The organism is Streptomyces sp. NPDC040589, from assembly GCF_055594445.1.
This window is the reverse complement of record NZ_JBVIWP010000001.1, coordinates 1,128,234-1,182,596: the sequence shown is the minus strand read 5'-3', so window position 1 is coordinate 1,182,596 and position 54,363 is coordinate 1,128,234. Positions and strand designations below refer to the sequence as shown.

57 protein-coding genes and 1 pseudogene (2 of these 58 running past the window's edge) are annotated in these 54,363 nt (G+C 71.0%); 38 read left to right on the top strand and 20 right to left on the bottom strand.

Going from position 1 to position 54,363, the window contains the following annotated elements; genetic code table 11:
* The 5 genes from rpsM to truA all read left to right on the top strand — a co-directional run.
* On the top strand, positions 1 to 366 hold the 3' portion of the coding sequence (gene rpsM, locus ACZ58V_RS05365; protein ID WP_189728755.1) for a 30S ribosomal protein S13. It extends 15 nt beyond the left edge of the window; only the last 366 of its 381 coding nucleotides appear in the window; its start codon lies beyond the left edge, outside the window; it ends in the stop codon at positions 364 to 366.
* A gap of 65 nt (positions 367 to 431) precedes the next feature.
* Positions 432 to 836: a 30S ribosomal protein S11 gene (gene rpsK, locus ACZ58V_RS05360; RefSeq protein WP_003956432.1), complete on the top strand. Its 405-nt coding sequence runs from the start codon at positions 432 to 434 to the stop codon at positions 834 to 836.
* Positions 837 to 972: 136 nt separating this feature from the next.
* Positions 973 to 1,995 (top strand): DNA-directed RNA polymerase subunit alpha, encoded by a 1,023-nt coding sequence (locus ACZ58V_RS05355; RefSeq protein ID WP_003966937.1) that lies wholly within the window; start codon positions 973 to 975, stop codon positions 1,993 to 1,995.
* 185 nt (positions 1,996 to 2,180) lie between these two features.
* Positions 2,181 to 2,681: a 50S ribosomal protein L17 gene (gene rplQ / locus ACZ58V_RS05350; RefSeq protein WP_471288466.1), complete on the top strand. Its 501-nt coding sequence runs from the start codon at positions 2,181 to 2,183 to the stop codon at positions 2,679 to 2,681.
* 143 nt (positions 2,682 to 2,824) lie between these two features.
* Positions 2,825 to 3,679, top strand: a complete 855-nt coding sequence (gene truA, locus ACZ58V_RS05345) for a tRNA pseudouridine(38-40) synthase TruA (protein WP_468186977.1) — start codon at positions 2,825 to 2,827, stop codon at positions 3,677 to 3,679.
* Between the two features lie 15 nt (positions 3,680 to 3,694).
* Here truA and ACZ58V_RS05340 read toward each other — a convergent pair whose 3' ends face one another.
* Positions 3,695 to 4,510, bottom strand: a complete 816-nt coding sequence (locus ACZ58V_RS05340) for a hypothetical protein (protein WP_471288744.1) — start codon at positions 4,508 to 4,510, stop codon at positions 3,695 to 3,697.
* 230 nt (positions 4,511 to 4,740) lie between these two features.
* Between ACZ58V_RS05340 and ACZ58V_RS05335 the strand changes: the two genes are divergently transcribed.
* From ACZ58V_RS05335 to ACZ58V_RS05315, 5 genes are all read left to right on the top strand, one after another.
* Positions 4,741 to 5,883, top strand: coding sequence for a CapA family protein (locus tag ACZ58V_RS05335; RefSeq protein WP_468186980.1), 1,143 nt, complete (start codon positions 4,741 to 4,743; stop codon positions 5,881 to 5,883).
* 204 nt (positions 5,884 to 6,087) lie between these two features.
* Entirely contained in the window at positions 6,088 to 8,334 is a 2,247-nt protein-coding gene (locus ACZ58V_RS05330) for a HAMP domain-containing protein (protein ID WP_468188257.1), read from the top strand.
* Between the two features lie 7 nt (positions 8,335 to 8,341).
* Entirely contained in the window at positions 8,342 to 9,829 is a 1,488-nt protein-coding gene (gene pgsB, locus ACZ58V_RS05325) for a poly-gamma-glutamate synthase PgsB (protein WP_468186983.1), read from the top strand.
* Between the two features lie 86 nt (positions 9,830 to 9,915).
* A complete protein-coding gene (locus tag ACZ58V_RS05320) occupies positions 9,916 to 10,398 on the top strand; it encodes a poly-gamma-glutamate biosynthesis protein PgsC/CapC (protein ID WP_020276280.1) in 483 nt (160 codons plus the stop codon).
* A gap of 40 nt (positions 10,399 to 10,438) precedes the next feature.
* A complete protein-coding gene (locus tag ACZ58V_RS05315; RefSeq protein ID WP_471288463.1) occupies positions 10,439 to 11,524 on the top strand; it encodes an NlpC/P60 family protein in 1,086 nt (361 codons plus the stop codon).
* 22 nt (positions 11,525 to 11,546) lie between these two features.
* Here the strand turns inward: ACZ58V_RS05315 and ACZ58V_RS05310 are convergent, their stop codons facing one another.
* Entirely contained in the window at positions 11,547 to 12,419 is an 873-nt protein-coding gene (locus ACZ58V_RS05310) for a hypothetical protein (protein WP_468186989.1), read from the bottom strand.
* Positions 12,420 to 12,493: 74 nt separating this feature from the next.
* Here ACZ58V_RS05310 and ACZ58V_RS05305 point away from each other — a divergent pair, with 74 nt between their 5' ends.
* From ACZ58V_RS05305 to glmM, 4 genes are all read left to right on the top strand, one after another.
* Complete coding sequence (locus ACZ58V_RS05305; RefSeq protein WP_468186992.1) at positions 12,494 to 12,859, top strand: hypothetical protein; 366 nt, start codon at positions 12,494 to 12,496, stop codon at positions 12,857 to 12,859.
* A gap of 214 nt (positions 12,860 to 13,073) precedes the next feature.
* Positions 13,074 to 13,517: a 50S ribosomal protein L13 gene (gene rplM, locus ACZ58V_RS05300; protein WP_003992380.1), complete on the top strand. Its 444-nt coding sequence runs from the start codon at positions 13,074 to 13,076 to the stop codon at positions 13,515 to 13,517.
* Between the two features lie 44 nt (positions 13,518 to 13,561).
* Positions 13,562 to 14,074 (top strand): 30S ribosomal protein S9, encoded by a 513-nt coding sequence (gene rpsI / locus ACZ58V_RS05295; protein ID WP_184591418.1) that lies wholly within the window; start codon positions 13,562 to 13,564, stop codon positions 14,072 to 14,074.
* Between the two features lie 163 nt (positions 14,075 to 14,237).
* Complete coding sequence (gene glmM, locus ACZ58V_RS05290) at positions 14,238 to 15,596, top strand: phosphoglucosamine mutase (RefSeq protein ID WP_471288462.1); 1,359 nt, start codon at positions 14,238 to 14,240, stop codon at positions 15,594 to 15,596.
* Between the two features lie 86 nt (positions 15,597 to 15,682).
* Here the strand turns inward: glmM and ACZ58V_RS05285 are convergent, their stop codons facing one another.
* On the bottom strand, positions 15,683 to 16,621 hold the full coding sequence (locus ACZ58V_RS05285; RefSeq protein ID WP_471288461.1) for a DUF389 domain-containing protein: 939 nt from the start codon (positions 16,619 to 16,621) through the stop codon (positions 15,683 to 15,685).
* Positions 16,622 to 16,653: 32 nt separating this feature from the next.
* Positions 16,654 to 17,622, bottom strand: a complete 969-nt coding sequence (coaA, locus tag ACZ58V_RS05280; protein WP_359887783.1) for a type I pantothenate kinase — start codon at positions 17,620 to 17,622, stop codon at positions 16,654 to 16,656.
* A 201-nt stretch (positions 17,623 to 17,823) separates the two neighbouring features.
* On the opposite strand from coaA, the gene ACZ58V_RS05275 reads away from it, so the two are divergent.
* Together ACZ58V_RS05275 and ACZ58V_RS05270 are read left to right on the top strand one after the other, a co-directional pair.
* Positions 17,824 to 18,852 (top strand): ATP-binding cassette domain-containing protein, encoded by a 1,029-nt coding sequence (locus tag ACZ58V_RS05275; protein ID WP_471288459.1) that lies wholly within the window; start codon positions 17,824 to 17,826, stop codon positions 18,850 to 18,852.
* Entirely contained in the window at positions 18,849 to 19,658 is an 810-nt protein-coding gene (locus tag ACZ58V_RS05270) for an ABC transporter permease (protein ID WP_468187007.1), read from the top strand. Before ACZ58V_RS05275 ends, ACZ58V_RS05270 begins: the two co-directional genes overlap by 4 nt.
* A gap of 18 nt (positions 19,659 to 19,676) precedes the next feature.
* On the opposite strand, the gene ACZ58V_RS05265 is transcribed toward ACZ58V_RS05270, so the two are convergent.
* Positions 19,677 to 20,252, bottom strand: a complete 576-nt coding sequence (locus ACZ58V_RS05265) for a hypothetical protein (RefSeq protein ID WP_471288456.1) — start codon at positions 20,250 to 20,252, stop codon at positions 19,677 to 19,679.
* A 210-nt stretch (positions 20,253 to 20,462) separates the two neighbouring features.
* On the opposite strand from ACZ58V_RS05265, the gene glmS reads away from it, so the two are divergent.
* Positions 20,463 to 22,310: a glutamine--fructose-6-phosphate transaminase (isomerizing) gene (glmS, locus tag ACZ58V_RS05260; RefSeq protein ID WP_471288453.1), complete on the top strand. Its 1,848-nt coding sequence runs from the start codon at positions 20,463 to 20,465 to the stop codon at positions 22,308 to 22,310.
* 72 nt (positions 22,311 to 22,382) lie between these two features.
* Here glmS and ACZ58V_RS05255 read toward each other — a convergent pair whose 3' ends face one another.
* Together ACZ58V_RS05255 and ACZ58V_RS05250 are read right to left on the bottom strand one after the other, a co-directional pair.
* On the bottom strand, positions 22,383 to 22,610 hold the full coding sequence (locus ACZ58V_RS05255) for a hypothetical protein (protein ID WP_471288452.1): 228 nt from the start codon (positions 22,608 to 22,610) through the stop codon (positions 22,383 to 22,385).
* Positions 22,611 to 22,770: 160 nt separating this feature from the next.
* Positions 22,771 to 23,445, bottom strand: a complete 675-nt coding sequence (locus tag ACZ58V_RS05250; RefSeq protein ID WP_471288450.1) for an ankyrin repeat domain-containing protein — start codon at positions 23,443 to 23,445, stop codon at positions 22,771 to 22,773.
* Positions 23,446 to 23,494: 49 nt separating this feature from the next.
* Between ACZ58V_RS05250 and ACZ58V_RS05245 the strand changes: the two genes are divergently transcribed.
* Positions 23,495 to 23,866: a holo-ACP synthase gene (locus ACZ58V_RS05245; RefSeq protein ID WP_189722704.1), complete on the top strand. Its 372-nt coding sequence runs from the start codon at positions 23,495 to 23,497 to the stop codon at positions 23,864 to 23,866.
* Positions 23,867 to 23,879: 13 nt separating this feature from the next.
* Here ACZ58V_RS05245 and ACZ58V_RS05240 read toward each other — a convergent pair whose 3' ends face one another.
* The gene (locus tag ACZ58V_RS05240) at positions 23,880 to 24,152 is read right to left on the bottom strand and encodes a hypothetical protein (RefSeq protein WP_468187017.1); all 273 of its coding nucleotides are present in this window, start codon (positions 24,150 to 24,152) and stop codon (positions 23,880 to 23,882) included.
* Between the two features lie 82 nt (positions 24,153 to 24,234).
* Here ACZ58V_RS05240 and ACZ58V_RS05235 point away from each other — a divergent pair, with 82 nt between their 5' ends.
* Positions 24,235 to 25,239 (top strand): BtrH N-terminal domain-containing protein, encoded by a 1,005-nt coding sequence (locus ACZ58V_RS05235; RefSeq protein ID WP_471288446.1) that lies wholly within the window; start codon positions 24,235 to 24,237, stop codon positions 25,237 to 25,239.
* Between the two features lie 28 nt (positions 25,240 to 25,267).
* On the opposite strand, the gene ACZ58V_RS05230 is transcribed toward ACZ58V_RS05235, so the two are convergent.
* A complete protein-coding gene (locus ACZ58V_RS05230; RefSeq protein ID WP_471288444.1) occupies positions 25,268 to 26,422 on the bottom strand; it encodes a hypothetical protein in 1,155 nt (384 codons plus the stop codon).
* A 253-nt stretch (positions 26,423 to 26,675) separates the two neighbouring features.
* Here ACZ58V_RS05230 and ACZ58V_RS05225 point away from each other — a divergent pair, with 253 nt between their 5' ends.
* The 5 genes from ACZ58V_RS05225 (at position 26,676) to ACZ58V_RS05205 (ending at position 31,713) form a co-directional block, all read left to right on the top strand.
* A complete protein-coding gene (locus ACZ58V_RS05225; RefSeq protein WP_471288443.1) occupies positions 26,676 to 28,112 on the top strand; it encodes an NAD(P)H-hydrate dehydratase in 1,437 nt (478 codons plus the stop codon).
* A 234-nt stretch (positions 28,113 to 28,346) separates the two neighbouring features.
* Positions 28,347 to 29,516 (top strand): alanine racemase, encoded by a 1,170-nt coding sequence (alr, locus tag ACZ58V_RS05220; RefSeq protein ID WP_468187028.1) that lies wholly within the window; start codon positions 28,347 to 28,349, stop codon positions 29,514 to 29,516.
* A 122-nt stretch (positions 29,517 to 29,638) separates the two neighbouring features.
* Complete coding sequence (locus ACZ58V_RS05215; protein WP_468187031.1) at positions 29,639 to 30,898, top strand: alpha/beta fold hydrolase; 1,260 nt, start codon at positions 29,639 to 29,641, stop codon at positions 30,896 to 30,898.
* Positions 30,867 to 31,385, top strand: a complete 519-nt coding sequence (tsaE, locus tag ACZ58V_RS05210) for a tRNA (adenosine(37)-N6)-threonylcarbamoyltransferase complex ATPase subunit type 1 TsaE (RefSeq protein WP_184591390.1) — start codon at positions 30,867 to 30,869, stop codon at positions 31,383 to 31,385. The genes ACZ58V_RS05215 and tsaE overlap by 32 nt, the downstream gene beginning before the upstream one ends.
* Before the next feature lie 160 nt (positions 31,386 to 31,545).
* Entirely contained in the window at positions 31,546 to 31,713 is a 168-nt protein-coding gene (locus ACZ58V_RS05205) for a hypothetical protein (RefSeq protein WP_468187034.1), read from the top strand.
* Positions 31,714 to 31,858: 145 nt separating this feature from the next.
* Here ACZ58V_RS05205 and ACZ58V_RS05200 read toward each other — a convergent pair whose 3' ends face one another.
* The 6 genes from ACZ58V_RS05200 to ACZ58V_RS05175 all read right to left on the bottom strand — a co-directional run bounded on the left by ACZ58V_RS05200 (position 31,859) and on the right by ACZ58V_RS05175 (position 36,383).
* A complete protein-coding gene (locus tag ACZ58V_RS05200; protein WP_468187037.1) occupies positions 31,859 to 32,212 on the bottom strand; it encodes a MerR family transcriptional regulator in 354 nt (117 codons plus the stop codon).
* Positions 32,213 to 32,664: 452 nt separating this feature from the next.
* The gene (locus ACZ58V_RS05195; protein ID WP_468187040.1) at positions 32,665 to 32,976 is read right to left on the bottom strand and encodes an SCO5918 family protein; all 312 of its coding nucleotides are present in this window, start codon (positions 32,974 to 32,976) and stop codon (positions 32,665 to 32,667) included.
* A 48-nt stretch (positions 32,977 to 33,024) separates the two neighbouring features.
* A complete protein-coding gene (locus ACZ58V_RS05190; RefSeq protein ID WP_468187043.1) occupies positions 33,025 to 33,258 on the bottom strand; it encodes a CBS domain-containing protein in 234 nt (77 codons plus the stop codon).
* 274 nt (positions 33,259 to 33,532) lie between these two features.
* Positions 33,533 to 35,035, bottom strand: coding sequence for a DEAD/DEAH box helicase (locus tag ACZ58V_RS05185; protein WP_471288439.1), 1,503 nt, complete (start codon positions 35,033 to 35,035; stop codon positions 33,533 to 33,535).
* 188 nt (positions 35,036 to 35,223) lie between these two features.
* The gene (locus tag ACZ58V_RS05180) at positions 35,224 to 35,427 is read right to left on the bottom strand and encodes a cold-shock protein (RefSeq protein WP_189725621.1); all 204 of its coding nucleotides are present in this window, start codon (positions 35,425 to 35,427) and stop codon (positions 35,224 to 35,226) included.
* Positions 35,428 to 35,828: 401 nt separating this feature from the next.
* Positions 35,829 to 36,383 (bottom strand): hypothetical protein, encoded by a 555-nt coding sequence (locus ACZ58V_RS05175; RefSeq protein ID WP_468187049.1) that lies wholly within the window; start codon positions 36,381 to 36,383, stop codon positions 35,829 to 35,831.
* A 200-nt stretch (positions 36,384 to 36,583) separates the two neighbouring features.
* Here ACZ58V_RS05175 and tsaB point away from each other — a divergent pair, with 200 nt between their 5' ends.
* From tsaB to ACZ58V_RS05155, 4 genes are read left to right on the top strand one after another with little or no spacing between them, the layout of a single operon-like run.
* Positions 36,584 to 37,237 (top strand): tRNA (adenosine(37)-N6)-threonylcarbamoyltransferase complex dimerization subunit type 1 TsaB, encoded by a 654-nt coding sequence (gene tsaB / locus ACZ58V_RS05170; RefSeq protein WP_468187052.1) that lies wholly within the window; start codon positions 36,584 to 36,586, stop codon positions 37,235 to 37,237.
* A gap of 11 nt (positions 37,238 to 37,248) precedes the next feature.
* On the top strand, positions 37,249 to 37,740 hold the full coding sequence (gene rimI, locus ACZ58V_RS05165) for a ribosomal protein S18-alanine N-acetyltransferase (protein WP_468188259.1): 492 nt from the start codon (positions 37,249 to 37,251) through the stop codon (positions 37,738 to 37,740).
* A complete protein-coding gene (gene tsaD / locus ACZ58V_RS05160) occupies positions 37,733 to 38,842 on the top strand; it encodes a tRNA (adenosine(37)-N6)-threonylcarbamoyltransferase complex transferase subunit TsaD (RefSeq protein WP_468187055.1) in 1,110 nt (369 codons plus the stop codon). Before rimI ends, tsaD begins: the two co-directional genes overlap by 8 nt.
* On the top strand, positions 38,839 to 39,096 hold the full coding sequence (locus tag ACZ58V_RS05155) for a hypothetical protein (protein WP_468187058.1): 258 nt from the start codon (positions 38,839 to 38,841) through the stop codon (positions 39,094 to 39,096). Before tsaD ends, ACZ58V_RS05155 begins: the two co-directional genes overlap by 4 nt.
* A 9-nt stretch (positions 39,097 to 39,105) precedes the next feature.
* On the opposite strand, the gene ACZ58V_RS05150 is transcribed toward ACZ58V_RS05155, so the two are convergent.
* Complete coding sequence (locus tag ACZ58V_RS05150; protein ID WP_471288437.1) at positions 39,106 to 41,430, bottom strand: beta-xylosidase/alpha-l-arabinosidase; 2,325 nt, start codon at positions 41,428 to 41,430, stop codon at positions 39,106 to 39,108.
* A 163-nt stretch (positions 41,431 to 41,593) separates the two neighbouring features.
* Here ACZ58V_RS05150 and ACZ58V_RS05145 point away from each other — a divergent pair, with 163 nt between their 5' ends.
* The 5 genes and pseudogenes from ACZ58V_RS05145 (at position 41,594) to ACZ58V_RS05125 (ending at position 46,317) form a co-directional block, all read left to right on the top strand.
* A complete protein-coding gene (locus ACZ58V_RS05145; protein ID WP_468187064.1) occupies positions 41,594 to 42,673 on the top strand; it encodes a LacI family DNA-binding transcriptional regulator in 1,080 nt (359 codons plus the stop codon).
* A 263-nt stretch (positions 42,674 to 42,936) separates the two neighbouring features.
* Positions 42,937 to 43,356, top strand: a pseudogene (locus ACZ58V_RS05140) (cellulose binding domain-containing protein); the annotation flags it as partial.
* Positions 43,357 to 43,450: 94 nt separating this feature from the next.
* Positions 43,451 to 44,494: an LCP family protein gene (locus ACZ58V_RS05135; protein WP_471288436.1), complete on the top strand. Its 1,044-nt coding sequence runs from the start codon at positions 43,451 to 43,453 to the stop codon at positions 44,492 to 44,494.
* Between the two features lie 141 nt (positions 44,495 to 44,635).
* Complete coding sequence (locus ACZ58V_RS05130; protein ID WP_311127324.1) at positions 44,636 to 44,992, top strand: YciI family protein; 357 nt, start codon at positions 44,636 to 44,638, stop codon at positions 44,990 to 44,992.
* Between the two features lie 47 nt (positions 44,993 to 45,039).
* Entirely contained in the window at positions 45,040 to 46,317 is a 1,278-nt protein-coding gene (locus ACZ58V_RS05125; RefSeq protein ID WP_471288434.1) for an RNA polymerase sigma factor, read from the top strand.
* An 11-nt stretch (positions 46,318 to 46,328) separates the two neighbouring features.
* Here ACZ58V_RS05125 and ACZ58V_RS05120 read toward each other — a convergent pair whose 3' ends face one another.
* The gene (locus ACZ58V_RS05120) at positions 46,329 to 47,492 is read right to left on the bottom strand and encodes a THUMP-like domain-containing protein (RefSeq protein WP_471288432.1); all 1,164 of its coding nucleotides are present in this window, start codon (positions 47,490 to 47,492) and stop codon (positions 46,329 to 46,331) included.
* Between the two features lie 90 nt (positions 47,493 to 47,582).
* On the opposite strand from ACZ58V_RS05120, the gene ACZ58V_RS05115 reads away from it, so the two are divergent.
* The 4 genes from ACZ58V_RS05115 (at position 47,583) to groL (ending at position 51,635) form a co-directional block, all read left to right on the top strand.
* Positions 47,583 to 48,506, top strand: a complete 924-nt coding sequence (locus ACZ58V_RS05115; protein WP_468187078.1) for a polysaccharide deacetylase family protein — start codon at positions 47,583 to 47,585, stop codon at positions 48,504 to 48,506.
* Complete coding sequence (locus ACZ58V_RS05110; RefSeq protein ID WP_471288430.1) at positions 48,503 to 49,234, top strand: polysaccharide deacetylase family protein; 732 nt, start codon at positions 48,503 to 48,505, stop codon at positions 49,232 to 49,234. The genes ACZ58V_RS05115 and ACZ58V_RS05110 overlap by 4 nt, the downstream gene beginning before the upstream one ends.
* Positions 49,235 to 49,579: 345 nt before the next feature.
* Complete coding sequence (gene groES, locus ACZ58V_RS05105; protein ID WP_003974211.1) at positions 49,580 to 49,888, top strand: co-chaperone GroES; 309 nt, start codon at positions 49,580 to 49,582, stop codon at positions 49,886 to 49,888.
* A 121-nt stretch (positions 49,889 to 50,009) separates the two neighbouring features.
* The gene (groL, locus tag ACZ58V_RS05100) at positions 50,010 to 51,635 is read left to right on the top strand and encodes a chaperonin GroEL (protein ID WP_468187085.1); all 1,626 of its coding nucleotides are present in this window, start codon (positions 50,010 to 50,012) and stop codon (positions 51,633 to 51,635) included.
* Between the two features lie 74 nt (positions 51,636 to 51,709).
* On the opposite strand, the gene ACZ58V_RS05095 is transcribed toward groL, so the two are convergent.
* The 3 genes from ACZ58V_RS05095 to ACZ58V_RS05085 all read right to left on the bottom strand — a co-directional run bounded on the left by ACZ58V_RS05095 (position 51,710) and on the right by ACZ58V_RS05085 (position 54,048).
* Positions 51,710 to 52,417, bottom strand: coding sequence for an ester cyclase (locus tag ACZ58V_RS05095; RefSeq protein ID WP_468187088.1), 708 nt, complete (start codon positions 52,415 to 52,417; stop codon positions 51,710 to 51,712).
* Between the two features lie 94 nt (positions 52,418 to 52,511).
* On the bottom strand, positions 52,512 to 53,285 hold the full coding sequence (locus tag ACZ58V_RS05090) for an SDR family NAD(P)-dependent oxidoreductase (RefSeq protein WP_468187091.1): 774 nt from the start codon (positions 53,283 to 53,285) through the stop codon (positions 52,512 to 52,514).
* A 94-nt stretch (positions 53,286 to 53,379) separates the two neighbouring features.
* Entirely contained in the window at positions 53,380 to 54,048 is a 669-nt protein-coding gene (locus tag ACZ58V_RS05085) for an MOSC domain-containing protein (RefSeq protein ID WP_471288428.1), read from the bottom strand.
* An 81-nt stretch (positions 54,049 to 54,129) separates the two neighbouring features.
* Here ACZ58V_RS05085 and ACZ58V_RS05080 point away from each other — a divergent pair, with 81 nt between their 5' ends.
* Positions 54,130 to 54,363: the 5' end (the start) of a LysR family transcriptional regulator gene (locus ACZ58V_RS05080; RefSeq protein WP_468187097.1), read on the top strand. Its footprint extends 663 nt past the window's final position; only the first 234 of its 897 coding nucleotides appear in the window; its start codon is at positions 54,130 to 54,132; its stop codon lies off the right edge, out of view.

Sequence of the window (54,363 nt, the reverse complement as noted above, 5' to 3'; positions counted from 1 at the left end):
GGTGTTGACATCCCGCGCGAAAAGCGCGTGGAGGTCGCCCTCACCTACGTGTTCGGCATCGGCCGGACCCTCGCGCAGCAGACGCTGGCCGCCACCGGCGTCGACCCGAACACCCGCGTTCGCGACCTCTCCGAGGAGCAGCTCGTCGCGATCCGCGAGTTCGTGGACAACAACATCAGGACCGAGGGTGACCTCCGTCGTGAGATCCAGGCCGACATCCGCCGCAAGGTCGAGATCGGCTGCTACCAGGGTCTGCGTCACCGCCGCGGCCTGCCCGTCCGCGGTCAGCGCACCAGCACCAACGCCCGCACCCGCAAGGGCCCGCGTCGCGCCATCGCCGGCAAGAAGAAGCCGGGCAAGAAGTAGTCCGCAGCGGACGCCTGTCCACGGTCTTCGCTGTAGGACCGACCACCTCCCGTAGGAGTTAAGAGATGCCCCCCAAGGGACGTCAGGGCGCTGCCAAGAAGGTGCGCCGCAAGGAAAAGAAGAACGTCGCTCACGGCCACGCGCACATCAAGAGCACGTTCAACAACACGATCGTCTCGATCACGGACCCCTCGGGCAACGTGATCTCCTGGGCCTCCGCCGGCCACGTCGGCTTCAAGGGCTCGCGCAAGTCCACGCCGTTCGCCGCGCAGATGGCCGCCGAGTCGGCTGCCCGCCGCGCCCAGGAGCACGGCATGCGCAAGGTCGACGTCTTCGTCAAGGGCCCGGGCTCCGGTCGTGAGACCGCGATCCGCTCCCTGCAGGCGACCGGCCTCGAGGTCGGCTCCATCCAGGACGTCACGCCGACCCCGCACAACGGCTGCCGTCCGCCCAAGCGCCGTCGCGTCTGATCTTTCACAGATCGCTGACGCAGGCCGCTTGGTCTGAGGTTTTCGGGCGGTATGGCTCTTCGGGGCCATATCGCCCGTACCCTTGTTACACCTCAGGGCGTCAAATAGCGGGCGCCCCTGACAGAAGGATCGCAACATGCTGATCGCTCAGCGTCCCTCGTTGACCGAAGAGGTCGTCGACGAGTTCCGCTCCCGGTTCGTGATCGAGCCGCTGGAGCCGGGCTTCGGTTACACCCTCGGCAACTCCCTGCGTCGTACGCTCCTGTCGTCGATCCCCGGTGCGGCTGTCACCAGCATCCGGATCGACGGTGTCCTGCACGAGTTCACCACCGTGCCGGGCGTCAAGGAGGACGTCACCGACCTGATCCTCAACATCAAGCAGCTGGTCGTCTCCTCGGAGCACGACGAGCCGGTCGTGATGTACCTGCGCAAGCAGGGCCCGGGTCTGGTCACCGCCGCCGACATCGCGCCCCCGGCCGGTGTCGAGGTGCACAACCCCGACCTGGTCCTCGCCACGCTCAACGGCAAGGGCAAGCTGGAGATGGAGCTGACGGTCGAGCGTGGCCGTGGCTATGTCTCCGCCGTGCAGAACAAGCAGGTCGGCCAGGAGATCGGCCGGATCCCGGTCGACTCGATCTACTCGCCGGTGCTCAAGGTCACGTACAAGGTCGAGGCCACGCGTGTCGAGCAGCGCACCGACTTCGACAAGCTGATCGTCGACGTCGAGACCAAGCAGGCCATGCGTCCGCGTGACGCGATGGCGTCGGCCGGCAAGACCCTGGTCGAGCTGTTCGGTCTGGCCCGTGAGCTCAACATCGACGCCGAGGGCATCGACATGGGTCCGTCCCCGACGGACGCCGCGCTCGCCGCCGATCTGGCGCTGCCGATCGAGGAGCTGGAGCTCACCGTTCGGTCGTACAACTGCCTCAAGCGTGAGGGCATCCACTCCGTGGGTGAGCTGGTCGCCCGCTCGGAGGCCGACCTCCTGGACATCCGCAACTTCGGTGCGAAGTCCATTGACGAGGTCAAGGCCAAGCTCGCGGGTATGGGGCTTGCGCTGAAGGACTCGCCTCCCGGGTTCGACCCGACCGCCGCCGCGGACGCCTTCGGCGCCGACGACGACGCGGATGCCGGGTTCGTGGAGACCGAGCAGTACTGAGAGCTCGGGCCTTCTGGTCCGCATTCGGGTGCGGGTGCGCTGTGCTTGATCGCGCAGTTCCCCGCGCCCCTTCCGGACGACAGCCCCTTCGGGGCTTGTCGTCCGGATCTCTGACAGACAACCGTCTGCTCAGATACTGACCCCGGTACCTGATACGGCCGGGGCAGACACCTAGGAGAAACACCATGCCGAAGCCCACCAAGGGTGCCCGTATGGGCGGCAGCGCCGCGCACGAGAAGCTCCTCCTCGCGAACCTCGCGAAGGCGCTGTTCGAGCACGGTCGCATCACCACCACCGAGGCGAAGGCCCGCAAGCTGCGGCCGTACGCCGAGCGTCTGGTCACCAAGGCGAAGAAGGGCGACCTTCACAACCGCCGTCAGGTGCTCCAGGTCATCACGGACAAGAGCATCGTCCACACGCTCTTCACCGAGATCGGCCCGCGCTACGAGAACCGTCCGGGTGGCTACACCCGTATCACCAAGATCGGTAACCGCCGTGGCGACAACGCGCCCATGGCTGTCATCGAGCTGGTCGAGGCGCTGACGGTGGCGCAGGAGGCGACTGGCGAGGCCGAGGCCGCGACGAAGCGTGCGGTCAAGGAAGACGCGCTCAAGAAGGACGAGGCCGTTCAGGCCGAGTCCGACGAGGCCGCCGAGGCTCCCGCCGAGGAGTCGAAGGACGCGTAAGCGTTCTGCCGGGGGCTGTGCGGCTGCGGCTGCGGCGGCGTCATGGCTGGTCGCTCAGTTCCCCGCGCCCCCAAGAAGGGCGTTGGCGGGTCCGTTCCCTTTCTGGGGACGGGCCCGCTTTTTGTTGCTGAGAGGATCTGTGCGTGAGTGATGAAGCAGCTGCCGGGTTCGTTCGTGTTCGGCTTGATCTGTCGTACGACGGGAGTGAGTTCTCCGGGTGGGCCAAGCAGGCCGGGGGGCGGCGGACCGTGCAGGGGGAGATCGAGGACGCGCTGCGGACCGTGACGCGGTCGCGGGAGACGTACGAGCTGACCGTGGCGGGGCGTACCGATGCCGGGGTGCACGCCCGGGGGCAGGTCGCGCATGTCGATCTGCCGCATGAGGTCTGGGCCGAGCACCATCAGAAGCTGCTGAAGCGGCTCGCCGGGCGGCTGCCCCGGGACGTGCGGGTCTGGGCCCTCAGGGAGGCGCCCAGCGGCTTCAACGCGCGGTTCTCGGCCGTGTGGCGGCGGTACGCCTACCGTGTCACCGACAACCCCGGCGGCGTCGACCCGCTGCTGCGCGGCCATGTGCTGTGGCACGACTGGCCGCTGGACGTCGACGCCATGAACGAGGCCGCGCGCCGGCTGCTCGGGGAGCACGACTTCGCCGCCTACTGCAAGAAGCGGGAGGGTGCGACGACGATCCGTACGCTCCAGGAGCTGAGTCTCGTGAGGGGCGACGACGGGATCATCACCGCGACCGTGCGGGCCGACGCCTTCTGCCACAACATGGTGCGCTCGCTCATCGGGGCGCTGCTTTTCGTGGGCGACGGGCACCGGCCGCCGGACTGGCCGGGGAAGGTGCTTGCGGCCGGCGTCCGGGACTCGGCCGTGCACGTCGTACGGCCGCACGGACTGACTCTGGAGGAGGTCGGCTACCCGGCCGACGAACTGCTGGCCGCGCGCAACAAGGAGGCGCGGAACAAGCGGTCGTTGCCGTCGGCGGGGTGCTGCTGAGGCTTGTGCCGTTGCTCACCGGCGGGCGGAGTTCCAGGTCGTGACCAGCCCTGAGAGGGCCGTGGCGGTGGCGTCGGCGGCGGAGCCGTCGCCGCGTGCCCTGGGGGAGAGCTCCACGTGGAGGAACTTGGCGTGGTGGCGCTCCGCGGCCCTGCCCTGGACGTTCGTGGTGCCTTCCAGGGGGCAGCGGGCCGACCAGCCCCGGCAGACCCGCAGCCCGTCGGCTTCCATGCCGTCGGCCAGGGCTGCGGCCTCGGTGAGGGTGCTCCGCGCGGCTCCGGTGGAGAGGACGGCCTCGTAGGGGCGGTCCGAGTCCTTGGCGAAGCCGTGCAGTTGCACGCCCGGGACGTCGCGTTTCTGGAGCTCCACGACGATGGCGTGGAAGACGCTGTCCGCCCGGTGGGCGACGTCGGCGGCGTCGCCCCGGCCCGCCTCCCGGTGCGCGCCGGCCAGGACCAGCGAGCCGCCGGGGTTGTCCTCCAGGAGCCGTATGCCGAGGCGTTCGGTGTCCCGGTCGGAGACCGGGTGCGGCACCTGGGCGTTCCAGCGGACTTCGGAGTCGGCGGTCAGGTAGAGGCGCCCCCAGCGTTCGGTCCGGCCCGGGCGGGCGGCGGCGATCTCGTCGTACCTGCGGCCGGACTCGGTGTCGGTGAGGCGGGTGAGCTTGAGGCCGAGGGAGGCGAGCAGGCGCTCGGCCTTTGCGGCGTCGCCGTCCAGGAGGTGGCCGACGCTCTCGGCGACGCGCTCGCGCAGGGTGTCGTCCGGTGGGGCGTACGCGGTGTCGGGCTCCAGATCAGCCGTGTACCTGAGGATCCTGCTACGGAGGTCCACCAACTGCCGGGCGTGTGGAGTTGAGTTGTCCGTTGACCGGTCTGTTGGCGACTGACAGCCGAACAGGGCGAGAACGAGTCCGATTTGGACCATAATACGAGTCAAATGTGACTGTCTTGTGACGGTAACTTCCGTGGTGCTTGTGTGCTTCATGTGAATATGATGCGGTGACACTTCGTAATCCTCTCCGGATCGCTCGTGCGGCAAGCGCTTTCCTGGCCACCGTTGCCGTGACGACCGCGTGCACCTCCGCGGCCTCCGCACCGCAGGTGAAGCCGGGCGGCCGTTCGTTCACCGTCGCCGCCGCGGGTGACGTGCTGATCCACCCCGAGCTGGTCGACCAGGCCGCCAAGGACGCCAAGAAGACCGGTGGGGGAGAGGCCGGGCTGGACTTCGAGCCGCTGCTCGCCGGGGTGAAGCCGGTCATCAGCAAGGCCGATCTGGCCATCTGTCACATGGAGACGCCCGTCGGAAAGCCGCGGGGTCCCTTCGAGGGGTACCCGGAGTTCCTCGTGCCGCCGCAGATCCTGACGTCCCTCAAGAACGTGGGTTACGACACCTGCTCGACGGCCTCGAATCACACGTACGACCACGGCCTGGGGGCCGTGCGGCGCACCTTGAACGCGATGGACAAGGCCGGCCTCGGGCACACCGGCTCCGCTCGCACACCCGAGGAAGCAGAAAAGATCAACATCCGTGACGTCAACGGCGTCAAGGTCGCCCACCTCTCGTTCTCCTGGATGTCGTTCCGCCATCCGACGCCGGAGAAGGAGAAATGGGCGTTCAACCAGCTCGACGCGGACGCCATCAAGGACGCCGAGGCCCGGGCCCGCGAGAAGGGCGCCGAGGTGGTCATCCTCTCGCTCCACTGGGGAGCCGAGCACTACAACGAACCGAGCGTCCCTCAGCTGCGGTTGGCGGAGAGGCTCACCACGGAGACCGGGATCGACCTGGTGATCGGGCACCACTCCCATGCGGTGCAGCCGATCCAGAAGGTGAACGGCACCTGGGTCGCCTACAGCCTGGGCAACCAGGTCGCCCGTCACTCCTCGCCCAGCGGGCTCACCGAGGAGGGCGCGATCGGCTGGTTCGAGTTCCGCGAGGCGACCGACGGCTGGGACGTCTCAGCCCGCTACGCCACGACCATGGTGGACATCCCGCCCGAGGTGGAGACCGGTGAGAAGCCGCCCGCCGACGCGGTCGAGGACCACCGGGTGGTGGACGTGCGGCGGGCGCTCGACGCCCCGGGCGGCCTCTCCGAGGAGCGGCTGGCCCGTTACCGGCTGGCGGCCGACCGCACGCGTGGCTTCCTGTACAACCGCGGGGCGCCGGGCGGCGACGGCCTGAAGGAGCTCACGCTGGAGCGTGACTAGCGCCACAGCGCACCGGAGGGCGAGCGGCACAACCCGAACCCTTCACAGAAGTCTCATACATGACGGCCCGTTACCTCTCCTGCGGGAGCGGGGTTCCGCGCGGCCGTCCTCGACCAGAGAGCCCGGAGGAAAGCACCGGTGACACCCACCCGCGTCGTGCGCCCCGTGAAGGGAGGACGGCGACGCAGCCGAAGACGCGCTGACATGCCGCTGCTGGGCGGCGTCCGTCCCCCGATCGCGCTGCTGTGCGTGCTGGTGCTCGCTCTCGCGGGCCTGACCGCCCAGGTGCTCGGCCCCGCCGGCGAGCAGGCCGTGCCGCAGGCGGTGCTCTCCTCGCAGCAGCACTTCGCGGAGGACGGCGCCATCGCCCTTCGCGCCTCGGTCGACGAGCGGGTCACCGACCTGAACCGCACCGCTGCCGCGCTGAACGCGGGGCCGCCGGTGAAGCCCGAGCGCGTCCTGTCCGACCTGGGGAAGACCTACCAGAAGTGGACCGGCACGGCGGTCCTGGAACTGAAGAGCGGCAAAGTGCTGGCCGCCAGGGGTGAAACGATTCCCCTCGCCTGGCTGGACAAGGACGTCCTCACCGGGGACACGGCTCTCAAGCCCCGCATGGTGCGGCTGGAGACCGGTGACGTACGCCTGATGACCATGGCGGTCCTCGGCTCCGAGGACCGGCCCCAGCAGCTGCTGATCGCCTCCAACAGCCTGTCCGTGCCCGCCATCAACCTGGGCCAGTTCCGCTCCATGGCGGTCGTCGCCACCGGCGGGGAGATCCTCGCCACGGCCGGCTTCGAACAGTCCGAGGCGCTCAACACCGACCAGGAGCGCAAGGAGCTGGCCTTCCTCCAGAAGCAGATGAGCGGGCTGTCCGCCCAGGCGGCACGGGAGACCGAGCAGGACCCGGTCAGCGCCAGGGAACCGGGCTCCCGCGGCTACCCCGGTGTCAGCGGGACCCTGGTCGGCGGGAGCTACAAGGGCCGTGTCACCACGGCCGGTTACGCCTCCCTCTCGTCCTCCGACCCGGAGGAGAAGAAGAGCGTCGGCGCGGGCCTCGGGCTCACCGTCGTCGCCCTGCTGCCCGTCATCCGGCAGCAGGCCGCCGGGCCGGACCGGGAGCTGTACGGGCTGCTGGCGGCCGGAGCCCTGGTGGTGCTCGGACTGCTCGCCGCGGCCGTGCTGTGGGCGACCGTGCAGCGGCCGTTGCTGCGGCTGTTCCTGGAGTCCCGCCGACTGGCCCGGGGCGACCTGACCCGCCCGGTGGACGTACCCCGCTGGGGTGAGGCCGCGCGCATCGGCTCCGCCCTGGAGAGGCTGCGTGCGCAGCTGGGCGGCCCGGCCGGTGATCCCGGTGGGCGCCAGCGCGTCAAGGGGCGGTTCGGGGTGCGCGGGCCGCTCGCGCTGACCGCCGTACTGCTGCTGCTGTGGTGTCTGCCCGTGGGCCTCCTGCTGAACCGCACCGACGACTCCGTCAGCATCCCGGCCAGCATGGTCGCCGACCAGCGTGACCGCACCGACCTGGTCGCCGACCGGGTGCGCCGGGCGCTCAACGAGGCGCAGGCGGACCTGGTCTCCACGTCCCGGCTCATCGACCCGGACGACGCCGACGCCGGCCGCGCACTGCTCGAGGAAACCCTGCGCGAGCACACCCGCTACCAGGCGCTGTACCTCCTCGACGAGGACGGCGAGGTCGTCGCCCGCGCGGGAAAGGAGCCGCACGCCGGTTTCGCCGACGCGGACGAGCTGCCGCTGGTCCGGGTGGCCGGCAAGGGCGGGAAGAAGCCGGTCGTCCAGGCCGGGGCGCCCCTGCCGGGCGACAAGGGGATGACCCTGGTCGGCGAGGTCCGGGTCGAGTTCCTCAACTCGCTGCTGAAGCGGCCCGGGCTCGGCGAGGTCCGGGTGGTGGACTCCAAGGCGGAGACCATCGCCGCCAGCGACGGCTTCCTGGCCTTCGAGGAACTGCCGCGCGACGCGCTCGCCGACCTCGTCCTGGCCGGCAGCGTCCACGTCGGAGCCGGTCCCGTCGAGAACGGCCTGCTGATCCGGGAAGGGCGCGGGACCACGGTCGCCGCGGCCGCCCCGTTCTCCGGCGGCGGCGTGGCGGCCGACATCGGCTGGACCGTGGTCAGCTGGCAGAACGCCAAGGACTTCCAGATCACCCCGTACCAGCGCGAGGACCGCAGCGTCCTGGCCGGACTGCTCGGTCTGGCCCTGATCGTCGTCTGCCTCGGCTGGGTGTACCTGGTCGTGGCCCGGCCGATGCGGGCCCTGGCGGCCGGCGCGGAGAAGCTGGCCGACGGTGACCTCAAGTCCGTGCTGTACCCCCGCTACCAGGACGAGGTCGGCGCCGTCGTACGCAGCCTCGAACTGCTGCGACAGCAACTCCAGGCCCGTAAGCAGACCCAGGCACGCCGGCTCGCGGAGCCGGAGGCCGGCGTTCGGGGAAGGTGACCCAGCCGTGCTCTATCTGTACTTCGTCCTGCTCACCGGCAGTGTGCTGCTGCTGGTGGCGGGCATCGTGGAACAGCGCCGGCACTACGCCAGCCTGCACAGCATCCCGTCGCGCGTGCTCGTGAACGGCATCCGCGGCAAGTCCTCCATCACCCGGCTGTGTGCCGGGGCGCTGCGCGGCGGCGAACTGGTCACCGTGGCGAAGACCACGGGTACGGCGGCCCGGTTCATCCACCCGGACGCCACCGAGGAGCCGGTCTATCGCAAGTTCGGCATCGCCAACGTGGTGGAGCAGATCGGCATCGTGCGCCGGGCCGCCACCTACCGGCCCGACGCCCTCGTCATCGAGTGCATGGCCGTCATGCCGGCCCTGCAGGAGGTGAACCAGAGCAAGCTGATCCGCTCCACGATCGGCGTGCTGTGCAACGTCCGCGAGGACCACCTCGCCGAGATGGGACCCACCCTCGACGACGTGGCGCGGTCGCTGTGCCGCTCCATGCCGGAGGACGGCATCTGCGTCACCGCCGAGAAGGAGCGCTTCCACATCCTCCAGGAGGAGGCCGACGCCCGTAACTGCAAGCTCGTCTACGCCGACCCGGAGACGGTCACCGACGAGGAGCTGCGCGGCTTCAGCTGGTTCACCTTCAAGGAGAACGTCGCGATCGCCCTCGTCGTGGCCGACCTGCTCGGCGTGGAACGGCAGGTGGCCCTGCAGGGCATGTACGACGCCCCGCCGGACCCGGGCGTGCTGTCCGTCGAGCGCTACGCGGCGCCCGAGGGCAAGCGGATCGCCTTCGCCAACGTCTTCGCGGCCAACGACCCCGAGTCGACGCTGATGAACATCAACCAGCTGCTCGACCTCGGAGCCATCCACCGGCCGTTGAACGTCGTGATCAACTGCCGGCCCGACCGCGTGGAGCGCAACGGGCAGATGGGCGAGATCATCCCCGACCTCCAGCCGGACCACGTCTTCGTCATCGGGCACCCCGCCAAGAGCGCGATCGACGCCATCCCCGCCGAGTGGCGCGACCGCGCGGTCGACCTCGGAGGCGAACGGCGGTCGGCCGAGGAGTTCATGCCCGCCCTGCTGGAGCGCCTGTCCGCCGACTCCTCCCTGGTCGCCATCGGCAACATCCACGGCCAGGGCGAGGAACTGCTGGAGTACCTGGCCGAACTCCCGGCGGACGAGTCCGCCTCCGCCGACGCCGCGCCGCCCTCGGCCACGGCCGTGCCGGCCCAGCCGGCGCGCCTGGACCCCTACGCCTCGTACCCCATGGCCTATGAGGAGCGCTACCAGGCCTCCCAGACCCAGGAGATCCCGGTGGTCCGCATCCCCGCCCAGCCGTCGGGGCCGTACACCGACGCCGGGTACCCCGGCCAAGCCCCCTACCAGCAGGGGCCGTACGCCGCTCCGTCCCAGCAGGCATGGCAGTACGCCGACGAGCCCTACGGGTACGTCCCGGCTGACGACGGGGGACAGCCTCCCCGTTCCTGACGTCCACGTGCGGGGCGAGCGCCTCGCGCAGGACCGCTGATCGCCCCGTACCGCACCCGCACCCGTACCCGTGCCCGGAGACCCCGTTGACCACCGCCGCCCTGACCCCCGAGATGGCCGCCCTCGGCATCGCCATCGGCCTGTTCTTCTCGTTGCTGTGCTACCTGACCACCAACCTGTCGCCCGGTGGCATGATCACGCCAGGCTGGCTCGCCCTGACCCTCATCGAGGACCTCCAGCGGGCGGCCATGGTGGTCGGCGTCACCGCGCTCACCTACGCGGGCACCAAGGTCATGCAGCGGCTGGTGATCCTCTACGGCAAGCGGCTGTTCGCCGCGGTGGTCCTGCTGGGCGTGCTGCTCCAGGCCACCGTGATGATCGTGCTCTCGATCGAGTTCCCGCTGCTGTACGGCAACCAGACCCTCGGCTTCATCGTGCCCGGCCTGATCGCGTACCAGATGGTCCGCCAGCCCAAGGGGGCGACGCTGCTGGCGACCGGCACCGTCTCGCTCATGGCCTACATCGTCGTCGCCGCCGGACTGCTGCTCGGCATCATGCCCACCGTCTGAGAACCGGCGTCCCGGCGACCGAAAACCCAGGAGACAACACATGGCAGGGAAGAAGAAATCGCGGCCGGTCCTCTCCGGCCTCGTGGTGCTGGGGCTCGTCGCGACCTCCGGCTACCTCACCGTGGAGCTCCGCAAGCAGGAGGACAAGGGCGTCCCGGAGATCACGAACGTAGGCGTGCTGGACGGCTCGGACCGGGCAGGCGGCGCGACGAAGGCCCGCGACAAGGGCGGGGAGAGCTGGTCCCGGCTGGAGAACCCCGCCCGCTCCGTGCTGCGCGGATCCGACGGCCAGGTCAAGGCGGTGTTCACCGACGGTGCGCGCACCGCGACCCTGACCGGGCCGGCCCGCACCTTCGCCGAGCCCTCGTCGACGAGCTCCAAGGTCTCCTCGACGGACTGGGTCCGCCTCATGCCCGAGTCCTGGAAGAAGGGCGCGGACAAGCAGAAGTGGTTCAAGGACTGGTACGCGGAGTACGAGTCCAGCAAGGAGGACGACCTCCTGGCCATCGCCTTCCAGTACGTCGCGGGTGCCAAACCGAAGAAGGACGAGCAGGGCACCGTCTACGCCGGTGACGCCAACTTCGGGCCCCTCAACACGAGCGGGGCGGAGGGTGGCGACCTGCGCCTGGAGCAGTCCGACTTCTACGACTACCTCGGCGTCCCGTACCCCTTCCGGGACGGCGTGATCGGGCAGCCGGAAGCCGCACGCGCCCGGTCGACGGACTGCTCGGGATACATGCGGATGGTGTTCGGCTACCGCGCCCGCTACCCACTCATGTCCTCGGACGACTCGGGCGACGGCCTTCCGCGTACCGCCAACGGCATGGCCCGCTCCAAGCAGGGTGCTGACGTCCTGCCGCTCACCGGTGTCTCGCCGAAGGACCGGCCCACCGGCATCGACCAGCTCCAGCCCGGGGACCTCGTCTTCTTCAAGCTCGACACCCGGACGAAGCAGCGCCTGGACCACGTCGGCATGGTGCTCGGCTACGACACCGAGGGCCACCTGCTCTTCGTCTCCAGCCGCGAGGAGGTCAACGGACCGACCATCGGCGATGTCGGCGGAGTGTCCCGGCTGGACGGCAACGGCTACTACGCCAAGACGCTGCGCAGCGCCAAGAGGCTGTGACCGGGCGCGCGGCGGCGGCCCGTCACTCGTTGGCCGCGGCCGATGCCTGGGCCTCGCCGCGGCGGCGGATCTGGTTGAACGTGAACTGGGCCAGGTCGTTGCCGGTCTTGAAGACCGCGGTGTCCTTGGGCGTCACGTCCTTGCCGTTGGTGAAGCCGGCGTTGGTGAAGTAGGCGTAGCGGCCGTAGGAGTTGCCGGTCGTGCGGCAGAACCCGGCCTCGCAGAAGCCCTTCACACCGCCGCCGGAGAGCGACTTGACGAAGCTCCTCTTCTTGCTCTGGCTCTTGGCCTTGACCGCCTGGGCCTCGGTGTCGAAGACCGCCACACCGACCGTCACGGCGATGCCGTCCTTGGTGTAGGTGACTCGTATCAGGCGTGTGCAGTCGTTCGCGGTGAGGACCTTGGGGAGCGAGCCGCCGGCCGCCGAGGCGCAGTTCTTCGTCTCGGCGGTGGGGCCCTTCTTGTAGACCGTCTCGCCCATGGTCAGCTGGGTGCCGGGGAAGAGGGTGTCCGGGCCGAGCGGGGCCTTGTCCTTCTTCGCGCTGGCGACGAAGTCCTTCGGGTCCAGCGGGGGCGGGGCGCTGGTCGGGGCGAACGACGGGCCGGAGGGCGACCCGCTCGGGATGTCCGCCGAGGGCAGGGAGGCCGGGTTGTTCGCCTGGTTGTCGCCGTTGGCCGAGACCACCGCCACGGCGACGGCGGCACCGATCGCGACGGTGGCGACCGCGCCGCCGCCGACCAGCAGCAGCCGGCGTCGTTTGTTACGTGACTCGGACGCCTCGGCGAGCGCGGCCCAGTCCGGAGACTGGCCTCCGCCCCCGCTGTTCCAGGGCTGCTGCGACTGCGGTTTCCAGGGATCCCACTGGGACTGGGGTCCCCCCTGCCCATAGCTCATGTGGCGCATCTTAGACGGGACATGGGGTGTGCTGGTCCGCCTGGATCGGCCTCGTAGCCCCTAGCGTTCCTCCCATGCGGACGGGCAAAGGCGACATCTCCGGGTGGTTGGGGCGACTCGTGAGCGGGAGCCTGTGGGTGGGGCCCGCGGGGGTGCGGGTGCTGGTGGCAGTGGCGCTGCTGGTGTGCCTGCTGTCGTGGCCGGCGGTCGGACTGGCGTCAGGGCTGCCGGCCGGGCTGTCTGCCGGGCTCGCGGTGCTGCGGGGGTGCCGCCGTCCGCGCGGTGGCGGTTCCGTGCTGCGGTGGGGCGCCGCGGTGGTCGTCGATGTGCTGCTGTCGTCGGTGTTTCCGTATGTGCGGCCGGTCCGGCGCAGGACCCTGAGGAGGGCTGTCACGCTGTGTGCGGGCCTGTGCGTCTGCGTGTTCGACCGTCGACGATGATCCCGCGTTTTGACCCTTGTGGTGAGCCCCGGTACTCTGCTTGTTCGTTGTGTATTGGCTTGCTCATTCTCACGGGACGGGCCCTTACACCGGTCCGCCGGGCCGATGACCAGCGACCAGCACGCGGTTTGCGTCACCGCAGTGCGGTCAAGGCTGTCGTGATCGTTTCGGTGACCTGTTCAGGACCATTCACTCGAAGCGAAGGCTACGAACCGTGCGTACGTACAGCCCCAAGCCCGGCGATGTGACGCGCCAGTGGCACGTCATCGACGCCCAGGACGTTGTCCTGGGTCGTCTCGCCACCACCGCAGCGACCCTCCTCCGGGGCAAGCACAAGCCGATCTACGCCCCCCACGTCGACGCTGGTGACTTCGTCATCATCATCAACGCGGACAAGGTGCACCTGTCCGGCAACAAGCGGACCCAGAAGATGGCGTACCGCCACTCCGGTTACCCGGGTGGTCTGCGCTCCGTCCGTTACGACGAGCTGCTGGACAAGAACCCCGAGAAGGCCGTCGAGAAGGCCGTCAAGGGCATGCTCCCCAAGAACTCCCTGGGCCGTCAGATGCTCTCGAAGCTGAAGGTCTACAAGGGTGACCAGCACCCGCACGGCGCGCAGCAGCCGCAGCCGTACGAGATCACCCAGGTCGCGCAGTAAGTCCGGCCACACCCCCTAAGACTGAACAGAATCTGAGGAGCATCGTGGCCGAGACCACTGCCGAGCAGCCGCTCGAAGAAGTTGACATCGACAGCTACACCACCGAGTCCGAGGTTCCGGTGGAGGGTGAGTACACCTCCGAGTCCCTCGCCTCGCGTTTCGGTGAGCCCCAGCCGGCCGCCGGCCTGGGACGTCGCAAGAACGCCATCGCCCGTGTCCGGATCGTCCCGGGCACCGGCAAGTGGAAGATCAACGGTCGCACCCTCGAGGACTACTTCCCGAACAAGGTGCACCAGCAGGAAGTCAACGAGCCCTTCAAGGTGCTCGAGCTCGACGACCGCTACGACGTCGTCGCCCGCATCTCCGGCGGCGGTGTCTCCGGTCAGGCCGGTGCGCTCCGTCTCGGTGTCGCCCGTGCGCTGAACGAGGCGGACGTCGACAACAACCGCGGCCCGCTGAAGAAGGCCGGCTTCCTCAAGCGCGACGACCGTGCGGTCGAGCGCAAGAAGGCCGGTCTGAAGAAGGCCCGCAAGGCCCCGCAGTACAGCAAGCGCTAATCGCGTCCGCTGTCTTTGCAACGATCGCCCCGGCGGCACGAATGGTGCCGCCGGGGCGGTTCGTTTACACAACCCCTACCGGCCCCGGACAGTCTCAGGGATGTACTAGGGAAGTACTTGGGGATGTGAGCCGCACTCTCACAGCAATTCGGAGGACACCACAGTGGGACGACTCTTCGGCACTGACGGCGTGCGCGGTGTCGCCAACGCGGATCTGACGGCGGAGATGGCCCTGGGCCTCTCCGTGGCCGCGGCGCACGTACTGGCCGAGGTGGGCACCTTCGAGGGACACCGCCCGACCGCGGTCGTCGGGCGTGACCCGCGCGCGTCCGGGGAGTTCCTGGAGGCCGCCGTGGTCGCGGGCCTCGCCAGCGCCGGTGTGGACGTCCTGCGGGTCGGCGTGCTGCCGACCCCGGCGGTGGCGTTCCTGACCGGAGCGCTCGGCGCCGACCTCGGTGTGATGCTCTCCGCGAGCCACAACGCCATGCCCGACAACGGCATCAAGTTCTTCGCCCGCGGCGGGCACAAGCTCGCCGACGAGCTGGAGGACCGGATCGAGTCCGTCTACGAGGAGCACCGCACCGGCGCCCCGTGGGAGCGGCCGACCGGGGCCGGGGTGGGCCGCGTCCGGGAGTACGGGGAGGGCTTCGACCGGTATGTCGAGCATCTGCTGGGTGCCCTGCCGAACCGGCTCGACGGGCTGAAGGTCGTCCTCGACGAGGCGCACGGCGCCGCCGCCCGGGTCTCGCCGGAGGCGTTCCAGCGGGCCGGTGCCGAGGTCGTCACGATCGGGGCCGAGCCCGACGGGCTCAACATCAACGACGGGTGCGGCTCCACGCACCTGGACAAGATCAAGGCCGCCGTCGTCGAGCACGGGGCCGACCTGGGCATCGCGCACGACGGTGACGCCGACCGGTGCCTCGCCGTGGACCACACCGGCGCGGAGGTGGACGGCGACCAGATCCTGGCCGTGCTCGCGCTGGCGATGCGGGAGCGCTCCGCTCTGCGGGCCGAGACGGTGGTCGCCACGGTGATGTCCAACCTCGGGTTCAAGCTGGCCATGGAGCGTGAGGGCATCCGGCTGGTGCAGACCGCTGTCGGTGACCGGTACGTGCTGGAGGAGATGAAGGAGCACGGGTTCGCCCTCGGGGGCGAGCAGTCCGGGCATGTGATCATCCTCGACCACGCGACGACCGGGGACGGGACGCTGACGGGTCTGCTGCTGGCGGCTCGGGTGGCTGGGAGCGGGCGTGCGTTGCGGGAGCTGGCCTCTGTCATGGAGCGGTTGCCGCAGGTACTGATCAATGTGCCGGATGTCGACAGGACGCGGGTGGGGACGTCCGCGGAGTTGTCGGCGGCCGTTGCCGACGCGGAGCGGGAGCTCGGGGCTACCGGGCGGGTGCTGCTTCGGCCCTCCGGGACCGAGCCGTTGGTCCGGGTGATGGTGGAGGCGGCTGATATCGAGCAGGCTCGGTCTGTTGCGGGGCGGCTTGCTGATGCTGTGAAGTCCGCGCTGGGGTGAGTGGGCTCTTCGGGTAGGGGGTGGCGGGTTCTGTTGTGGGCGGGCTGCGGGTTCGTTGTGGCTTGTCGCGCAGTTCCCCGCGCCCCTTAGGGCCTGTTGCTCACCTGGCGTTGTTTGGACCAGAAGTATCTCTGGGCCAGCAGCGTTGCCGTGCCGGCGACGATGATGCCCAGGAGGTTCAGCAGGAGTTGCTGGGTGGAGCCCCAGGTCTGGGTGGTGTCGCCATAGCTGAGGGCTACCGCGGCATTTGCCGCGGCCGGGACCGTGGTGACCGAGATGGCCACGCCTACCAGGGCTCCGGACTTCGCCGAGGTCAGGGAGAGGGTGCCGGCGATGCCGGCCAGGACCGCCACGACGAAGGAGAACCAGTCGGGGGCGTAGATGAAGCCGGTGTTCGGGCGATCGGCCTCCAGTTGAGCCTCGGTGAAGAGGCCCACGGCGTTCATGAAGAGGCTGAAGAGGACCGTCACCGCCATCGCCACCGCGAAGCCCACCAACAGGGCGATCAGCGAGCGCACGGCCAGGCGTGGCCGGCGCCGGACGATCGCGGTGCAGACGCCGGCGAGGGGGCCGAACTCCGGGCCCACCGCCATGGCGCCCACGATCAGGATCGCGTTGTCCAGGACCACACCGCAGGCCGCGATCATCGTGGCCAGCGTGATGAAGGCCAGGTACGTGACGGAGAGCGTCGACTCCTCGTGCGTCGCGTCACTCAGGTGCTCCCACAGGACCGCGTCCGCGCCCTCGCCCGGCGCGTCGGCCTCGGCCTTCTCGGCCCGCTCGGACAGCGACAGGTCGATGGTCTCGACGGCGATGGAGCCGGCGGTGTCGATGCCCAGTTTCCGCAGGCCGGTGAGCAGTTCATCGCCCGCCTCGCGGGCCACGTCGCACATGACGACATCCCCGGAGGGGTTGCGGGCGCTGTCCGGCAGTACGACGAGGTGGGTGGTGCCGACCGTCCTCTCGATCAGCAGCACCACTTCGTCGGTCTTCTCGGGCGGCGTGATCAGGCGCATGTGGAGCATGGCGACCATCTAACCGGCCTTTTCCCCGGGCGTCACAGCTTGCGCAGACTGAGCCGCTGCACCTTGTGGTCGGGGCCCTTGCGTACGACGAGGGTGGCCCGGCCGCGGGTGGGGGCGATGTTCTCGACCAGGTTGGGCCGGTTGATCGTGCGCCACATCGTCTGCGCGTAGTCGAGGGCCTCCTCCTCCGAGACCTGGGTGTACTTGCGGAAGTACGAGGACGGGTTCTGGAAGGCGGTCGCGCGCAGTTTGCGGAAGCGGTTGAGGTACCAGCGTTCGACGTCCTCGACGCGGGCGTCGACGTAGACGCTGAAGTCGAAGTAGTCGGCGAGGCCGACCCGGGTGCGGCCGTCCTTGCCGGGCAGGGCGGGCTGGAGGACGTTCAGGCCCTCGACGATCAGGATGTCGGGGCGGCGGACCGTGAGCTTCTGGTCCGGGACGATGTCGTAGATGAGGTGGGAGTAGACCGGGGCCGTGACCTCGTCCTTGCCGGCCTTGATGTCGGCGACGAAGCGGGTCAGGGCGCGGCGGTCGTAGGACTCGGGGAAGCCCTTCCGCGACATCAGGCCGCGGGCCTGGAGTTCCTTGGTGGGCAGCAGGAAGCCGTCGGTGGTGACCAGCTCGACGCGCGGGTGTTCCGGCCAGCGTGAGAGCAGGGCCTGGAGGAGGCGGGCGACCGTGGACTTGCCGACCGCGACCGAGCCGGCGACTCCTATGACGAACGGGGTGCCGGACTGGGAGCCCTGTTCGCCAAGGAACGTGTTCAGGGCGCCTCGGAGGCCGTCCGTGGCGCCGACGTAGAGGTTGAGGAGTCTGGACAGCGGGAGGTAGATGTCCCGCACCTCGTCGAGGTCGATGACATCGCCGAGACCGCGCAGCTTCTCGACCTCCTCGGCCGTCAGTGGCAGCGGCGTCTTGTCACGCAGCGCGCTCCACTCGGCTCGGGTGAGGTCGACGTAGGGAGTCGCCTCCGGCCGCTGCCGGTGGGCGCTCCGGGGCATCGAGGAGACCGGAGAGATCACAGTCCATTGTTACGGGCATACGAACGGACGGTGAGGTGGGATCCGTCACGCTAGGTATTCGCCTTGGTTCGCCCTTGCTTGCGCGGATAAAAACTGACACAGACGGAATGTCAGTGGCGTGCGTCACAGTTGTGGGAGGAGTGGGCCCGGTCCGGGGTTCATGAACGCCTGGGGGTACCCATGACGTATGCGATAGAGGCGGAAGGCCTGGTCAAGCGGTTCAAGGAGACCGAGGCGCTGGCCGGCGTCGACCTGGCCGCCCGCAAGGGCACGGTGCTCGGGCTGCTGGGGCCCAACGGTGCCGGGAAGACGACCGCGGTACGGATCTTCGCGACACTGCTGCGCCCGGACGGAGGCAGGGCCCGGGTGGCCGGCCACGACGTGATCCGGGAGGCCGGGGTCGTGCGCTCCCTCGTCGGGCTGACCGGGCAGTACGCGGCGGTGGACGAGAACCTGACCGGCACGGAGAACCTGCTGCTCATCGGCCGGCTGCTGGGTCTGCCGCGGCGGGAGGCGAAGGCGCGGGCGGGTGAGCTGCTGGAGCGGTTCCAGCTGACGCACGCGGCCGGGCGGGCCGCGAAGACCTTCTCGGGCGGCATGCGCCGGCGCCTGGATCTCGCGGCCAGTCTGGTGGGGCGGCCCAGCATCCTCTTCCTCGACGAGCCGACCACGGGTCTTGATCCACACAGCCGCGGTGAGCTGTGGGATCTGCTGCGCGGCCTGGTCGCGGACGGGGCGACCGCCCTGCTGACCACGCAGTATCTGAACGAGGCCGATGTGCTCGCCGACGACATCGTGGTGATCGACAAGGGCCGGGTGATCGCCGAGGGCACGCCGGACCGGCTGAAGGCGCAGGTCGGCGGGCAGGTGCTGGAGCTGCGGCCGATCGTGGGGAAGGACCTCGCGCGGGCGCACGCGCTGGTGGCCGGGGCCGCCGGACCCGAGGCCCGGATCGAGGGAGAGATGGTCACCGCCCCGGTGAAGGACCCCGAGCTGATGCCGGCCGTGGTGCGCGCGCTGGACCGGGAGGGGATCGCGGTGGGGGAGCTGGCCCTGCGCCGCTCCTCGCTCGACGAGGTCTTCCTCGCCCTGACCGGACACCGCGCCGAGCCGGGCGGGCCCGGGGGGAACGGCGGGGCTGCCGTCCATGACGACGGAGGGACCGCCCGTGACGACGACGGGCTGGAGAAGGCGGTGAGCCGGTCATGACCGCCACCACGCTGACCGCGCCGGTCACCGCGTCGGGCCGTGTGCCGCCGCTCGCCGGGATGCGGCAGACCTTCACGATGGCCTGGCGGAGTCTGGTCGCCGTCAAGCACAACCCGCTCGAACTGGTCGACTACAGCATTACGCCGATCATGTTCGTGTTCCTCTTCACCTATGTGCTGGGCGGGCAGATGGCCGGATCGCCCGAGGCATATCTGAAGTACGCGCTGCCCGGGATCATCGTGCAGAACACCCTGTTCATGACGATGTACACGGCGATGGCGCTCAACACCGACCTCACCAAGGGCGTCTTCGACCGGCTGCGCAGTCTGCCGATCGCGCGGTCCGCTCCGCTGATCGGCCGGATCACCGCGGACCTCGCCAAGCACCTCTGGGCACTGCTGCTGATGATCGGCCTCGGCCTGGCGCTCGGCTTCCGCGTCACCGGCGGATTCGGCGGGTTCCTGCTCGGGGCGCTGCTGGTGACGGTGTTCGCCGCGGCCGTGTCCTGGAGCGCGGTGCTGATCGGGATGCTGGCGGGCGACGCGGAGAAGGTGCAGGCGTTCGCCTTCACCCTCATCTTCCCGATCACCTTCACCAGCAGCGCGTTCGTCGTCGTGGACACGATGCCCGGCTGGCTGCAGGCCTGGAGTGACGTCAATCCGGTCACGCATCTGTCCGACGCGTTCCGGGGGCTGCTGCTGGGCGGGGCGGTGGCGGAGCCGGTGATGTGGTCGTTGGTGTGGGCCGCGGGGATCGCGGTGGTGTTCTATCCGTTGGCCATGCGGGCCTATCGGGCGAAGGTGTGAGGGGCTGAGGAGTGCGCGCTACACCTGCTGGTCTCCCCGCCAGGTGACCACGGTCATCGCGTCGAGTCCGCCGTTGGCGATGCCCCGGTACGTCACCGTCCGGGCCGGGCCGATCTCCAGGGCGAGACGCTTCGACGCTTCCCCTCCCTCCTGGAACAAGCGCTGCCACGCGTCGTCGTCGCCGTCCGCCATCAGCGTCGTCTCGATCTCCTTCGCCCAGCGGTGGAACACGGCCACGAGGTCATCGGGCAGGCGCAGGCCGGCGGCGGGGTCGTCCGGAGCCAAGCTTCCGAAGCCCTCCGCGTGCAGCGGGTACAGCCCGTACTCGCCTTCGACGGTGCTGGCGACCGGGTGCGGCGGCTGAGGAGGGCCGTACGAGTCGGCGGTCCAGTGGAATCGGTCGCATCCCCAGCAGGCGAACTTCTCGTTCCGGTGCCGCTCGTCCCAGAAGCGCACCGCCCACCCGGGGCCGAGGTGCCTCGCCACCAGCCCGGCGATCTCCTGCCCCTGCCTGACGTGCTTGCGCAGCGCCGGGCGGGTCGCGAAGCCGTCGACCGGGCGGTTCCGGTTCCACTCGGTCAGCTTGCGCGCCACCTCGTCAGGCAGTCCGAATGCTCTCCCTCTGGTCGTTTTCGTGTGCTGACCATGGTCGCCGACGGCTCGCCGACGAGCTCCGGAATTGTCGGATCGCAGCTAGGGTGGCTGGGAAAGTCGCCGTCGCGGCGCCCATAAGGGCCGAATAATTTCCGATTTCGGGCACGCAGAAGAGCTTTCTCGGCGATGTCGGCCCGTAGGCTGCGCTCCATGTGTGGAATCGTGGGATACGTGGGGCCGCAGTCCGCGCTCGAGGTTGTGATGGCCGGGCTGAAGCGGCTGGAGTACCGGGGGTACGACTCGGCGGGTGTCGCCGTGCTGGCCGATGGTGGGCTGGCGGCGGCGAAGAAGGCCGGGAAGTTGCTCAATCTGGAGAAGGAGCTGGACGGCAGGCCGCTGCCGACCGGCACGACGGGGATCGGGCACACCCGGTGGGCCACGCACGGCGGGCCGACGGACTCCAACGCCCACCCGCACCTCGACAACGCGGGTCGGGTCGCTGTCGTGCACAACGGCATCATCGAGAACTTCGCCCTGCTGCGGGCCGAGTTGGAGGAGCGGGGCCACGCGCTGGGCTCCGAGACGGACACCGAGGTCGTCGCGCATCTGATCGCCGAGGAGTTCTCGTCGTGCGCGGATCTCGCCGAGGCGATGCGGCTGGTCTGCCGGCGGCTGGAGGGCGCCTTCACACTGGTCGCGGTGCATGCCGACGAGCCGGACGTGGTGGTGGGCGCGCGGCGGAACTCGCCGCTGGTGGTGGGCGTCGGAGAGGGCGAGGCCTTTCTCGCCTCGGACGTCGCCGCGTTCATCGCCCACACGCGGTCGGCGATCGAGCTGGGACAGGACCAGGTGGTGGAGCTGCGCCGGGACGGCGTGACGGTGACCGGCTTCGACGGACGGCCTGCTGACGTCCGCTCGTACCACGTCGACTGGGACGCGTCGGCCGCGGAGAAGGGGGGCTATGACTACTTCATGCTCAAGGAGATCGCCGAGCAGCCCAAGGCGGTCGCCGATACGCTGCTGGGCCGGATCGACGGCTCCGGGTCGCTGACCCTGGACGAGGTGCGGATCCCCCAGGGGGTGCTGCGGGAGATCGACAAGGTCGTCATCGTCGCGTGCGGTACGGCCTTCCACGCCGGGATGATCGCCAAGTACGCCATCGAGCACTGGACGCGCATTCCGTGCGAGGTGGAGCTGGCCAGCGAGTTCCGGTACCGGGATCCGATCCTGGACGCGCAGACCCTGGTCATCGCCATCTCGCAGTCCGGCGAGACCATGGACACGCTCATGGCACTGCGCCACGCCCGCGAGCAGGGCGCCAAGGTCCTGGCCATCTGCAACACCAACGGCTCGACGATCCCGCGCGAGTCCGACGCGGTGCTGTACACGCACGCCGGGCCGGAGGTCGCGGTCGCGTCCACCAAGGCGTTCCTGACGCAGTTGGTGGCCTGCTATCTGGTCGCCCTGTATCTCGGGCAGGTGCGGGGCACCAAGTGGGGCGACGAGATCCGGGCCGTGATCCGCGACCTGTCCTCGATCGCCGGTGCGGTGGAGCAGGTCCTGGGGACGATGGAGCCGGTGCGGGAGCTGGCCCGTTCGCTCGCCTCCAAGAACACGGTGCTGTTCCTGGGGCGGCATGTCGGGTATCCCGTGGCGCTCGAGGGCGCGCTGAAGCTCAAGGAACTGGCGTACATGCACGCCGAGGGGTTCGCGGCGGGGGAGTTGAAGCACGGTCCGATCGCCCTGATCGAGGAGGACATGCCGGTGGTCGTCGTGGTGCCGTCGCCGCGAGGGCGTTCCGTGCTGTACGACAAGATCGTGTCCAACATCCAGGAGATCCGGGCGCGAGGGGCTCGGACGATCGTCGTCGCGGAGGAGGGGGACGAGACCGTGGTGCCGTACGCGGATCACCTCATCCGGATTCCCGTCACGCCGACTCTGCTGCAGCCGCTCGTCGCGACGGTGCCGCTTCAGGTGTTCGCGTGTGAGCTGGCGACGGCTCGCGGCAACGACGTGGACCAGCCTCGGAACCTGGCGAAGTCGGTGACGGTGGAGTGAGAGTGGGGGGGGCGAACGGCTGGGTTCAGTTCGCCCCCTGGGTCAGCCGGTCAGGCCGTCAGGTGCTCAGGCTCAGATGGGCAGGCAGGTCGCCGGGACCCAGCCTTCCTTGCTGGTGCTGTTGGGGCCGCCGAAGTACCACTTGTTGCTCGTCTTGCCGCAGGCCGTGTAGCTGCCACCCGTGGTGGGCTTGCGGTCGCCGAAGCAGACCCCGCCCTTCTGGCCCTTGCCCCAGGTGCCGAGAGCCGTGGCGCTCGTCTTGGGAGCGCTGCGGAGGTTGACGGTTTGCTTGGGCTTCACGTTGACCAGCGCGCTGCTGCAGTCGGGCTTCGTCGCCGCGGCGGCGGTGCCGGCGGTGGCGACGGCGCCCGTGAGGGCCGTGCCGATGAGGGCCGCAGTGGTCAGTGCGTGCCCAGGGACTGCAACTTCATGAAGGTTGCTGCCGGGAACGTGAGGGGCGTCAGTACGGGTAGTTCCAGGGCGGCGGCGGTCCGGGGCTGTACGGGAGCTTGGTCCAGCCGTCGGGGGTCACGTGGTAGAAGTCCCCGTGGTCGCCGTCCATTCGCGACCTGCCGTTCACGTGCACGGTGTCCGTGTGGAGGCGGTAGTGGAAACCGCCCATCATGCCGACCACCCGGAAGAAGATCCGCACGTCCAGCCCCTCCGTCAGGGGAGACAGCGGTGGCAGCAGGTGCTCGATCTCGTCGAAGCAGTTGCCGGTGCGCTCCCGCAGCATCGAGTGGAAGTGGTGCTCCAGCACGTCGGAGGGGGAGGGGAGCCGCCGCACCGCGACCGGCTCCAGGAGTTCCAGCAGATGCGTGTGACCCCGCTCCCGCGCGACGTCCACGGGGAGCCGTCCGTCCCGGGTGCGTCGCGTGCGCCAGGCGCCGTGCGCGATCAGCCGGGAGACGGCGGCCACACCGGCGCCGTGCCAGGCGGCCTGGTGCAGCGGGGCGAATCCACTGCGGTTCCCGGGCCGGGCGAGATTGACGTACCCGGGATTCTCCTCCAGCTCCCCGAACAGGCCGTCCCAGTCGCCGTCCCGGGCCAGGTCCGAGAACCGGTCCCGAGCCTTCAGGTACCAGTCCCCGTAGCGGTCGCGGTCGGTGAGGCCGTCCCATTCCATGCTGATCATGCTAGTCACCGCGAGCCATGCGCCGTGGCGTCACCGTAGGGTGCTGCGCATGAGCATCATCGGGGTCGGGATCGACGTCGCCGAGATCGATCGGTTCGCGGCGTCCTTGGAGCGTACGCCCGCGCTGGCCGAGCGGCTGTTCGTGGAGCGGGAGTTGCTGCTGCCCAGCGGGGAGCGGCGGGGGGTCGCCTCGCTCGCCGCGCGGTTCGCCGCCAAGGAGGCGTTGGCCAAGGCGCTCGGTGCCCCGGCCGGGCTGCTCTGGACGGACGCCGAGGTGTACGTCGAGGACAGTGGGCGGCCCCGGCTGCGGGTGACCGGGACCGTGGCCGCGCGGGCCGCCGAGCTCGGGGTGCGGTCCTGGCATGTGTCCCTGAGTCATGACGCCGGGGTGGCCTCGGCGGTCGTCATCGCGGAGGGGTGACGTGCCCGGTGGGTCAGTACATCGCCCACAGCAGGGTGACGGTGCCGATGAAGCCCGCCGCGCCCAAAGCCGTGCCCGTCGCCGCCGTCCACAGCCGGCCCGTGCCCCTGCGGGCGTAGTGGATGCCCATCGCGCCGAACGTCATGGCCAGCGCACCGGCCATCACCGTCCAGGGGATCAGGAACGCCCACGTGCCCACGGCGGAGAAGGCGCCGAGGACGAGTGCCGTGGGACCAAGGGCGGTGGCGGGTGTGTCGGTTGCCGAGGACGCGGTGGATCCGGCCATGGTCTGGCCTCCCGTCGGAGAACGACTTTTTGAACGAGTTCAAATCGTACGCCGATCGTAGCGGACCGCCAGGAGGCTCGGCATGGCCATGGTGAAAGGCATCGACACCCGCGGTGCGCAGCACTGCGAGACGACGGCACTGGGAGTGCTGCTGCGGCACGAGGGCATCGAGCTGTCCGAGCCCATGCTCTTCGGCCTCGGCTGCGGCCTGTCCTTCGTCTACTGGGACAGCAAGAACATGGACTTCCCGTTCCTCGGAGGGCGGGTCAAGCCCTTCGAGCTCACCAGGAACCTGGCCGGCAGACTCGGGCTGGGGCTCGTGGTGCGGGAGACCGGATCCGCCCGCAAGGGATGGGAGAACGTGGCGGCGGCCATCGACGCCGGCCGCCCCGTCGGGCTGCAGCTCGACAGCTACCACCTGGACTACTTCACCTCGAAGGTGCACTTCGGCGGCCATGTCGTCGCCCTGTACGGCTACGACGAGCGGGACGCCTACCTGGTGGACACCGTTCAGCAGGGCGGCGCCGTGTCCACCGGCCTGGCCGCCCTGGCCCGGGCCAGGGCCGCACGCGGGCCGATGACCGCCCGGCACCGGTCCTTCGTTCTGACCGCCCCGGAGAACCCGCCCGCCCCGCGGGACCGGATCATTCCCGCCATCACCGCCTGCGCGGACGCCTTTCTCGACCCGCCCATCGCCAACCTCGGTCACCGGGGCATCGACAAGGCCGGGAAGCTCCTGCCCGGCTGGCTCCAGCGCACCGACGCCCCCCAGCGGGACCTGCCGCAGGCCGCCCGCCTGATGGAGAAGGCAGGCACCGGTGGTGCCCTGTTCCGCAACCTCTACCGCGACTTCCTCGCCGAATGCGCCGAGTGGCTCGACAGCGGGCATCTCCGCACCGGGCACAGGCTGTACGCCGAGGCGGCCGCGCTGTGGACGGATGTCGCGGCACTGATCGCGCAAGCCGGCGAGTCGGGCGATGAGGGGTGTCTCGTGCGGGCGGGCACCGTCCTGTCCGACATCGCGCGCATCGAACGCGACGCCATGCGGGCGCTGAGCCGCCTGCGCGGTGAAGCCCCCGCCGGGTGAGGGCGAGGGCTCCGCGGACGGGCGGGCGTCAGCAGATCGACTGGCCGGTGTTCACCCGCGTGATGTTGCGGAACGTCGTGTTCTCGCCGCACGGGCTTTCCCTGATGGCCGAGTTGGTGACCGTCAGGTTCTGGACGGTGATGTCCTTGTTGTTCGGGAACTCCGAGCGGGCGGCCAGGCGCAGTTCGCCGCCGCTCGTGATCGTGCCGCTCTGGGCCGCCAGATTGACGTTGTAGCAGTTCTCGATCAGGACCGAGTTGTTGCCGGTGTGGGAGAGCGTCACCTTGTTGATCGTCGCCCCGCCGCTCTCCGAGACGCAGAACACGCCGCGTCCGCCGCCCCGGGCGATGACCTCGCCGACGCGGATGTTGGTGGGGTAGCCACTGCCGACCCGGCCGTTGCGGTTGGCCATGCGGAAGGCGGCGTAGCCGGTGCCGGTGCCGGCGTTCTCCGCGTCGACCTTGGTGACGTTGGCGTTGACCGTCTGGTTGAGCAGCAGGCCGGACTCTCCCACGTCGCGGGCGGTGACCGTGCCGACGGTGAGGCCGTCGACGCCGTAGGTCTCGACCGCGTGGCTGGACGCGCCGGAGACATAGACGTTGTCGATGCGGACGTTGCGCGTCCACTGGCTGGTGTCGCCGCGGTTGTCGATACGGACGCCCAGGCCGCGGGAGAGGCGCATGTCGATCTGGCCGAGCACCACGTTCTGGACGCTGCGCAGGAAGATGCCGTAGAGCGGGGTGCCGGTGAGCTTGAGGTTCTGCACCTCGATGTCGCGTGTGCCGCGGGAGTAGACCGGCGCCTGGTCGCCCGAGCCGCTGCCGGTGACGTTGATCGTGCCGCAGACGTCGAGCGCGGTGTAGCTGGGGAGCGAGATGCGGGAACCCGCCGGGATCGAGCCCGAGCCGCGGACCACGACCCGCTCCTTCGAAGTCCGGCCCGAGGTGAGGCTGTTGACGGCTGCCTGGACGGCGGCACGCATGTCGGTGCCGGTGTAGACCGTGCTGCCGCCGCGCCGGGCGGTCCAGTCGGCGCCGTTCTGCACGGCCTCCGCCTGGAAGGAGCCGTCACCGCAGGCCGTCGCTCGCGTGGGGGCGGCGGTGGCGGGAGCGGTCAGGGTGCCGGCGGCGGTGAGGAGAGCGGTGGCACCGGCGGCGGCGAGGAAGGCGGATCTGCGTCCCATGAGGGCCTCGGTTTCGTCGGACGTGGGGGGTGTGCAAGCGCTTTCTGCGCCTGCGGCCGGTGAGTCTGGCAAAGGGTCGGTAAAGCGTCAATGGGTGTGGCGGAACGCCGAGTTGGGCGGGTGCGGCAGGGTTCCGGGGTGCGCGGGATACGCCACGGCTCGCGGTCGTGGGAGGCACGCGACGGTTCGCCGTCGCGCGAGTTGCGCGAGTTGCGCGGGAATGGCCGGGCGGTCGTACGGGAAACTCGACCGCATGCGGAGTGCCTACAGCGTGGAGACGGTCAGGACCGCCGAACGGGAGCTGATGGCGCGGCTGCCGGAGGGGGCGCTGATGCAACGCGCCGCCGCCGGACTCGCCGCCGCCTGCGCCGACCTGCTCGGGCGGGTGTACGGCAGCCGGGTCGTGCTGCTGGTCGGCAGCGGCGACAACGGCGGTGACGCGCTGTACGCCGGCGCCCGGCTGGCCCGGCGCGGGGCCGGTGTCACCGCCGTGCTGCTCACGCCGGAGCGTGCGCATGCGGCGGGGCTCGCGGCGTTGCGGCGGGCCGGAGGGCGGGTCGCAGAAGCCGGTGGCGGTGGCGTCGAGGAGTTGATCGAGCGGGCGGACCTCGTCCTCGACGGCATCGTCGGGATCGGCGGGAAGGGCGGGCTGCGGCCGGACGCCGTGCCGCTGGCCGCAGCCGCCGGGCGGGCACGGGGCGCCGTGGTCGCCGTCGATCTGCCGAGCGGGGTCGACGTCGACACCGGGCAGGTGCGCGGCGTCGCGGTCCGGGCCGATCTGACGGTGACGTTCGGGACGCACAAGCCGGGCCTGCTGATCGACCCGGCGCGGGAGTACGCGGGGTCGGTGCGGCTGGTCGACATCGGCCTGGAGCTTCCGGTCGAGCCGGAGCTGGAGGCGTTGCAGCACGCGGACGTGGCGCGGCTGCTGCCGGTGCCCCGGGCCGAGAGCGACAAGTACCGGCGGGGTGTCGTCGGGATCGCCGCCGGGTCCGCGCGCTACCCGGGCGCCGCCGTACTCGCCGTGTCGGGGGCGTTGCGGGGCGGGGCCGGGGCGGTGCGCTACGTCGGGCCGGCCGGGGACGCCGTCATCGCGCGGTTTCCCGAGACGCTCGTGTCGGACCGGGGGCCGAAGCACGCCGGGCGGGTGCAGGCGTGGGTCGTCGGGCCGGGGGCCGGGGACGACGCGGCGACGGTGGGGGAGGGGCTGGCGGCCGACGTGCCGGTGCTGATCGACGCGGACGGGTTGCGGCTGGCCGACGCGGAGGTCGTACGGGGGCGGAGGGCGCCGACGCTGATGACGCCGCATGCCGGTGAGGCGGCGGCGCTGCTCGGCGTGGAGCGCGGGGAGGTCGAAGGGGCCCGGCTGGCGGCGGTGCGGGAGCTGGCGGGGCGGTACGGGGCGACCGTGCTGCTGAAGGGGTCCACGACGCTGGTCGCCGACTCGGGGGGCGGGGCGGTGAGGGTGAATCCGACGGGGACGTCCTGGCTGGCCACGGCCGGGAGCGGGGATGTGCTGTCCGGGCTGGCGGGGTCGTTGCTGGCGGCGGGCCTGTGCGCGGTGGACGCCGGGAGTGTGGGGGCGTATGTGCACGGGCTCGCCGGGAGGCTGGCGGCGGACGGGGCGCCGGTGGGGGCGCATGATGTGGCGGATGCGGTTCCGGTGGCGTGGCGGAATGTTCTTGGGTGAGGGAGTGGGTGCGGTGGGGGCCACGGGGCGGGGTGCCCTCGCTTCGGCCTGGACGGCCTCGTCCTCGAGCGCCGGACGGGCTGAAGTCTGGACGGCCTCGTCCTCGAGCGCCGGACGGGCTGAGATCTGGACGGCCTCGTTGAGCGCCGGACGGGCTGAAAGCGGGCCGGTGGTTCGGGGACCGGCGGGGCCGCTGCCCCGGCAGTGTCGGGCCGCTCTGAGACACTGTTCGCGATGAGCGAGACAACAGCCCCGCGGACCGCGCCCCTGCGGGCCCGCGCCGAGATCGATCTGGCCGCGCTGCGGGCCAATGTGCGGGTCCTGCGTGCCCACGCGCCGGGCGCGGCCCTGATGGCCGTGGTGAAGTCCGAGGCGTACGGCCACGGGGCTGTGCCGTGCGCCCGCGCCGCCGTCGCCGCGGGGGCGGACTGGCTGGGCACCGCCACGCCCGAGGAGGCCCTCGCCCTGCGGGCCGCCGGGCTGCCGGGCCGCATCATGTGCTGGCTGTGGACGCCCGGCGGGCCCTGGCGCGAGGCGATCGAGGCCGACCTCGACGTGTCCGTCAGCGCGATGTGGGCCCTGGACGAGGTCACCGCGGCGGCCCGGCTCGCCGGCCGGCCCGCGCGGGTACAGCTCAAGGCCGACACCGGGCTCGGGCGGAACGGCTGCCAGCCCGGTGACGACTGGACTCAGCTGGTCGGCGGGGCCCTGCGCGCCGAGGCCGAGGGACTCCTGCGCGTCACGGGGCTCTGGTCGCACTTCGCCTGTGCCGACGAGCCCGGCCATCCCTCCATCGCCGCCCAGCTCACCCTCTTCCGGGAGATGGTCGCGTACGCCGAGGAGCGGGGCGCCCGGCCCGAGGTCCGGCACATCGCCAACTCGCCGGCCACGCTCACGCTCCCCGAGAGCCACTTCGACCTGGTCCGCACCGGCATCGCCACCTACGGCATCTCGCCCAGCCCCGAGCTCGGCACTTCGGCCGACTTCGGGCTGCGCCCCGTGATGACGCTGTCCGCCTCGCTCGCCCTGGTCAAGCACGTACCGGGCGGACACGGGGTCAGCTACGGCCACCGGTACGTGACCCCCGGCGAGACCACCCTCGGCCTCGTCCCGCTGGGCTACGCGGACGGCATCCCACGGCACGCCTCCTCGGCCGGACCGGTCCTGGTCGAGGGCAAGTGGCGCACGATCGCGGGACGGGTCGCCATGGACCAGTTCGTGGTGGACCTGGGCGGCGACGAGCCCGCGGCGGGCGCCGAGGCGGTGCTCTTCGGGCCCGGGGACCGCGGTGAGCCCACCGCCGAGGACTGGGCCCAGGCGTCCGGAACCATCGCCTACGAGATCGTGACGCGGATCGGAACGCGCGTTCCTCGCGTCTATGTGAATGAGGAACAGGACGGGTAACTCGCACAGGGAGCCGTCACGCGAGAAACAACAGGCACCCTGACAACAGTGGCACCAACGGCACCACCCGGCCGTCCCATGACAACGAACCTGATCAGCACCCCGGGGAAGAGGAGCGGTACGTGAGCGAGAGCAGTGCGGAGGCCGTCGCGAACGCCGCCTCCGCGGCCGTCGCGGCCTCCGCCGCGGGGGCCGCGGGAGGCTGGCGCCGGGCGACCGGCATCGCCGGCGTCGCGATAGGCGTGGTGGCCGCGGGCGCGGCCGCCGGTGTCGCCCTGGAGCGGATGACGGTCGGCCGGGGCATGCGCCAGAAGGCCCGGCTCGCCCTGGACTCGGCGGGACCCTACGGCTCGCTGCGCGGCATGCCCGGCAAGGCGTTCGCCGACGACGGTACGGAGCTGTACTACGAGGTCGACGACATCGACCCGGAGGCAGCGCCCGCCGCCATCGGCCCGCGCCGCCGGCGGCTCTTCGGCCGCAAGGCACCGGCTCCCGTCACGGTCGTCTTCAGCCACGGTTACTGCCTCAGCCAGGACTCCTGGCACTTCCAGCGGGCCGCGCTGCGGGGCGTCGTACGGACCGTGCACTGGGACCAGCGCAGTCACGGCCGGTCCGCGCGGGGCGTGGCGCAGGCGCGGGACGACGAGCCGGTCACCATCGAGCAGCTGGGCCGCGACCTCAAGGCCGTCATCGACGCGGCCGCCCCCGAGGGTCCGATCGTGCTGGTCGGCCACTCGATGGGCGGCATGACGGTGATGGCGCTGGCCGACCAGTACCCCGAGCTGATCAGCGAGCGGGTCGTCGGGGTCGCCTTCGTGGGGACGTCGTCGGGGCGGCTCGGCGAGGTCAACTACGGGCTCCCGGTCGCCGGCGTCAACGCGGTGCGGCGGGTGCTGCCCGGCGTGCTGAAGGCGCTGGGACAGCGGGCCGACCTGGTGGAGAAGGGGCGCCGGGCCACCGCCGACCTGTTCGCCGGGATCATCAAGCGGTACTCCTTCGCGTCCCGGGACGTCGATCCGGCCGTCGCCCGGTTCGCCGAGCGGATGATCGAGAGCACGCCGATCGACGTGGTCGCCGAGTACTACCCGGCGTTCAACGACCACGACAAGACCGAGGCGCTCGGGTGCTTCGCCGACATGCCGGTCCTCGTCCTGGCCGGGGTGCAGGATCTGGTCACGCCCAGTGAGCACAGCGAGGCCATCGCCGATCTGCTGTCGGACGCCGAGCTGGTGCTGGTGCCGGACGCGGGGCATCTGGTGATGCTGGAGCACCCGGAGGTGGTCACCGACCGCCTCGCCGACCTGCTCACCCGCACGGGCGCCGTGCCCGCAGGGGCTACCGTGAAGGGCTATGGAAGCACCAGCACCGCACAGCCCGGCTGAGCCCGGATCCGTCCAGATCGTCGTCACGTCCCCCGAGCAGATGCGGGAGCTGGGCCGCCGGCTCGCGAAACTGCTGCGCGCGGGTGACCTGGTGATGCTCAGCGGAGAGCTCGGGGCGGGCAAGACCACACTGACCCGTGGGCTGGGGGAGGGGCTCGGCGTGCGCGGGGCCGTCACCTCGCCGACCTTCGTGATCGCCCGGGTGCATCCCTCGCTGGGCGACGGGCCGCCGCTGGTCCATGTCGACGCCTACCGGCTCTCCGGCGGGCTCGACGAGATGGAGGACCTCGACCTCGATGTCTCGCTGCCCGAGTCCGTGATGGTCGTGGAGTGGGGCGAGGGCAAGGTCGAGGAACTGACCGAGGACCGGCTCCAGGTCGTCATCCACCGCGCGGTGGGCGACACGACCGACGAGGTCCGGCAGATGACGATCACCGGTGTGGGCGAACGCTGGGCGTCGGCGGACCTGAGCGTGCTCGCCGCGTGAGTTCGTGAGCCGCGTACGTCGCGGTGTGCGGTCTTTTGATGAACGTTCCGACAAGACGTCGGCAAGATGTTGCGTTCGGCGTCTTGTGCGTGGTCACATGGTATCCAGTCCGTGGTTAGGTGAACCTAACTTCGTTGCCCCGGCCCTTCGGGAGGCGTCCATGTCGGCTACAGAGAGCAAGGGGCAGCCGCAGCCGTTCGCGGTCGCCGGGGTGTCCATGCGTGATCTGCTGGCGGCCGGCGAGGCGGCGGCCCTGGTCTCCACGCCCCCGCGCGCTCCCGAGCCGGAGTTCTCGGAGCGGGCCCCGGTGCACCGCGAAGCGGCTTGAGTCTTGACCGTGGGTTTGATGGACCCGGCACCGCCGGTGACCAGTACGCGCGTACGGCCACCGTGCGACTCGTCGCACAGCCGGGCCATGGGCGGCTCGCGGGACACTGACACGCGGCGCGCGACCTGCTGTCCCAGGCGGGTGCTCAGCCGGGATCGGGAGCGGAGCCGCCGGGCGCTTCATGCCCGGCGCGGCGGCGGTACTCGGCGTTGATGCGCTGAGCTTCCTCGAGCTGGTCCTCGAGGATGACGATGCGGCAAGCGGCGTCGATGGGGGTGCCTCGGTCGACGAGCTCGCGGGCGCGCGCCGCGATCCGCAGCTGGTAGCGGGAGTACCGGCGGTGTCCGCCCTCCGAGCGCAGCGGAGTGATCAGCCGGGCCTCACCGATGGCTCGGAGGAAGGCCGGGGTGGCGCCGAGCATCTCGGCGGCCCGCCCCATCGTGTACGCGGGGTAGTCGTCGTCGTCCAGACGATTACTGAGTGGGGTATCTGCTGTCATGTCACCTCGATGTGCAACGCGTCGAGGGGCCCTGGTGCCGTACGGCACCAGGGCCCCGAAGGAAATTCAACACCATCTGTCGGCCCTCATGCGGTGCCGACCTTCTGTTTTCCGCTACCGGCCCTGCGGGAGGGGGGTGCGGGGATCGCGGTGCGTGACCGGGGACCACCTTCCAATCCGGGGTCTTGCGGTACCCGGGCCGAGTGCTTCACGGGCCGGGCGATCCTGATGGCGTCTGCTCCTCCGTTCCTTCCGGGTTTTGCTCGATCTCGTCTACGAGAAGAATGCTAACCATGCCAGAGCTCAATGTCTACTCTGGCAAGAGTAGATTTTGGCTCTCCTGGAGCGCAGACAGCCTGTGGCCGATGGGCGGTGAGACGGCGATGAGGGCCCTGCCGACGCGCGTCGGCAGGGCCCTCATCGGGATCTTGGTGGCGGTTACCCGCCCTTCCTCATACCTCCAGGGGCGGGGCGCCGAGCAGTGCCGACGCCGTCTGCAGCGGAGTGGGGACCTGCGCGGACGCGGTCTTGACCTGGTCGTGGCAGGTGAAGCCGAGCCGGGTCATGGCCCGGATGACCTCGCCGCTGGTGAAGTCGCGGCGGTCCTGCCGGGTGATGACCTCGCCGACCTGTTTGACGGGGTAGCGGCGGCGGCCGATGGCCACGGACTCGGCCGTGACGAGCTCGGGTGTGACGCCCTTCATCGAGGTCAGCACTCCGCTCTTGGTCAGGTCGAACGGGTACCGGGCGATGACACAGCGCATGAGGCCCCCACGGGGAGAAGGAGAACGGGCTGATCGGGCCGAGGCGGATCAGTGGGCGAGGGTGAGGACGACGTCCCGTAGACGGATCCGGTCCGTGTACGTGGCACTGCCGCGGTGAACGGCGAGTTCGGCCCGGGTGACCGAGCCCGTGCACTGGTCGTCCGCGTCGCACAGGAGGAGGTACTCGACCCGGGCACCGGCCATGACGGACAGCGCGACCTCCACGGTCATGTCGTCCCGGACCCGGGGGCCGGACGCGGCCATGTCGTCGGCCAGGGCCATGGGGGAAGGAACCGCCTGGTGTCGCCGTGCCTGAACCGGTGTCAACGCTGCCTCCTCGGAGATGGGTGAGCTCTTGATCGACGCGCCCTAGGGCCTGTCGTTTGGATCAGGTCGCAGGGAATCGGCGGCACCTTGTCAGCGCCGGTGAGCGGGGCCTGGTGCGTGCAGTTGCAAGGCGGAGGAGGGAGTCGATGCGGAGCATCGGCGAGTGACGACAACGCGGCAGATGCGCGTGCCAGGCCCCGCGTCTGCGGCGTGATCCAAACGACAGGTCCTAGGCCGTCGGGTCGAAGGCGGACCGCTGTGGCCTGCGCCGTCCCGCTCGCCCGGTGGCGCGCCCCTGGGCGGGACGGTCGTGGCGGCCTCGGGACGAGGCGGCCGCGGAAGACGCGGCGCGGCGGGGGCGGGGCACGGCCGGCGGGGTGATGACGACGGGAACACCGGAAGGGGCCTGGGCGCCTGTGATGCGGCTCAGTTCCGCTTCGCCCGAACGTACCGCGGTGATCCGGGGGGTGATGGCGGCCGAAGCCATCAGCCGGCTCATGCCGCGGCGCTGGCCGGGCGTCACGAGGGTGACGACGCTGCCGGACTCGCCGGCGCGGGCGGTACGGCCGCCGCGGTGCAGGTAGTCCTTGTGGTCGCTCGGCGGATCCACGTTGACGACCAGATCGAGGTGGTCGACGTGGATACCGCGGGCCGCGACGTTGGTCGCCACCAGGACCGTCACATGTCCGGTCTTGAACTGGGCGAGGGTCCGGGTGCGCTGGGGCTGGGACTTGCCACCGTGCAGCGCCGCGGCGCGGACGCCGCTGTTCAGCAGATGGGTGGTCAGCCGGTCCACGGCGTGCTTGGTGTCCAGGAACATGATCACCCGGCCGTCTCGCGCCGCGATCTCGGTGGTCGTCCGGAACTTGTCCGCTTCGTGCACGTGGAGCACGTGGTGCTCCATCGTGGTGACAGCGCCCGCGGACGGGTCGACGGAGTGGACCACCGGATCCGCCAGGTAGCGGCGGACCAGCAGGTCGACGTTGCGGTCCAGGGTGGCCGAGAAGAGCATCCGCTGCCCTTCGGGACGCACCTGGTCGAGCAGGGCGGTGACCTGGGGCATGAATCCCATGTCGGCCATCTGGTCGGCCTCGTCGAGGACGGTGATGCCGATGTCGTCCAGTCGGCAGTCACCACGATCGATGAGGTCCTTGAGCCGTCCCGGCGTCGCGACGACGATCTCCGCCCCGGCCCGTAGCGCACCGGCCTGGCGGCCGATGGACATCCCGCCGACCACGGTCGCCAGCCGCAGCCGCACGGAACGGGCGTACGGGGTGAGCGCGTCGGTCACCTGCTGGGCCAGCTCGCGGGTGGGGACGAGGATCAGGGCGAGCGGCTGTCGTGGCGCCGCGCGCCGGCCCGCCGTGCGGGCCAGCACCGCGAGGCCGAAGGCGAGGGTCTTGCCCGACCCGGTACGGCCGCGGCCGAGCACGTCACGTCCGGCGAGGGAGTTCGGCAGGGTCGCCCCCTGGATGGGGAACGGTACGGTCACGCCCTCCTGGCCGAGCGCGGTCAGCAGCGGCGCCGGCAGGGCGAGGTCGGCGAACGACTCGACGGCGGGCAGCGCGGGCGTGATCGTCTTCGGCAGTGCGAACTCGCCCTGGCGTGCGGCCGGTCGACGCTCGTAGCCGTTGGAACGCCGCGGCGCTCCCGAGCGCTGGGCGGCAGCACCCCGGGAGCGGTCATAGGTGCGCGTCGTACGGGTCGTGCGGTCGGTGCGTGCGCGGTTCAAGCGGAACCTTCCTCGATGTGGGCACTGAGGCACGTAGCAAGGAATTTCCGCAGCAAAGTGAACGGCGCAGAGAATCGCGAGAACGAGCCGGAGATGACGGGCGGCAATCGGCGCCCTGAAATGCGGCGAGCTGGGGCCCGCACCCCAAGGTGCGGGCCCCAGCTGCGAAGTATGCGTTGCCGCCGGTGTCAGGCGGGAACGATGTTCTCGGCCGTCGGGCCCTTCTGGCCCTGCGCGATGTCGAACGACACCTTCTGGCCTTCCTGGAGCTCACGGAAGCCCTGGGTGGCGATGTTCGAGTAGTGGGCGAAGACGTCGGCGCCGCCACCGTCCTGCTCGATGAAGCCGAAGCCCTTTTCCGCGTTGAACCACTTCACGGTGCCAGTAGCCATGTCATTTCTCCTTCGGAGACGATGTTCGGAATTCGCCCTGTGCGGATTCCGCGTCGCCGTGTTGATATACCGTCGGAAAATGAACCTTCTGGCAACCACACCTGCAACTGAGATCGACGTTAGCACGGTGCGATGGGCTCTGTGCGGTCGATAATTCCGATCCGGTCTGCGGTCGAGGAATACTCGCAGCGGACCGCAGCTATTTCTCACGTCACGGAAACAGATATTGGTTCCGTACGGGTGCAGTGTTCCTGCCGATCACTTCCGGCGCAGCGCCATGACCTCCGTCGATGAGCCGTGCGCCGCTCCCGTCGTCATGGCCGGACGGGGTGAGGGCGAGCGCGCTGAGACCCCGCTGTCGCGACTTAGGTCACATCGCTCTGTCCTGTGCGGTCACCGCATCAGCGGACCACGACGACCCTGCGGCCGATCGTCGCGAACGTCCACATCGCGTCGCCGTTCACGCGGGACTCGCGGATGCCGCCCGTGCGGACCTTCGGGTCGGGGGTGGCGGTCGAGCCGGGCACGGCCGCGCTGAAGCCGATGACCACGCCGTCCACGCTGGTGAAACGCACGACGTGCTCGACGGGGATGCCGTCGGAGCCGGTGATCGCGTTGGAGCGGGACGTCACCGAGTAGCTGCCCGGGGCCGGATCCACCGCGCTCGGGTCGACCTCGAACGTGCGCGTGACCACCTCGTCCGTGCCGACCAGCCACACCCGGTCGCTCCCCAGGGAGTACACGACCCGGGCGCCCTGGCCGGAGCCGCCGGGCAGCGCGGAAGGGTCCTTCTTGGGCTGGGGCGCCTTCGAGGCACCGGCCTTCGGCGAGGCGCCCGCCTGCGGCCTGCCCAGACCGGCCGGGACGGTCGCCGACGCCTGGTAGGCCAGGTAGCCGACCGCCGTGAGGGCCGCGGCGGTGAGCCCGGCCACGATTCCCGAGCTGCTGACTGCCACCGGCGGCCACCTCCGCGTCGTACGTCCCTGCCGTGACGGTAGGTGACGCTAGCAGCAGGTGACGGCCCGGCAGGTGCGGCTCCGCCGGGCCGGGAGCCCGTGTCGAACGTCCTGCGTGCCCCGCGATGCCGGGCACGCGCACCGCTCGACGGACGGATGGCAAGGCGTCCGGCACCGGCCCGGAGCCGTAGGCTGTTTGCGTGCTCTTGCTCGCTCTGGATACCGCCACACCCGCCGTCACCGTCGCGCTGCACGACGGCCGCGACGTCATCGCCTCGTCGAGTCAGGTGGACGCGCGGCGGCACGGGGAACTGTTGCTGCCGGCGATCGACCGGGTGCTCGCCGAGGCCGGTCTGAAGCTGGACGCCGTCACCGGGATCGTCGCCGGCATCGGTCCGGGCCCGTACACCGGGCTGCGCGTCGGGCTGATGACCGCCGAGACCTTCGGGCTGGCGCTCGGCGTCCCCGTGCACGGCGTGTGCACGCTGGACGGCCTCGCCTTCGCCGCCGACCTGGAGGGCCCGTTCGTCGTGGCGACCGACGCCCGCCGCAAGGAGGTGTACTGGGCGCGCTACGCCGACTCCCGCACCCGCCTCACCGACCCGGCCGTCGACCGGCCCGCCGACATCGCCGAGCAGGTCCAGGGCCTGCCCGCGGTCGGCGCGGGCGCGCTGCTCTACCCGGACACCTTCCCCAAGGCGCACGAGCCCGAGCACGTGTCCGCCGCCGCCCTCGCCCGGCTGGCCGCCGAGAAGCTGGCGGCGGGCGAGGAGTTCCCCGCGCCCCGGCCGCTGTATCTGCGCCGCCCGGATGCCCAGGTCCCCAAGAACTACAAGGTGGTCACCCCCAAGTGACCGAACCCGTGATGTGTGCGCTGCGTGAGATGCGCTGGTGGGACATCGACCCCGTGCTCGAACTGGAACGGGACCTGTTTCCCGAGGACGCCTGGTCGCGCGGCATGTTCTGGTCCGAACTGGCCCACGCCCGCGGGCCGGAGGCGACCCGGCGGTACGTGGTCGCCGAGGACGGTGGCCGGATCACCGGGTACGCCGGACTCGTCGCCACCGGTGAGCAGGCCGACGTCCAGACCATCGCCGTCGCCCGGGACCTGTGGGGCACCGGCCTCGGCGGGCTGCTGCTGGCCGAGCTGCTGCGCGCGGCGACCACCTTCGAGTGCGCCGAGGTGATGCTGGAGTGCCGCGTCGACAACGTCCGCGCGCAGAAGCTCTACGAGCGCTTCGGCTTCGAGCCCATCGGCTTCCGGCGCGGCTACTACCAGCCCGGGAACGTGGACGCCCTGGTGATGCGCCTCACCGACCCTTCAACTTCCGTACAAGGAACCGAGATCAATGGCTGACGAACCGCTCGTCCTCGGCATCGAGACCTCCTGCGACGAGACCGGCGTCGGCATCGTCCGCGGCACCACCCTGCTGGCCGACGCCATCGCCTCCAGCGTCGACGAGCACGCCCGCTTCGGCGGCGTCGTCCCGGAGGTCGCGAGCCGTGCCCACCTGGAGGCGATGGTCCCCACCATCGACCGCGCGCTGAAGGAAGCGGGCGTCAGCGCCCGCGACCTCGACGGCATCGCCGTCACGGCCGGTCCCGGACTCGCCGGTGCCCTGCTGGTCGGCGTCTCGGCCGCCAAGGCCTACGCGTACGCGCTCGGCAAGCCCCTGTACGGCGTCAACCACCTCGCCTCGCACATCTGCGTGGACCAGCTGGAGCACGGTCCGCTGCCCGAGCCGACCATGGCGCTGCTGGTCTCCGGCGGCCACTCCTCGCTGCTGCTGTCCTCGGACATCACCTCCGACGTCCGCCCGATGGGCGCGACCATCGACGACGCGGCCGGCGAGGCCTTCGACAAGATCGCGCGCGTGCTGAACCTGGGCTTCCCGGGCGGGCCGGTCATCGACCGCTACGCGCGCGAGGGCGACCCGAACGCGATCGCGTTCCCGCGCGGCCTGACCGGCCCGCGCGATCCGGCCTACGACTTCTCCTTCTCGGGGCTGAAGACGGCCGTGGCCCGCTGGATCGAGGCCAAGCGGGCGGTGGGGGAGGAGGTCCCGGTGCGGGACGTCTCGGCCTCCTTCCAGGAGGCGGTCGTGGACGTGCTGACCCGCAAGGCCGTCCGGGCCTGCAAGGACGAGGGCGTCGGCCACCTGATGATCGGCGGCGGTGTCGCCGCCAACTCCCGGCTGCGCGCCCTGGCCCAGGAGCGCTGCGAGGCCGCCGGGATCCGGCTGCGGGTGCCGCGGCCCAAGCTGTGCACGGACAACGGCGCGATGGTCGCCGCGCTCGGCGCCGAGATGGTCGCCCGGAACCGGGCCGCGTCGAGCTGGGACCTGCCGGCCGACTCCTCACTGCCGGTGACGGAGCCTCATGTGCCGGGCACACACCACCACCATGACCACGGCCACGACCATGTGCACGAGGTCAGCAAGGAGAACCTCTACCCGTGACGGTCGCCCTGATGTGGGAGGCGCGGGCCGTGCCCGGGCGCGGCGAGGAGCTGCTGGCCTGGGCACGCGCCCAGGAGCTGCCCCGCGAGCCGCTGCGCCGGGAGACCCTGCGCGCTCCCCAGGACCGGGTCCTCGTCCTCACCTGGTGGGACGCCCCGTACGACGCCCAGCTGCCGGAACTGCCGGAGCCGGACGGGGAGTTGGTGACCCGGGCGGTGCACCGGTGGCGGTTCGAGTCGGTCGCCGTCGGCTGACCGGGCCGGTCAGCTCGGGTTCGGCGACACCTCCGTCTCGCAGCGCAGCCGCCGGTCGGTGCCGAGCACCCGGACCGGGCCCGTGAGGGTGAGGCGCGCGGTGTGCCGTACGTCCGCGCTCGATGCCGCCAGCCTCAGTTCCAGGGCGCCCGGCTCGACCACCCGCCGGCCCGCGCGGTCGGTGAAGGACGACAGGTCCGCGTGGAAGCGGAACGTGACCCGGGCCGTCTCGCCCGGGGCCGCCGCCACCCGCTGATAGCCGATCAGCCGCATGTCGGGGCGGGTCACGGACGCCACCGGGTCGTGCAGATACAGCTGCACGACCTCCGCGCCCTCGCGCTCGCCCGTGTTGCGGACGGTCACCGACACGTCGTACGAGCCGTCCGTGCCGATCTCGGCCGGCTCCGCGCCGCCCGTGCCGTCCTCCCAGGCGAACGTCGTGTACGAGCGGCCGTGGCCGAAGGCGTACAGCGGGGTCGGGTCCAGGTTGCTGACCTCGCCCGCGAGGCCCAGGGGCGGCTGGAGATACGTCCAGGGCTGGCCGCCGGGGACCTGCGGGACGCTCACGGGGAGATGGCCCGACGGGTTCACGCGGCCCGACAGCACGCCCGCGACCGCCGGGCCGCCCTCCTCCCCCGGGAAGAAGGCCTGGACGACGGCTCCCAGGCGCCCGTGCCAGCGGCCGAGGGCGTACGGCCGGCCGGTCAGCAGGACCAGGACCACCGGCACGCCGGTGGCGAGCAGCGCGTCCAGCAACTCGCCCTGGACGCCCGGCAGGCCGAGGTCCGTCGCGTCGCAGCCCTCGCCCGAGGTGCCGCGCCCGAACAGGCCCGCCCGGTCGCCGAGGACCGCCACGCACACGTCCGCCTCGGCGGTGCGGGCAATGGCCTCCTCGAAGCCCGCCGTGTCCGGTCCGGTGACGTCGCATCCTTGCGCGAACGTCACCTTGGCGTCGGGGAGTTCGGTGCGCAGGGCGTCGAGGACGGTCGGGATCTCGATGCCGGTCGGCACCTCGGGGTGGTGGGTGAGGACGTGGGACGGGAAGGAGTAGCAGCCCAGCATGGCCAGGGCGTCGGCCGCCCGGGGGCCGACCACCGCGATCCGGGTGTCGGGGGCCAGCGGGAGCAGGCCGTCGGGGTTGTCGAGCAGGACCACCGACTCCTCGGCCAGACGGCGGGCCAGGATCCGGTTGCCCGTGGAGTCCAGGTTCACCGCGGTGGTCGGCTCGGGGGTCCAGTCCTCGTCCAGCAGGCCCAGTTCGCACTTCTGGAGCAGGACGCGGCGGGCCGCGCGGTCCACGAGTTCCTCGGGCACCTGGCCCGACCGGACGGCGGCCGGCAGCGGATCGCCGTAGCACTTGAGGGTGGGCAGTTCGACGTCGATGCCGGCGGCGAGGGCCGCGTGGGCCGCCTCGGCCGGGGTGCCGGCGACGCGGTGCAGGGTCTGGAGGAAGCCGATGCCGAAGTAGTCGGCGACGACGGTGCCGGTGAAGCCCCACTCCTCGCGCAGGAGCCCGGTCAGCAGCTCGGGGTCCGCCGAGGCCGGGACACCGTCCCGCTCGGTGTAGGCGGCCATCACCGAGCGCGCCCCGCCCTCGCGCAGCGCCATCTCGAAGGGCGGGAGCGTGACGTCCGCGAACTCGCGGACACCGGCCCGAACCGGTGCCAGATTGCGGGCGCCCGCCGAGGACGCGTACCCGGCGAAGTGCTTGAGCGTGGCGACGACCCCGGCCGACTCCAGGCCCCGCACATAGGCCGAACCGACCGTGCCGACCAGGTACGGGTCCTCGCCGATGGTCTCCTCCACCCGGCCCCAGCGCGGATCGCGTACGACGTCCAGCACGGGCGCGAGGCCCTGGTGGACGCCGGCCGAGCGCAGGTCGTCGCCGATCCGGCGGGCCATCTCCTCGACCAGCGGGGGATCCCAGGTCGCGCCCCAGGCCAGCGGGACCGGGTAGGCCGTGGCCTGCCAGGCGGTGAAGCCGGCCAGGCACTCCTCGTGCGCGATCGCCGGGATGCCGAAGCGGCCGGCCTCGGTGATACGGCGCTGGGCGCGGGCCAGGGCGCGCACGCCGAGCGCCGGGTCCACGGGGGCGGTGCCGAAGGAGCGGGTGAGCTGGCCCAGGCCGCGCGTGATCAGCTCGTCCCATGCCTCGTCGGAGTAGTCGACGGTCATGTCGTGCTGGTGCGGAGCGACTCCGTCGCCGTCCGTCGAGGCGCCCACCCACACGCCGTACAGCTGGGCGGTCTTCTCCTCCAGGGTCATCCGAGAGAGCAGGTCGTCGACGCGGGCGGCGGCGGGCAGCGCGGGGTCACGCCAGGGCGCGGTGGTCATGAAGCTCCTGTCGGGTGGACGGACGGCCCTCTCACGAACGGTGCTGACGAGCGTTTCTCGCGAACGTATCTACGAATGTTTCGTTGTGCACTCCGAATGTTCCGGGAACCTATGGCGCCGCGAGGACTTCGTCAAGGGGGCCCGCAGGGTTACGATCGCCGCCATGACTTCCCCGGAGCCCGCTGAAAGCCGGCCGCAAACCCGGACGCAAGACCGGACGCAGGGGCGCACCGCGCAGACCGCGACGCTCGCCGAGATCGCCCGCGAGGCCGGTGTGTCGGCGCCGACTGTTTCGAAGGTCCTGAACGGCCGTGCCGATGTCGCCCCGGCCACCCGGGCGCGCGTCGAGGACCTGCTGCGCGCCCACGGCTACCGGCGCCGCCGCGCCGAGGCGACCCGCTCGCCCCTGATCGACCTGGTCTTCCACGAGCTGGAGAGCGCCTGGGCGATGGAGGTCATCCGGGGCGTGGAGAACGTGGCCCGGGACGCCGGGCTGAGCGTGGTGCTGTCGGAGAGCGCCGGGCGGCTCACCCCCGGGCGGACCTGGGCCGACCAGGTCGCCGCGCGCCGCCCGCACGGCGTCGTCCTCGTGCTGTCCGGGCTCGACGCGTCGCAGCGGGCGCTGCTGACCAGCCGCTCCATCCCGTTCGTGGTGATGGACCCGGCCGGCGACCCGGGCGCCGACGTGCCCTCGATCGGCGCGACCAACTGGCAGGGCGGTCTAGCGGCCACCCGGCACCTGGTCGAACTGGGGCACCGCAGGATCGGCGCGATCACCGGGCCCTCGCAGATGATGTGCAGCCGCGCCCGGGTCGACGGCTACCGGGCCGCCCTGGAGACGGCCGGGCTGCCGGTGGACCCCGAGCTGATCGCGGACGGCGACTTCCATCACGAGGCCGGCTACCGGCGGGGCCTGGAGCTGCTGCGCCGCCCGGACCGGCCGACCGCCGTCTTCGCCGGGAACGACCTCCAGGCGCTCGGGCTGTACGAGGCCGCGCGCGAACTGGGGCTGCGCATCCCCGAGGACCTGAGCGTGGTCGGGTTCGACGACCTGCCGGTGGCGCCCCTGGTCGGGCCGCCGCTGACGACCGTACGGCAGCCGCTGACGGAGATGGCGGAGGCGGCGGCCAAGCTGGTCCTCGACCTCGGCCGCGAGGAGGGCACCCCGGCGGCGACCCGGGTCGAGCTGGCGACGAGCCTGGTGGTGCGCAGCAGCACGGGGGAGCCCCCGGCCGGAAGCTGACGTATGGACGGGTGGGGCGGGTGTCTTGACGGGTGCGACCGGCTTATCCTTCACTCCTCCGAAGCCAATCGGTTACACCACCGAAACTTTCGGAGGCGCCCGCAATGAGAACCCTGAGATCGGGCTTGCTCACTTCCCTGCGGGCCGGCGCCGTGGCGGCCGGTTCCCTGCTGGTCGCGGCCCCCGCGGCACAGGCCGCCGACACCCCGCTGCGCGACCTCGCCGCCGCCAAGGGCAAGGTCATCGGCACGGCGGTCACCGGCTCCTGGATCCCGGACACCTTCCCCGGCCAGGGCGCGGCGACGCCGTACGACGAGAACTACAGCCCGAAACCGGCGTACCGCGCCCTCGCCCAGGCGCTCGGCGGCACGACGACCCCGCCCCCGACGGGCGTGTGCACGGCGACGTACAGCGTCACGAGCCAGTGGAACACGGGCTACACGGGCCAGGTGCGGATCGCCTGCTCGGGGGTCGCGCTGTCGTCGTGGAAGGCGAACTGGACGTTCGGTGCCGGGTGGCGGATCACGCAGGCCTGGAACGCGAGCTGCACCCAGTCGGGGGCGGCGGTCAGTTGTGTGAACGCCTCGCACAACGGTTCGGTGCCGGAAGGTGGTTCGGTGACGTTCGGGTTCAACGGCTCGTGGAGCGGGAGCAATCCGGTGCCGGTGGTGACACTGGGGTGAGAACGGGCCCGCCCGGCCCGCGAAGTCTGAGAATTTCCGAAGAAAAGGCGCGTCGAGGTCCCTGCCCGTAATAATTCGGACTTATGTTCCTGCCGTGACGGGACACGAGGCGAACGGGGACGAGAGCAGAGGCACGGGCCGGCGGTCGATCGCGCTGCGCACCGCCGGCCTCACCCTGACGGCCCTGCTGATGCTGGCCGCCGCGGCGGCGGGCTGGGCCTACTGGCATCTCGACAGCAACATCAAGAGCGTCGACATCGACAACGCGCTGGGCGACAACCGCCCGCCGAGGCCGGTGGCCACACCGTCGCCCTCGGCGTCCGCCCTGCCCAGCGGGGCGCTCAACATCCTGGTCCTGGGCTCGGACTCGCGCGGCGGCGAGGAGAACCAGAGGCTCGGCGGCGGCGACAGCTCGGGTGCCCGCTCCGACACGGCGATGGTCGTCCACCTCGACGCCGGGCGGACCAGCGCGACGGTGGTGAGCATTCCGCGCGACACCCTGGTCACCCGCCCGTCCTGCCCGCGCTCGTCCGGCGGTTCGACGGCGGTGGCCTCCAACTCCATGTTCAACAGCGCGTACGCGGTGGGCGGTCCGGTCTGCGCCGTGAAGACGGCCGAGTCGCTCACCGGCGTCCGCATGGACCACTACATCGAGATCGACTTCTCCGGCTTCGCGACGCTCGTGGACGCGCTCGGCGGCGTCACCGTCACCACCGAGGAGGACATCACCGACGACCACAGCCGTCTGCACCTGAAAGCCGGCACCCACCACCTGGACGGCACCCGGGCCCTCGCCCTGGCCCGCACCCGGCACGGCATCGGCGACGGCAGCGACCTCGGCCGCATCGGCCTCCAGCAGACGCTGGTGAAGGCACTGCTGGAACAGATCACCGCACAGAACCTGCTCACCGACCCGGCGAAGCTGTACCGGGTCGCGGACGCGGTGACCGCCGGCCTCACCACCGACACCGGCCTGGACTCCCTGACCGACCTGACCCGGCTCGGACAGAGCCTGCGGGGCCTGTCGGCGAGCGAGGCGCGGACGGTGACGATGCCGGTGGTGCGGGCGCCGTCGGACCCCAACCGGGTGGTGGCCGAGGAGCCGGAGGCGGAGAAGCTGTGGGAGTCGCTGCGCTGACCTGCGGAAACGCGGCCCGGAAAGGTATCCGGAAAAAAATCTCGAAGAAACGCGGCGACCGTGTCGATCCCGGGCTCTCCCGATCGACGCAGGGGTGAGAGCGGGAACAGACACCGCTCCGGAGACCCCCGAGGAGTCACCATGCCGCGCTTTCTCACCCTGATCCGCATCGACGAGAAGAACGCCCCCGCCGAGGGCCCGAGCCCCGAACTCATGGAGCGGATGGGCACGCTCCTGGAGGAGATCACCAAGGCCGGGGTCATGCTCGACACCGCCGGGCTCACCCCGACCTCCGACGGCAGCCGGGTGACCTGGGAGGGCGGGCGGCTGTCCGTCACCGACGGGCCGTTCACCGAGTCCAAGGAGGTCATCGGCGGCTACTCGATCAGCCAGTGCAAGGACAAGGCCGAGGCGATCGAGTGGGCCAAGCGGTTCCTGTCCGTGCACGAGGACTACTGGACGATCACGGCCGAGGTCCGGCAGATCACCGAGGACTGACCGGATCTGCTTGGCCGGGTGCCGCCGAGGGTGTCTGATGGTGGGCTGTGACAGCGCAGCCCACCCCGGACCCGAGCGGCGCCGGCACGGCCATCGAAACGGTCTTCCGCATCGAGTCGCCCCGCATCATCGCGGGCGTCACCCGGGTCGTCCGGGACGTCGGCATCGCCGAGGAACTCGCGCAGGACGCCCTGGTCGCCGCGCTGGAGCAGTGGCCGCGGGACGGCGTGCCCGACAACCCGGGCGCCTGGCTCATGACCACCGCCCGCAACCGCGCCGTCGACCTGGTCCGCCGCCGGGAGAACTACGCCCGCAAGCTGGCGGAGATCGGCCGCGACCTGTCGACCGTGTCTCCTCCGGAGGAGCCCGCGGTCCTCCGGCACCCGGACGACATCGACGACGACCTGCTGCGCCTGGTCTTCACCGCCTGTCACCCGGTGCTGTCCACCGAGGCCCGCACCGCCCTCACCCTGCGCCTCCTAGGCGGCCTCACCACGGCCGAGATCGCCCGCGCCTTCCTGGTCCCCGAGGCGACCGTCGCCCAGCGCATCGTGCGCGCGAAACGCACCCTGGCGACGCGGAACATCGCCTTCGAGGTGCCCTACGGCCCCGACCGCGAGGCCCGTCTCGGCTCCGTCCTCGACGTCATCTACCTCATCTTCAACGAGGGCTACGCCGCCACGGCCGGCGACGACTGGCTCCGCCCGTCCCTGTGCGAGGACGCCCTGCGGCTGGCCCGGGTGCTCTCGTCCCTCATGCCGAAGGAACCCGAGGTCCACGGCCTGACCGCGCTCCTGGAGTTCCAGGCGTCCCGCACGGCGGTCCGTACCGGCCCCTCCGGCGAACCCGTCCTCCTCAAGGACCAGAACCGCGCCCGCTGGAACCGCATGCTCATCGCCCGCGGCGTCGCCGCGCTGGGCAGGGCCGAGGCCACCTCCTCCGGCGCCCCCGGCCCGTACCTCCTGCAGGCCGCCATCGCCGCCTGCCACGCGCACGCCTACACCTACGAGGAGACCGACTGGCCGCGCATCGCCGTCCTGTACCGCCTCCTGGCCGCCCGCTCGCCCTCCCCGGTCGTGGAACTCAACCGCGCGGTGGCGGTCTCCATGGCCGAGGGCCCGTCCCAGGCCCTGCCCCTCGTCGACGCCCTGACCGACGACCCCGCCCTGCGCGACTACCACCTGCTCCCCAGCGTCCGGGCCGACCTTCTCTCCCGACTGGGCCGTACGGCGGAGGCCCGGGCCGAGTTCGAACGGGCGGCGTCGCTGACGCGGAACGAACGGGAACGGGAGTTGCTGCTGCGCCGGGCGGCGGAACAGTCCTGACGGTGTCCCGGCTACGCGGGGTGCCCGATGAGCATCGCCGGTGCCCCCGCCACCCGGGTCAGGAACACCGTGGCCGCGTGCGGGCCCTGCGGCTTGACCTTCTTGCGGAGTTCCTCCGGCTCGACGGCCGAACCCCGTTTCTTGACGGTGAGGGTGCCGACCTGACGCTCCCTCAGCAGGGCCTTCAGCTTCTTGACGTTGAAGGGGAGATGGTCGGTGATCTCGTAGGCGGTGGCGTACGGGTTCGGGTGCAGGGCGTCGGCCGTGACGTACGCGATGGTCGCGTCGAGCAGGCCGCCGTCGACCCGGTCGGCCACTTCGGAGACCAGATGGGCCCGGATGACGGCGCCGTCGGGCTCGTACAGATAGCGGCCGGGCGGGCGGACCTCCGGGTCGGGCAGACCGCGCGAGAGCAGGGTGCGGGGGCCCGGCAGCAGGGTGGCCCGTACCGCCCCCGGCTCGGTGCCGAACCACAGCACCGCCTCCTTCACGTCCCCGCCGTCGGAGATCCACTCGGCCTCGGCGTCCTCGGGCACCGCCTCGTGCGGGATGCCGGGGGCGATCTTCAGCGCGGCGGCGCGAGGGGCCCGGCGGGCGGCCGACACCGCCCAGGACAGGGGCGGTGAGTAGGCCTCGGGGTCGAAGATCCGGCCCCGGCCGCCGCGCCGGGCCGGGTCGACGAAGACGGCGTCGTACCCCGCCGTGTCCACCTCCGTGACATCGGCCTCCCGCACCTCGATCAGGCCGGCAAGACCCAGCGCGTCGGCGTTCGCCCGCGCCGCCGCGGCCGTCAGCGGGTCCCGGTCCACGGCCAAGACCCGGATCCCGGCGCGGGCCAGCGCGATCGCGTCCCCGCCGATGCCGGAGCACAGGTCGGCGACGGAGGTGATCCCCAGGTCCGTCATCCGCCGGGCGCGATACGCCGCCACACTCGCCCGGGTCGACTGCTCCACCCCGTTCGGCGTGAAGAACATCCGCCCCGCGTCCTCGGCCCCGAACTTCACCGCCGCCCGCTGCCGCAGCCGCGCCTGGCCCAGCGCCGCCGACACCAGCTCGGCGGGGTGCTCCCGGCGCAGCCGCGTCGCCACGGCCAGCTCCCGCGCCGGGTCGGTGTCCCGCACCTCGTCGAGGAGGGCGCGGCCTTCAGGGGTGAGGAGGAGGGCGAGATCGTTCACCGGATCATTGTGGGCCAGTCGGTGGACGGCATGCCGTCGGCCGCGGTGTCGGGGCGGGTTCGCACCGGCCGGCTGCGAGGATCCGGCATCATGCGAGCAGTCGTACAAAATGACAAAAGGCGGGCGACTGGCGGCGTCCGTATCGGCCTCGTCGTGCTCGCCCTCGTTGCCATCGCCTCGGGCTGCGCGCAGGCGGACGGCGGCCAGGTCGCCCCGGCCGGCGGTCAGCAGCCCCTCGAGGCGCCCCCGGCCCGCGCGCTCGACTCCTACGCCACCAAGCTGCGCGCCGCGCACGCCGCCCGCATCGCCGCGGCGCACCGCTGGGGGCTGAGGAGAGTCCCGCTGGCGGCCCCGCCGGCTCCCGAGAGGAAGCCCAGGATCAAGACCCGCAAGGGCTTCGAGGTGGACGGCCACCGGGAGCTGGATCTGCCGCCCGTCTTCACCACGATCCCCACCCGGGACAAGGTCGTCTTCCTCACCATCGACGACGGCGCCGAGAAGGACCCGGCGTTCCTGCGGATGATGAGCGACCTGGACGTCCCGTACACCGCCTTCCTCAGCGGCTACCTGGTGAAGGACGACGACCGCTACTTCCGGCAGATGCAGGCCAGGGGCGCGGTCCTGAACAACCACACCCTCTGGCACCGCTACATGCCGGGCCTGTCCTACCGCGCGCAGCGGCGCGAGATCTGCGGCATGCAGCGCTTCATCGAGATGCGCTACGGCACCCGCCCCACCCTCTTCCGCCCGCCCTTCGGCAGCTACGACAAGGCGACCCTGCGCGCCGCCAAGGCCTGCGGCATCGAGTACGCCCCCCTCTGGAACGCGGAGGTCTTCGCCGACCACTGGGAGTACCGCGAGGCGGACCGGAGGCTGCGCCCGGGCGACATCGTCCTCAGCCACTTCCGGGGCCGCGAGCAGTGGAAGGGCGCGATGCCCGACATGGTCCGCCGCTTCCTGAACAAGGTCACGACCGAGGGATACGCGGTGGGGCGGCTGGAGGACTACCTGTGAGGCGGCTGCCGACGGCCGCGGCGCTCTGTGCGGGCGTGGTCCTGCTGGCCGGGTGCGCCGGGGCGGCGGGGGAGCGGGCGGGAGCGGACGGCCGGGGCCAGGACCCGACACGCGCGACCGGCCCTCTCGCGCGTCCGGCGCGCCTGCCGCCCGTCGTGGACCGGGTCCGCACCCGGGACCCGGTCGTCTTCCTGACCTACGACGACGGCGCCGAACGCGACCCCCGCTTCTCCGGCCTCGTCCGCGAACGGCGGCTCCCGGTCACCCTGTTCCTCACGGACAGCGTCGCGGGCCCCGGATACGGCCATCTGGCCCGGCTGCGCGCGGTCGGCGCGTCCCTCCAGAACCACACCCTCGACCACCCGGCCCTGCGCGGCCTGCCCTACGCCGGCCAGCGCGCCGAGATCTGCGGCCAGCAGCACAAACTCCGCTCCCGCTTCGGTATCCGCCCCCACCTCTTCCGCCCGCCCTACGGCACGTACGACACGACGACCCTGCGCGCCGCCGCCGACTGCGGCAGCACGGCGGTCGTCCTCTGGCGGGCGTCCCTGTCCGCCGACGGCGAACTGGCGTACTCCCACGGCGAGCCGCGCCTTGGCCCCGGCGACATCATCTCCGTGCCATCGGCCGAGACGGAGTCCCTGTCGCCGACGGAACGGACCGTGCGGCTGCTGGGCGAGATCGAGGGGCGGGGGCTGCGGGTGGGGCGGCTGGAGGACTACCTCTGACTCCCGACGCGGCCCGGCTGGGACACCCAGTCCGTCCGGCGCTTGAGGACGAGGCCGTTCGGGCCGATGCGGGGGCCTGGGGGCGGCAGCCCCCGGAGGGCCAGGACACTCACGCCGAGCACCTGTCCGGACGTACGCCGACACCAGAACCCGGCCGACGCGCCGCAGGCAATTAGCAGTCCGCTTGACCGAGTGCTAATCGCGGTCATAGTCTCGGCTCTGGCACTCCCCACTGGAGAGTGCCAACACAGCGACGGGCAGGTCCGGCACCCGCGACGACGGATCGACCTGGTCGCCACCTCAGACAGTTAACCCCGTGAGATCTCCGAAGGGGGAGGTCGGATCGTGACGACCACCAGCTCCAAGGTTGCCATCAAGCCGCTCGAGGACCGCATTGTGGTCCAGCCGCTCGACGCCGAGCAGACCACCGCCTCTGGCCTGGTCATCCCGGACACCGCCAAGGAGAAGCCCCAGGAGGGCGTCGTCCTGGCCGTGGGCCCGGGCCGCTTCGAGGACGGTAACCGTCTTCCGCTCGACGTCTCCGTCGGCGATGTCGTGCTCTACAGCAAGTACGGCGGCACCGAGGTGAAGTACAACGGCGAGGAGTACCTCGTCCTCTCGGCTCGCGACGTGCTCGCGATCGTCGAGAAGTAATTCACCCGGCATTACCAGCATTGCAGTGAACTGCGCCCCTGGCCCCCGCGACCTTATGAAGCCGGGCGTCGGGGGCGCAGTTCGTTTCACCCACGTTTTCCGAGAGGGCTGAACCGCTCCCATGGCGAAGATCCTGAAGTTCGACGAGGACGCCCGTCGCGCCCTCGAGCGCGGCGTCAACAAGCTTGCCGACACGGTCAAGGTGACGATCGGCCCCAAGGGCCGCAACGTCGTCATCGACAAGAAGTTCGGCGCCCCCACCATCACCAACGACGGTGTGACCATCGCCCGCGAGGTCGAGGTCGAGGACCCGTACGAGAACCTCGGTGCCCAGCTGGTCAAGGAGGTGGCGACCAAGACCAACGACATCGCGGGTGACGGTACGACCACCGCGACCGTGCTCGCCCAGGCGCTCGTGCGCGAGGGCCTGAAGAACGTCGCCGCCGGTGCCTCCCCGGCCGCCCTGAAGAAGGGCATCGACGCCGCGGTCAAGGCCGTGTCCGAGGAGCTCCTCGCGACCGCCCGCCCGATCGACGAGAAGTCCGACATCGCCGCCGTCGCCGGTCTGTCCGCCCAGGACCAGCAGGTCGGCGAGCTCATCGCCGAGGCGATGGACAAGGTCGGCAAGGACGGTGTCATCACCGTCGAGGAGTCCAACACCTTCGGTCTGGAGCTGGACTTCACCGAGGGCATGGCCTTCGACAAGGGCTACCTGTCGCCGTACTTCGTGACGGACCAGGAGCGCATGGAAGCCGTCCTGGACGACCCGTACGTCCTCATCACGCAGGGCAAGATCTCCGCCATCGCGGACCTGCTGCCGCTGCTGGAGAAGGTCATCCAGGCCAACGCCTCCAAGCCGCTGCTGATCATCGCCGAGGACGTCGACGGCGAGGCGCTGTCCACCCTCGTGGTGAACAAGATCCGCGGCACCTTCAACGCCGTCGCGGTGAAGGCCCCCGGCTTCGGCGACCGCCGCAAGGCGATGCTGCAGGACCTCGCGGTCCTCACCGGCGCCACGGTCGTCTCCGAGGAGGTCGGCCTCAAGCTCGACCAGGTCGGCCTGGACGTCCTCGGCTCCGCCCGCCGCATCACCGTCACCAAGGACGACACCACGGTCGTCGACGGCGCCGGCAACAAGGACGACGTGCAGGGCCGCGTCGCCCAGATCAAGGCCGAGATCGAGTCCACCGACTCCGACTGGGACCGCGAGAAGCTCCAGGAGCGCCTCGCGAAGCTGGCCGGCGGCGTGTGCGTCATCCGCGTGGGTGCCGCCACCGAGGTGGAGCTCAAGGAGCGCAAGCACCGTCTGGAGGACGCCATCTCCGCGACCCGCGCCGCGGTCGAGGAGGGCATCGTCTCCGGTGGCGGTTCCGCGCTCGTCCACGCCGTGAAGGTCCTCGAGGGCAACCTCGGCAAGACCGGCGACGAGGCCACCGGTGTCGCCGTCGTCCGCAAGGCCGCCGTCGAGCCGCTGCGCTGGATCGCCGAGAACGCCGGCCTGGAGGGCTACGTCATCACCTCCAAGGTCGCCGAGCTCGACAAGGGCCAGGGCTTCAACGCCGCCACCGGCGAGTACGGCGACCTGGTCAAGGCCGGCGTCATCGACCCGGTCAAGGTCACCCGCTCCGCCCTGGAGAACGCCGCCTCCATCGCCTCCCTCCTCCTCACGACCGAGACCCTGGTCGTCGAGAAGAAGGAAGAGGAGGAGCCGGCCGCCGGGGGCCACGGCCACGGCCACTCCCACTGAGGCACCGACCTCGTAGCAGAAGCCCCCGTTCCGCCCAGGCGGAACGGGGGCTTCTCCCGTAGGTCTCGCGCCGGTCACAGCTCCAGCGGATCGAGCGCCCCGAGCTGCTGCATCAGCCCCAGCCGGTCGTACTCCCACCAGCCCTCGGCGATCTTCCCGTCCGGCGTGCACCGGTGGACGACCGTCCCGGTCATGGTGACGTCCTTCCCCGTCGGCGGAATCCCGAGGAAGTCGCCCTTGTGGTGCCCCTTCCAGGTCCACCGGGTGCACACCCGGTCGCCCTGGGCGATCTGGTCCTCGACCGTGAACGAGAAGTCGAAGCCGCCCCGCCACATCTCCACCTCGCGCCGCACCGCGTCCAGCCCGATGACGTCCTGCACATTGGCGGGATCGTGGTCGTGGTAGTCCTCGATGAACACGTCGTTGAACGGGGGCGCCGCACCCTGCCCGGGCGCCTGCTCGAAGAACCTGCGCGCGGTGGCCGCGTACAGCTGCTCGTCCCGCACCACGTCAAGATCCGTGAACGTCGGCGTCTCGTCGCAGAGCGCCACCATCTCCTGGAAGATCCGTCCGGTCTCCGGAAGCCCGGAGTTCCTCATCGCCTCCTCGTACGACGGAAACTCCACGATCTCGACGACGTGCGACGCGTCGGCCCGGTCCTTCGCCACCACACTGTGCGACGCGGTCCGCTTCCCCTTGGTCTGCTCGACCCACCTGTCCATCAGCCGGTTCATCTCGTCGAGCCGACTGGTCCTGCATTCGATGAGCTGTACGAAGGTCATGGCCTCGCCTCCGGGATCGCTGGGGCCGGCTGGGCAGCTCCATTCTCCCAAGCGGGCCGCCCGGATGCCTCCCGGCGCTTCGCGACCGAAGCCGCTACTGCGGCCCGTACTTCCGCCCCGTCCTGGACGAAACCGCCCCGAGCATCCCTCTGGGCACCAGCTTCGCCGCGCCCATCAGCGCCTTGTACCGCGGGTCCGGGATCGACAGCGTCTTGCCCCGGGCCAGGTCGTGCAGCGCCGCCGCCACCAGCTTGTCCGCGTCGAGCCACATCCAGCCCGGGATGTTGTCCGTGCCCATGCCGGCCCGGTCGTGGAACTCCGTGCGCACGAAACCAGGGCAGAGCGCCATCAGCCGTACGCCGCTGCCGGCCAGGTCACGCGCCGCGCCCTGCGTGAACTGCACGACCCAGGCCTTGGACGCGCCGTAGGTGCCCCGCGGAACGAACGCGGCGACCGACGCGACATTGACGACACCGCCCCGGCCGCGCGCCCGCATGCCCTCGGTCGCCGCCGACGTCAGCCGCAGTACCGCCTCGCAGTGCACCTTGAGCATCCGCAGCTCATCGGCCATGGAGACATCGAGATAGCGGCCCTTGTTGCCGAATCCGGCGTTGTTGACCAGGAGGTCGACGGGGTTCTTGCGGTCGCCCAGCCGGTCGGCCACCGCCTCGATGCCCTTGTCCTGCGCCAGGTCGGCCGTCAGTACCTCCGCCTCGATGCCGTGCCCGTCGTGCAGCTCGGTCGCCTGTTCCCTGAGCCGCTTGGTGTCGCGGGCCACCAGCACCAGGTTGTGCCCGTCGGACGCCAGTCGCCGCGCGAACGCGGCCCCGATGCCTGCCGTCGATCCCGTAATCAGAGCCGTTGTCATGGCAGAAGGTTAGTGACCCGGAGTGGGTGCGTCCGCTTCCGGACGGGGCCTTGGCCGGTGAAGGGTCGGTGGAGACCGCCGCGGTGAGCCGCCGTCAGGCCCCGTACTTCTCCACGTACTCCCGCGCCTCCCGCAGCACCTCCGGGTGCAGCGCCTCGCCCGCCGCCAGCAGCCGCGGCAGCAGCGTCCGCTCGGTGGTGACCGCCCGGAACTGCAGGGCCACCGTCACGTCGTGGTCCGGCCGGTGCACGATCTCGACGACGTCGCCCGCGCGAATCGCGCCGGGCTCGATCACCCGCAGATACGCCCCCGGCGCGCCCCGCCGGGTGAACCGCTTCACCCAGCCCTTCTCCTCCAGATGGCCCTGGAACGTGCGGCACGGGATCCGCCCGGAGGTGATCTCCAGGACGACCTCGGGCCCGATGCGCCAGCGCTCGCCGATCCGCGCGCCGGACACGTCCAGCCCCTGGGTCGTGAGGTTCTCGCCGAACGCCCCGTCGGCCAGCGTCCGGCCCAGCTCGCGCTCCCACTCGTCCAGGTCCTCGCGCGCCATCGCGTACACCGCCTGGTCGTCGCCGCCGTGGTGCTCCAGCTTGCACACCGCGTCCCCGGCCAGCCCGCTCCCGCCGATGCCCTTGGGCCCGGGCGCCGACACCCGCACGGACCCGTCCACCGGCCGCTTGTCGATCCCGGTCACGCCCTCCGGGTTGTCCGTGTACGGCACAGCCTTGGCACGGCCCAGATTCACAGACAGAAGCTTCATGCACCGCACGGTAAGGGACCGGACCCCAAAGCGTCGACGCATTATTCGCATCGGCGTCAAAGGGTCGCTTATTCTCGAAGGGTGATCGAAGCTCGTCATCTCCGCGTACTGCGCGCCGTCGCCGCCACCGGTTCCTTCTCCGCCGCGGGACGGGAACTGGGCTGCACACAGCCCGCCGTCAGCCAGCAGATGAAGGCCCTGGAAACCTCCGTCGGCACCCCCCTGCTCATCCGCACCGGGCGCGAGATGCGCCTGACCCAGGCCGGTGAGGCGCTGGTGCGGCACGCCGCCGGGATCCTCGCCGGGCTCACGGCC

What these genes read in the sequence shown, in the direction of transcription:
- rpsK (WP_003956432.1), top strand. Translation starts at nt 432, where the DNA reads ATGCCCCCCAAGGGACGTCAGGGCGCTGCCAAGAAGGTGCGCCGCAAG.
- ACZ58V_RS05355 (WP_003966937.1), top strand. Translation starts at nt 973, where the DNA reads ATGCTGATCGCTCAGCGTCCCTCGTTGACCGAAGAGGTCGTCGACGAG.
- rplQ (WP_471288466.1), top strand. Translation starts at nt 2,181, where the DNA reads ATGCCGAAGCCCACCAAGGGTGCCCGTATGGGCGGCAGCGCCGCGCAC.
- ACZ58V_RS05330 (WP_468188257.1), top strand. Translation starts at nt 6,088, where the DNA reads ATGCCGCTGCTGGGCGGCGTCCGTCCCCCGATCGCGCTGCTGTGCGTG.
- ACZ58V_RS05315 (WP_471288463.1), top strand. Translation starts at nt 10,439, where the DNA reads ATGGCAGGGAAGAAGAAATCGCGGCCGGTCCTCTCCGGCCTCGTGGTG.
- ACZ58V_RS05310 (WP_468186989.1), bottom strand. Translation starts at nt 12,419, where the DNA reads ATGAGCTATGGGCAGGGGGGACCCCAGTCCCAGTGGGATCCCTGGAAA.
- ACZ58V_RS05305 (WP_468186992.1), top strand. Translation starts at nt 12,494, where the DNA reads ATGCGGACGGGCAAAGGCGACATCTCCGGGTGGTTGGGGCGACTCGTG.
- ACZ58V_RS05285 (WP_471288461.1), bottom strand. Translation starts at nt 16,621, where the DNA reads ATGCTCCACATGCGCCTGATCACGCCGCCCGAGAAGACCGACGAAGTG.
- coaA (WP_359887783.1), bottom strand. Translation starts at nt 17,622, where the DNA reads ATGCCCCGGAGCGCCCACCGGCAGCGGCCGGAGGCGACTCCCTACGTC.
- ACZ58V_RS05275 (WP_471288459.1), top strand. Translation starts at nt 17,824, where the DNA reads ATGACGTATGCGATAGAGGCGGAAGGCCTGGTCAAGCGGTTCAAGGAG.
- ACZ58V_RS05270 (WP_468187007.1), top strand. Translation starts at nt 18,849, where the DNA reads ATGACCGCCACCACGCTGACCGCGCCGGTCACCGCGTCGGGCCGTGTG.
- glmS (WP_471288453.1), top strand. Translation starts at nt 20,463, where the DNA reads ATGTGTGGAATCGTGGGATACGTGGGGCCGCAGTCCGCGCTCGAGGTT.
- ACZ58V_RS05250 (WP_471288450.1), bottom strand. Translation starts at nt 23,445, where the DNA reads ATGATCAGCATGGAATGGGACGGCCTCACCGACCGCGACCGCTACGGG.
- ACZ58V_RS05245 (WP_189722704.1), top strand. Translation starts at nt 23,495, where the DNA reads ATGAGCATCATCGGGGTCGGGATCGACGTCGCCGAGATCGATCGGTTC.
- ACZ58V_RS05240 (WP_468187017.1), bottom strand. Translation starts at nt 24,152, where the DNA reads ATGGCCGGATCCACCGCGTCCTCGGCAACCGACACACCCGCCACCGCC.
- ACZ58V_RS05235 (WP_471288446.1), top strand. Translation starts at nt 24,235, where the DNA reads ATGGCCATGGTGAAAGGCATCGACACCCGCGGTGCGCAGCACTGCGAG.
- ACZ58V_RS05230 (WP_471288444.1), bottom strand. Translation starts at nt 26,422, where the DNA reads ATGGGACGCAGATCCGCCTTCCTCGCCGCCGCCGGTGCCACCGCTCTC.
- ACZ58V_RS05225 (WP_471288443.1), top strand. Translation starts at nt 26,676, where the DNA reads ATGCGGAGTGCCTACAGCGTGGAGACGGTCAGGACCGCCGAACGGGAG.
- alr (WP_468187028.1), top strand. Translation starts at nt 28,347, where the DNA reads ATGAGCGAGACAACAGCCCCGCGGACCGCGCCCCTGCGGGCCCGCGCC.
- tsaE (WP_184591390.1), top strand. Translation starts at nt 30,867, where the DNA reads ATGGAAGCACCAGCACCGCACAGCCCGGCTGAGCCCGGATCCGTCCAG.
- ACZ58V_RS05205 (WP_468187034.1), top strand. Translation starts at nt 31,546, where the DNA reads ATGTCGGCTACAGAGAGCAAGGGGCAGCCGCAGCCGTTCGCGGTCGCC.
- ACZ58V_RS05200 (WP_468187037.1), bottom strand. Translation starts at nt 32,212, where the DNA reads ATGACAGCAGATACCCCACTCAGTAATCGTCTGGACGACGACGACTAC.
- ACZ58V_RS05195 (WP_468187040.1), bottom strand. Translation starts at nt 32,976, where the DNA reads ATGCGCTGTGTCATCGCCCGGTACCCGTTCGACCTGACCAAGAGCGGA.
- ACZ58V_RS05190 (WP_468187043.1), bottom strand. Translation starts at nt 33,258, where the DNA reads ATGGCCCTGGCCGACGACATGGCCGCGTCCGGCCCCCGGGTCCGGGAC.
- ACZ58V_RS05180 (WP_189725621.1), bottom strand. Translation starts at nt 35,427, where the DNA reads ATGGCTACTGGCACCGTGAAGTGGTTCAACGCGGAAAAGGGCTTCGGC.
- rimI (WP_468188259.1), top strand. Translation starts at nt 37,249, where the DNA reads ATGTGTGCGCTGCGTGAGATGCGCTGGTGGGACATCGACCCCGTGCTC.
- tsaD (WP_468187055.1), top strand. Translation starts at nt 37,733, where the DNA reads ATGGCTGACGAACCGCTCGTCCTCGGCATCGAGACCTCCTGCGACGAG.
- ACZ58V_RS05150 (WP_471288437.1), bottom strand. Translation starts at nt 41,430, where the DNA reads ATGACCACCGCGCCCTGGCGTGACCCCGCGCTGCCCGCCGCCGCCCGC.
- ACZ58V_RS05145 (WP_468187064.1), top strand. Translation starts at nt 41,594, where the DNA reads ATGACTTCCCCGGAGCCCGCTGAAAGCCGGCCGCAAACCCGGACGCAA.
- ACZ58V_RS05130 (WP_311127324.1), top strand. Translation starts at nt 44,636, where the DNA reads ATGCCGCGCTTTCTCACCCTGATCCGCATCGACGAGAAGAACGCCCCC.
- ACZ58V_RS05115 (WP_468187078.1), top strand. Translation starts at nt 47,583, where the DNA reads ATGCGAGCAGTCGTACAAAATGACAAAAGGCGGGCGACTGGCGGCGTC.
- groL (WP_468187085.1), top strand. Translation starts at nt 50,010, where the DNA reads ATGGCGAAGATCCTGAAGTTCGACGAGGACGCCCGTCGCGCCCTCGAG.
- ACZ58V_RS05095 (WP_468187088.1), bottom strand. Translation starts at nt 52,417, where the DNA reads ATGACCTTCGTACAGCTCATCGAATGCAGGACCAGTCGGCTCGACGAG.
- ACZ58V_RS05090 (WP_468187091.1), bottom strand. Translation starts at nt 53,285, where the DNA reads ATGACAACGGCTCTGATTACGGGATCGACGGCAGGCATCGGGGCCGCG.
- ACZ58V_RS05085 (WP_471288428.1), bottom strand. Translation starts at nt 54,048, where the DNA reads ATGAAGCTTCTGTCTGTGAATCTGGGCCGTGCCAAGGCTGTGCCGTAC.